We start from the raw sequence: 57,671 nt of genomic DNA, 5'->3' as shown, positions 1-57,671 counted from the left end.
CTTTTGCGTGTACTGCATCAGTCACTTTTTTCCAGCCAGCGATCTGTTCTTGAGAATAGATACCCGGCGTCCAAGCGTAGCCTTGACCCATTGGAGAGATCTGTGTGCCTTCTGCAACAATAAGACCTGCTGAGGCGCGCTGTGCGTAGTACTCAGCCATCATATCGTTCGCTGCGTTACCTGGCTGTGACGCGCGAGAGCGAGTCATAGGTGGCATCACGATACGGTTTTTAAGAGTAAGTGAACCCAATTGAATTGGTTGAAACATTGAATCTGTCATAATCATAAACCTCTATATGTTCTCTATTATTTGCTCGATTGAATTAGCTCAATAGAGTAACCATCAGGATCTTTTACAAACGCGATGTGAGTTTCGCCGCCTTTCATTGGACCTGGTGCACGAGTGATGTTGCCACCCAGTTGTTCAATGCGCTCACATGCCGCATAAATATCATCACAACCAATCGCAATATGTCCCCATGCATTGCCTTGGTCGTACTGGTCTGTATCCCAGTTGTAAGTCAGCTCGATGGTAGAGCCTGCATCTTGACCCTCGTAGCCTACAAAGACCAGTGAATAGCGATACTCTTCATTCTCGAAACGGTCTAACACCTTCATGCCAAGAACTTCTGAGTAGAATTTAATGGACTTATCTAGGTCCACTACGCGAATCATTGTGTGCAAAACTTTCATATTAACCCTCGCCTGAATCTTATGCAGACTCTCACCCTTAATCGGTTGAGTTAACCACATAAGCGAAATGGTGATTTCCAACTGGCGCTAGATTACGACAAAAGGGAAAGTACGTGAAATTATCAGATATTATGATTTGTATAATATTTTGGAATGATAGAGTTACAACAATGCCTTGAATTGTTGAGATACATCTGTCCCACTTTTAGTTTCAAAGCAACCCAAAACATCGTCATCCCCTTGCAAAAGGGGATCTCATTCAACGTGTGCAAAACTGATTTACGTGACTCGGTCCATACCTTTCAGTTAGCTACACGCTTTAGGAGATCCTCACTTGCGTGAGGATGACGAGTTTATTAGAGGCCGGGCTCTGGGAGTAGAAGTTAAAGACCAGTCTTAATTTCACTGTCTTTGAACGATAAACATATGGTAGCCAAACTCTTCAGCAAATTGAGTGCAGATCTCTACCTCATGCTTGATGTCTTTCCATGCAGCCTTTTCAGACATCTCTGGTTCAAGCTCTTTGACTCGTTCACTCAGTGGTCCATAGTAGTTCATCCAAGCTTCGCGGCTCATCGGAAAGTGGTCAACAACTTGGTAGCCCGCATTTTTAATCTGCTCAAGGCGTGTGTCTACCTGTTGGATATCGGGATACTCTTGATTCCAAAACTCCACTGACGCTTCACTTGGCGTCGATGTCTTCCAAACCATGTCACTCAACATAATGTATCCGTGGTCCGTTAAGAAAGACTTCCATTGTGATAGGGCTTTTTCTACTCCCATGATGTAAGCACTGCCTTCTGCCCATATAAGATCGAAACTTTGTGGCGCAAATGGTAGCTCTGTCATACTTGCAGCAACGGTATTAAGCCTTTCAGCTAAACCAAGTGCTTCAAAACGCTCGGTAAGTCGATCCAGCGCTGACTGCTCATTATCAATTGCGGTAATAGTTGCATTGCTGTTTTCTGCTAGCACTTTGGTTGCCAGTCCTTTTCCGCAACCAACTTCAAGCAGGTTTTTGGGCGCTTTTGGTACTGCGTTTAGTGCCTTTTGTGTTTCTTGCTCACTTCCCGGTCCCCAACGTTCAAGCGTTTCGAATACCGTCATGAAGTCAGCCATATAAAGTTCGTGTTCGTTCATGTCTTTTGATAACCATTTCAATCTCAGGGCATCTTTTTCACTAAAGCCCTGATTAATTAACCATTCGAGATGGGCATCTGGCGCTAACTTATCTAGCCCTTCATGCCATGCTTTAAGATCACCTTCTCCCAACATAGCGGCTAACAGATCACGCGAGCGCTGCTTCTGCTCAATCTCATCATCCAATACTTGCAAGCGTTTCTGTAACAATGCTCGGTCGACTTTCGCCTCCAAACACGCTTTACACTCTTTCAGAGTCAAACCACCAGCTTGCAGTTGTTGGATCAATCGGACACGTTGCACGTCTTTATCGCTGTAGACTCGGTAACCATTGGATAAACGTTTCCCGCTAATAAGGTTCTGTTTTTCATAATAGAGCAGCGCTGTTCTCGACAAGCCCACTTCTGCGGCTAACTCTGATATCCGATACACCACAACGTCCTCTCCGATTGATGGTTGGCACTGTAAACTATAAAGCTGTAGACAGGTCAACAGCAAATAAAAAAACACCGCGAATAAATTGACGCGGTGTTTTTACCAGTATTAGCTAACGAAGCTATTTTAATCCGGCTATTGCTAAGCTTTTATTGCTGTACAAAAACTGACATCAGCAACGTTCGTTTGAATGTCGTACGAGTGATATAGCTCAAAGCAAGGACGCTCATCCGTTTCTAACTGCTGCTCTACGACCTGCGCCATTAACTCTTCCCACGCTGTTGAATACTGAGATTTGTCGGTGATGGTTTTTCGTATGCATGCATACTTGCCTCCCTCGAACTCTGTCATTTCAATGCCAGCGGGTGTATCGACGGAGGAATCAAGCAGTAAGCCGATATCAGTTCGACACTTTTCTGCTGGGGTTATTTCTGGATTGTCGTGATAGATGAACACGTTCGTCTGCGCTGCAAGTCCATTTGGACCCGCCCAACTGTATAGCTTGTCGACCGCTGGTTCATAATTATTACCATAAGGTCCTGTTACTCGAACAAACGCCAACTGACCTGATTCAATCATTCTAATTTCCATTTGGGTACTCCACTTATAAGGTTCGAAATCAGTATAAGGAGTCGCACTTTCAGACTCGTGTCCATTGTTGCGAAGTAGGTGTCCAATCTTGCTGTTTCGCATGAGCTGAGCGTATTGCTCCAAATCATCACAGTCTCGGATTTGTGTCGGTGTTATCCCAAAGTACTTTTTAAACGCCTTCGCCATGCTTTGCGAACTACCAAAGCCATGGTCTAGCGCCACTTCTGTGACACCTGGCTTGTTGTAAAACAATGTATTCGCAGCTTGCTCTAGTCTTAATCTTCGAAGAAAGTCATTAAGGGTTTCTCCCGTCACCACCTTAAAAATTCGATGAAAGTGGTAAGGAGACAGGTGCGCTTTCTTAGCCACAACCTCTAAGTTAAGAGGTTGATCAAAGTGCTGCTCAAGATAGCGGATGACAGGTTGTAATTTTTGCTGATAGTCAACTTTCATGGGCATCATTCTATTTAAAACCAGATAGCACACAGCCTAACAAAAACTGTATATAAACACAGTTATTATTTACAAAATTAAGAGGTGAGTTGGTAAGATATGAAGCTAATTTAACCAAGCGAGGACAAACATTGTCCTCGCCCACGAGTCGTCTAGTGAACTAGATTGATTGGCTCTCTACTCAAAGCCGGAGTACTTGACCCCCGACAAGTGCGACATTTCTCGATTCCATGTCGCCAAATCTTTCTTATTGAACTGACCGAGTTCATTGTGACCACACGCTCTCGCCATTACCTGCATCAAAGAAACCGAGGCTTCAAAGAAGTTCTTTAGCTGGTGAGAGGCTTTGTCGACGTTTAGTCGCTGCCTTAGATCGGCCTTTTGTGTTGCGATGCCAGCAGGGCAATTGTTGGTATTGCACATTCGAGCGGCGACGCAGCCGATGGATTGCATCGCACTGTTCGAAATCGCCACACCATCAGCACCCAGCGCCATCGCTTTCACAAAATCCATTGGTACTCGCAACCCACCTGTGATGATGAGCGTTACTTTACCGCTCATACCTTGTTGATCCAGATAGCGACGAGCTCTTGCAAGTGCAGGAATCGTTGGCACGCTAATGTGATCCCGGAACATTTCAGGCGCTGCACCTGTGCCACCTCCTCTACCGTCGAGAATGATGTAATCAGCACTCGCATCTAATGCAAATTGTATGTCTTCCTCAATATGGTTTGCGCTTAGCTTAAAGCCGATAGGAATGCCCCCTGTGACCTCTCGTACTCTATCTGCAAGTTTTTTAAAATCTTCCACTGTATGGAGATCTTTAAAGGTAGGTGGCGATATCGCTGCTTCGCCTTCTGGAATACCGCGAACCTCAGATATTTTCCCTATATTTTTATTGCCCGGAAGGTGACCACCTGTCCCAGTTTTTGCGCCCTGCCCTCCTTTAAAGTGGAAGGCTTGAACCGATTTCAATTTTTCTTCATCGTAACCAAATCCCGCGCTGGCTAGTTCGTAAAAGTAGCGTGAGTTCGCGGCTTGCTCTTCAGGAAGCATTCCCCCTTCACCAGAACAAATCCCTGTTCCCGCAAGCTCAGCCCCCGTTGCCAGTGAGACTTTGGCCTCTTCAGATAACGCACCAAAACTCATGTCAGAGACGAACAAAGGAATTTTCAGCTTGAGCGGCTTCTTAGCTTGTGGGCCAATCACAAGCTCTGTACCTACTGAGACATCTTCCAGCAGGGGCTTTGTCGCCATTTGCGCCACCATGATTTGAAGATCATCCCAATGCGGCAATAGATGTCGTGGCACACCCATTGATGTCATTGGACCATGATGTCCGAGCTTTGATAGTCCCTCGCGAGCGAGTTGATGAATGAACTCTACGGTAGGCTCTTCTTTGGTTTGGGTTGCTATCGGCGCGGCATCGGCAGCACTCGAAATACCCGGTCCCTCTTTACCCACCATGTCATCCGAAAAGTTTTTATGTGTGCCATCGCAATAAGGAAGATTGGCAGAATGCTTGCATCGACACAGATAGGCGTCACCCGTTGACTCGGCCTTGAAGCTTTTTGGTTTAAAGTCAGTACCGGCATGAGAGCCGTCACAATAAGGTTGGTTTTTGGAACGGCCGCATGTACAGAAGTAATAATCTTGACCTTCGGTCAGCTCAACTTTGACCGGGATGTTATTGGCAATGATTGGTTTGCTCATAGTGCTTCCTTGATCGGATTATAGTTATCGCACTGTAAAGCGTAGAACATCTCCAGATTTTGATCGCGAGAGCACACAACGAGGCCTTAATGTTACAGTAAAAAAGCCAACCACGAGGGTTGGCTTATTCATAGGTGACACAAAGCTCCTAGAAAGGAGCGAGACAATCGGTATAGCTTTGAGGCGCTACTGGCAGTGCATCATTGTTATTGAAGCCATCGATTGTTGCTGCAAGCGAGATAATAGCGGAGACATCGTTTGACGACCATGTCGCTACCGCTAGTGCAATGATCTCATCTATGGTCATCCAAGTACCATTGAACTCAATTGATGCTGAGCCGGATAAACCATCAGTTCCTGGACGGTGACGTGTGTTGAAGATAAACGCTAACAATTGTTGAGCAAGCTGCTCTTTATGCATGTTTTCTTCAGCATTGCCGTTACTGTCAACTAGGAAGTGTGATACCTCAGACTGCCAAGTTCCCGCTTCCCATATCAGACTGTCGCCACTAAAGGCTGCCGCAACAGGTGCGCCACCTTGGAACAGTCCATTGAATGGCTCGTCACCTGCGCCAAAGTAGGCGGATGGTGAACTGTAGGGGGCAAGACTGTTTACGTATGCCTTATCTGTTTCATCCAGTTCAGATAACCCGTTTTTATTATGCCAGTACCCTTTAGTATCAAAGTTCACTAGGACGTCACAGGTGTTGTGGAACACAAATGTATCGCCGGTTTTGCCGTCGGTACGGTTCACCACTTCACCATCAATAACAGGTAAACTGTTTACGTAAGTAAGTACAGATCGAACATCAAACTCAACTTTATCGGTCGTCGTATTACCCCACCCTGGTGATTGACTCAAGCTCTCACTGACTTCGTAAGGCGCTAAGTCACCTCGAATATTAGGAACCAAGGCTCTAAAGACTGCACACCCGTTGTCTCCTGTATTTTTACTGATAACACGGTTGTACATGCCACTAATATCGTTACCAAAGATGGCGACAAGTTCAGTCCAAAGGTCTGGAGTCGCTACCGGGTTGATATCGTCTGGCAATGGCACACTCGATGGCACTGTTAGCTTCACTGGCCAGTTTGGAATGTATCCTTCACCATCGTCTTTCATGCCATTTTTGTTGCGGTCAAACACTTTACACACGGTGATATCAGCAATGCCGATGCTACCAAACGCGACGACAAGCACAGGATCCGGATCTTCGCCTTTTTTACCCTGAACAGGATCGGCAAAGTCTGTTGGCGTAAAGCCATCATCCGTTTGTTCTCCAGAATCTCGACTGATCACAGCAGCACCCTCACCTTGGTCACAGGCAAGCGGGGACATAAATCCTAATCGCAATGCCCCATCATTATGACGTGCGGCGTAGTTACGCAGTTCTGCAAAGGTCGTAAAGTGCGTGAAGTTCGCATTAAGAGGAGTGACGCCATTGACGCTCGCAAACCACATAAAATGATCCACAGACCAAGCAAGCATTTCCTGCTCTAATACGCTAAACGTAATTGGCAGCGCCTCTGAGCCCGTAGTGCGGAAAATACTTCGGCTCGCGAATGGGTCAGTCACACCAAAGTCCCAGTTTTCGATCAGCTCGTCGCCATTGGCGGGAGTGTTGTAATCTGGGTCATATTGGCAATTCAGGTTCTTATCGTGGAAAGATCGCAAGGCAATATCGTAGGTAACTGGTATATCTCGATCACCAAGGCGAACTTTAAAGTTGTCGGTTTTGGAGAATCGCGGCACAAACCCAAACACACCGCCACAGTTTTCACCGGTTGCGCCATTATCGACATCACCATTACAAGCATCATAGACACTCTCGTAGGTAGACACCCAAGCTTTGTAGACGCCACCCGCATTCGGAGTATTGGCAAACGGATAAAGCTGAATGGTATCGCCTTCAGCCAGTTCGCCACCATTCTCGGCGATATATTCACTGCCTAGAACATGGGAACAGGGTATCTCTTGCTCAACCCATTGCCCTTTTACTTTCTGTGTTACGGTGTAGGTAGGGTTGGTGAGCGTAATACCATCCTCACCATCGAAGTAGAACAGACGACATTCAAGAGGCTCTGCCGCAAAGGTCTCGGCGTTTTTCGGTCCACCTTTTCCTTTTACTGCTTCATAACAGGTACCACCATTAACACCAGCATCAGGCTCAATGCTGGACAGTAAACATTTACCCGAAGGGTTAGTCACCTGAAAATAATAGTAGCCCGCCGGAAGCGCAGCAGCACTACCCGGTGCATTGGGACCCGGACCGCCATCTAAAAAAACTTCCAGTTTGGATTCATAACGCACATTCTCATTGACGATCTCGCCTCCGGGAGTTGTCGTAAAAATGGCACCATCAAGTTTGGCAACCGCGTTTCCTGATAGTGCAAGCGAAGATGCCAACACAACCGAAAAACACAGCCGCTGAGTATGAGTACTAGTTCGCTGAGAGTTCATTCCTTACTCCTTACGAGTTCTGATTGAACTACTACAACAGCAAATCCTATACCATAGTTAACCAACTGATTTTATTAGATTTGAAATACAGGGCGGACAGCTTTAAATGTTAACATTTTGATAGTTGAGCAGTTTGCCTTTACAGTGCGCGTTACAGTCTGTAACGACGTATGCTGCTAGTGACATCGCGAATGGTGACCTCGTTCTAGCTATCCAGCTCTAACTTGTGCTTTTTGATTAAACGATACAGCGTAGGACGGGAGATATTAAGATACCTTGCCGATGCGGTCATATTGTATTTATGATCTCTAATGACCTTCTCTATGTGTTTTGATGCGAGTTGGTTATGATCAACAGCTCGAAAGTCACACACCATATCGATGCCTAACGCTTCAGGTTCGATGACACTGCCTGTGGCTAACACCACTGCTCTTTTGATGACATTCTTCAACTCACGAATATTGCCTGGCCAGGGATGATGTTTTAAGACGGTAATGCTGGCATCGGATAGGGTAAGCGCTTCTCTTCCAGATTTGAGTAACTCTTGTTCTAGAAACGAGTTTGCGAGGACCTCAATGTCAACTGTCCGCTCCCTTAAGGAGGGTATCGTCAGAGGAAGGACATTCAAACGATAGAACAAATCTTGTCTAAAATCCCCATTTGCCATTAGGGCATCGAGCGCTTCATTTGTTGCAGCAATAACACGACAATCAACGGTGTCATTACAGTCTGAGCCAAGACTGTGTACCTCTTTAGATTCCAAAAAGTGAAGTAAATGCCCTTGAACTTCCAGCGGCATATCGCCAATTTCATCAAGGAAGAGCGTACCCGTGTTTGCCCTCTTAATAAAACCGACATGATTTTTGACAGCGCCAGTGAAGGCCCCTTTTTCATGTCCAAACAACTCAGATTCGATCAATGAGCGAGGAATCGAACCACAGTTGATTTCGACGAAAGGTCCTTTAGAGCGCAGAGATAATTGATGAATTAGCTTAGCACAGCGACTTTTACCTACACCAGTCTCTCCCTGAATCAGTATTTCACTGTCACTGGCTGCATATTGAGAAATCCGTTTATTAGTAATATCAATGGCTTTGCTGACCCCACTTAAGCCAGTCAAAGAATCCTCCCGAATAAACTAAACGACTACTCCTTACAGTTTAGTTGTAGTCACCACGTTTAGAGAGACAGGAGTGTCTCAATAATGAGACACTTAAATCGAGTAAAACTAACTCTCTGTTGTTAAAGCTGAGTTTCGCTTTTCACATAGGTTGTAGAGAACTCGAACGACTCACACAAATGTTTAGCCACTGAATACTCAAACAGTTGACCATTATCCAGATAAGCATTCTGTGCGACACAAACAAGATGCTCACCAATTGGTATGTTTAGATACTCCCCCTCTGTAGAGGTTGCGTGCCCCACCGTTATCTTGAGATTCGCACTGTGAACGGTTTGGTTTAGGTTTTCGCTGAGGTAGCCATAAATCGATGATTTAACGTGTTCAATAGACAAGTTTGGAACAACTATTTTGGACAAGTAGATGTACTCAATAATCGTTGGAACACCGTCTAAGATCCTAACGCGCGTAATGTTGTAAACCTCGTCGCCAACCGAACATTTTAGTTTCGCTGCTATGTCTTCTGTCGCTTCAATCAGTTTGAAGGTAACAACTCGGGTATTAACGACTTGTCCGCGATCCTCTGCTCTTTTTTTAGTTCCGAGCAGATGGGATTGCGACACCGCATTTGAACGTTGTTTCACAAATGATCCCGAACCACGCTTACGTACTACCAGCCCCTCTTTGACAAGAAAATCTAGCGCTTTCTTGAGCGTTATCTCACTGCATTCAAACTCTTGAGCCAGAGCTTTGCCATCAGGGAGTTTATCGGAATCACTATAGTACCCCGACAAAATGCGCTGCTTCATTTCACTATAGATGCCCTGATACTTGACCATTTCGTTTACTCGCTTTCCATGACAATTGATGTCTACATTAAGTGCAACTGAGATTACTTTCTATTACAGCCAGACTCAAGCAATACGACATAAACCTATAGTTTATCCGTTCAATATTTCAACAAAACAGAAAATAATCCGATCTAGATCTTATTTTGAGCCAATAACAATTACAAAACCATATGGTTTTAATATTATCCACAGCAGAAAACAATTACATGAATAAGGGTTAATCGGGGTAGTTATGGCATTTCAAGAGAACTTCTTATGGGGCAGCGCATCAGCAGCCTACCAGATCGAAGGCGCAGCGAACCTAGACGGTAAAGGCGATTCGATTTGGGATGTGTACTCACGCGTTCCGGGCAATACGTTTAAGGATACAACGGGTGAAGTGGCGATCGACTTCTACCACAAATATGAAGAAGACATCGAACTAATGCGAGAAATGGGACTAAAGGCTTATCGATTCTCAGTCGCTTGGACTCGTATCATGCCAGATGGTCGCACGGTAAACCCAAAAGGCGTTGAGTTTTACCATAACGTCATTAATAAACTGATCGAATGCGGAATCACACCGATCCTAACAATCTACCACTGGGATCTGCCACAGGCGCTACAAGATGAATATCAAGGCTGGGAGAGTCGTAAAATCCTGTCTGACTTTACTCGCTATTGCGAAGTCTTATTCAGCGAGTATGGTGACAAGGTGCCGTACTGGGTTTGCATGAATGAGCAGAACATCTTTACAAGCCTAGGGTATGTTCAAAAGATTCACCCACCTAAAGTCTCTGATTATCAGCGCTTTATCAATGCCAACCATATCGCAAGTCTTGCAAACGCAAGTGCAGTGAAGCGATTCAAAGAGATGGGTATCAGAGGCCAAATTGGCGCAAGCTTTGCCTACAGCCCTACCTACTCAAAAACAGCCGCTCCAGAAGATGTGATTGCTGCTGAAAACGCACAAGAGATACAAGATCTTCTGTGGATGGATGTTTACGCAAAAGGCGCTTATCCAAAGATTGCTCTAAAGCTACTGGAGCGTCTTGGCATCCACATCGATTTCCAAGAGGGCGATAAAGAACTGCTTAAAGCGGGTATCTGCGACTTCATGGGTCTGAACTACTATCAATCTGCTACGTTTGTCGCACCAGAAAACCGTGAGCAAACAGCGCAAACTGGTAATGCGGCGCAGGTTTCTGTCGTTTCTGATGTGGCTCGTATTCCTACTGATGATTACTATGTTCGCGCCGACAACGAACACCTAAAAATGACCGATTGGAACTGGGCTATCGACCCAGAGGGGCTGCGCGTCGCACTTCGCCGCATCACGTCACGCTATAATCTGCCGATACTTATCAGTGAGAATGGCCTAGGAGCGTATGATACGCTGACTGAAGATGGTCGAATACACGATGACTATCGCATCGCATTCCTAAAAGCGCACGTTGAAGCTATCAACGATGCTATTGAAGACGGCTGTGAAGTGATCGGCTACTGTACTTGGTCTTATCAAGATCTGTTCAGCTGGCTGAATGGCTATGCTAAGCGCTATGGCTTCGTTTACGTCGATCGTGACGAAGAGAGTGAAAAAGAGCTTAAACGCTATAAGAAAGACAGTTTCTACTGGTATCAACGAGTCATCGAAAGCAACGGTGAACGACTCGATTAATCAGTGAGTCTCATGGCCTAGCTAATGCTAGGCCTTTTTGTGGAGCCAATAATCAATTGCGACGGCAAGCAAGAACATGACAGCAGGTACCCACATCTCCGTATGTATAGGTACGCCCCACAGCTGCAAAAGCGTTTGAGATTTCCTTTCTCCCGAGTCAGGAAAAACAAGCGGCGCTACGATCAGCAATAGATTTGAAGTAACGGCAAGCAGGGTGTTCAGTGAGACAACTGTGTATCGAACACCTCGATGCGCATAGCAATGGAAAATGAGCAGCGGTACCCAAACGTAAAAATAACTCAGCAACGCTAACGTTGCCCACCCCATGTGTGAAAACTTGAGAAACAAGCAAACGACGACGGAAGCCATTGCCATTTCTATACCCATTGTGCCTTTAGTCTTTACATTCACCGGGGTTCACCTTGTTTTTAGTGAGTGCGTATTGAGTTTAGTTCCAATTGTTAGTTCGGACTAAGTAACCAAAAACAACACTACTGAGGTTTCCTTCATCGCTCGTTCAAGCTAGACTTTGCCTCCCATATTTTTCCTGAGATTTCACCATGAACGCACCTGCTACTTCCGCCATTGTACTCGACTTCGAGACCACTGGTTTATCACCTAACCAAGGAGATCGCGCAATTGAAATTGGTGCCGTGAAGCTAGAAAATGGGGAAGTTGTTGACCGTTTCCAATCGTTGATGAACCCAGGCTTTCGAGTCAGCAGCTTTATTGAAGGCTACACCGGTATCACTAATAATATGCTTAGCCACGCTCCGAGCTGTGACGAAGTTATGAGTGAGTTTGTCGATTTTATTGGTGATGCGAACCTAGTGGCTCACAATGCTTCCTTCGATAAGCGGTTTCTCGATGCTGAACTGGATTTGATTGGCAAAGGCTATCGCGGTGAGTTTGCTTGTTCACTGTTAGTCTCACGCCGTCTCAATCAAGAGGCAAGCTCTCACAAACTGGGTGATCTCGTCGCTTATCATAATATTGCCAATGATGGTGTATTTCACCGCGCGTTAGCGGATGCTGAGGTGACCGCGTCACTATGGTTACTTTTGGTCGACTCTCTCACAAATAAGCACGCTATTGGGCAGCCAAGCTTTGAACTGATGCAAAAACTCGCCAAACAGCCAAAAGCATCTGTTGAGAAATTCTTAGCTAAGCAAAGATAGAACCGACTTCAACCTTTCAAAGAGACATCTATGACCTCAACTTTCGACTCCATCATCCCTGTCGGCGTTCGTTACATGGTGCTATCGGCGCTTGGTTTTGCGCTGATGTCTGCGTGCGTAAAGTACGTGAGTACCTACGGCATTCCTGTATTCGAAATCGTAGCAGCCCGTGCCTTAGTTTCACTCGTGCTGAGCTATCTAGATGTAAAACGAAAAGGGATCTCTGTTTGGGGACACAATAAACCCTTACTGCTATTGCGTGGTATCGTTGGTTCGCTAGCGTTGATCTGTGTGTATTACGCAGTGACGACGCTACCTTTGGCCGAAGCGACTATACTGCAGTACATCCACCCTATCTTCACTGCTTTACTGGCGTTTTGGTTTCTAAAAGAAAGCGTTCAGAAATCCACCATCATCTGTATCGTGTTGAGCATTTTTGGCTTGATGTTTATGGTAGGCCCGACATTGGGTAACAACGCTTCAGAGCCACTGCCTCTATTTAGTGTTGGTGTCGCGCTTCTTGGCGCATTTGGTAGCTCTATCGCTTACGTTATCGTCAGAAAACTCAGTCAAACTGAAGACAGCTCTGTGATCATTTTCTACTTCCCGCTCGTCGCACTGCCTGTGTCAATCCTTTTGATCGGGGACGACTTCATAATGCCAGACTGGTATCTCACCATGATGTTAGTGGCAGTAGGTGTCTTCACGCAAATTGGTCAACTAGGTTTAACCAAAGCGATGCAAACACAGGCGGCAGGTAAGGCTTCGGCATACTCTTACGTTCAGATTGTATTTTCTATATTGCTGGGTCTGGCGCTATTCAATGAAGTTCCAACCGTTTGGACCTACATCGGTGGTTCACTCATCGTAGTTGGGGCTCTCGTTAATACCTTTGGTAAACGAGCAGCATCAAAATAGAGCGCTTTATGATCAGCCGGTATAATCTACCGACTGATGCCTCGATACGGGCTTTATCGCACTTCTCACGATGATCAGCAGCCACCAAACAACCGCAAACATTAAACCTCCACGAAGTGTATAGGTGAGAGTTCTCCAGGCCAATGCTTCTCGCTCTGCTGATAATTTAAGTTCATAAGGATAACGCTCAGACACAGCTTGGTGTTCTAGTATCCGCTCTGACCAATAGTCGCTGCTGACATCACCATGCTCACTAGAGTACCGAGGACTTGCCTCTCCCTGCAAAAATACGTGGTAGTCGTAGTGCTGAGAAGGCCTTTCAAGCCAATGTCCAACCACTCTTCTAGGGTTTACATAAGCGAAATATTTTGTGTCTTGCTCGCGCATTGCAATGACAAATGAGGGCTCGGGGAAATAGTTAGTGAGTAACGACCAACCGATGAACACACCTTGTGCATTTGTGTTTCCATCCCAATGAGCAAGAGTAGATTGAGTTTCACCGAAGATACTGCAGGCATACCATCCAGTATCGCGCTCTTTAATATACCCAAGCGCTCTCACTTCCTCTTCAGTGTAGGACACTTGATTGTAGTAACGTTTATGCTCTGCGTCACAACCATCGTGACGAGGTAGCGCATCGAGTAGCTTAATCGTATTTTCTATTCGACTATCAATATTAACCAAACTTGTTTGCAACTCTTCATGCATCTCTTGAATTAGAGAAGCTCTTGCTAATACGTAACTAAACGCTGCTAGCAAACCCACCAACAACGCTATACGAACTGTTTTTCTCATTGTGCTTCACTCTCTCCATGTGCGCGCTGTCGTCGTATACCAAGTCCCATAACTAAGATAACAACCACACCAAAAGCACAAAGAAGACGAATCGCAAAAGTAACCATCCCTTGAATATATAGTGATGTATCTTTATAGACTGAGATAGAAATCGGGAAACGCTCTGACGTCTTGGTGGTTTTATATTGATTCTGAGCTAGACTACCTTGTTCTAGTAAAGGCTGCTCACTGCTAGAAAAATGGAGAACTCGATATGTTTGATTGGGAACATGTTGAACCCACCATCCTAAGATTGCACTCGGATTAATCGTAGCAACGGCCACATCATGTCCTTGATAAACTGCAAACGCGAAAGAAGTATTGCCATCACTTCTTACGAAGCGCACTTTAGCAAACCCAATATTATGCTTTCGCTCTTCGTTCCAAAAACTTGCATCGAGCACTTGTTTTGTCGGCCCCAGATTGCTGCATATCTCGTACACCCCATCTGTCTGGCTACCTACAAACAATCCCCTAATGGGTACACTGCGAAACACCGTATGACCTAGCTCAGTTTGCATCGAGCTGTCACAGGCTTCAAGCGGCAACACTTGATCGGATATAAATTCGAGTTCACTTTGAATTTGACTAAGTTGCTGTTCAATGCCTTCCAGCACTTGCTCAGCTTCTTGGCTTGCTTGCTCACGAAACGTAAAAAACTGATATACACACCCTACTAAGAGTGTGTAAATAAAAATATAAAATAAGTTCGCAGTGGTCTGTTTTAATCGCATTTATTAGGAATTTTCTGACTTTCCTTACTTTTATACACCAGCATAAACACACGAACTTTATCTCAACGCAAGTTTCTAAGAATAATTAAATATAATCCTGACACTTACATTTATTTCATAAATATATGTGATATTTTGTTAATTTTAGTAAATACATAAAACATCAGGCTAGACATTATAAATTCAGTTCTGTGAGGACTTGCATAGTGGATATCTTTAAGTAGGCTTTAATATCGAACGCCGCAACAAACCAAAGCTACTCCAAATAAAAAATATCGCTATTAACAAACGTAGCCAATAAACTCCTGCTCTTTTGAGCATATCCACAATGGAAGCCGCAGATTGTATTGAATAAGGATACTTCTTCGAGTGCGCAGACTTCAAAAGCATACTTTGCAGCTCTACGGGCGCACGCGTGTACGCAGGTACATTCTCGCCATCCAGTCTCAAGCTATAATTTGCGTATGGCAAACTCGGTTCGATCCAATAGCCCAAAACTCGGCGAGGATTGACGTAAGCGAAGGCTTTTAAATTGCCGCTCTCTTTACCAACCACGAATGAGGTTTCTGGAAAATGCACTGTTAGCAGGGAGCGACCAACAAACACGTCCTCAACTTTTGCTCCACTCCAATAGTTGAGTTTTGATAACGTTTTCCCAAACATGCTGCAGACATGCCACTGTTCTCCTGCATCAAACACATACCCAACCGCGCGAATTCGTTCATTCTCATGAGCGATATCGGCGTACTCTCTCTTCACTTCATCTGGGCAGCTTGGATCGCTAGGCAGATCATCAATGATTTTGAGAATGTCTTCGATTTGCTGGTCTATTTTAGCGGTAGACTGACTGGCGCTAACACTAAGCTCATTATTAATCACCACATAAGCAAATGCTAAGCTTACAGTTCCTGATAGCAGGGCAACGATAAACAGTCTAATCACGATTCACCTCTAACTCAGCATCTCGCTCTTCTTTGCCGGTAATACGCTGATAGACAGCAAAAATGATTAAGGCCAATAGAGCTATCAATCCTCCAACAACGAGCCTCTGAAAGAAGGTCACCATTCGTTGTTGCAGAACGAAAGTTGGTTGAGTTGCCTTGATCATGATGGGATATCGTTCAGACCGAGCTGTACTTTCAAACCCTTCATCATCTGATACCCGCTCACCAGCGATAATAAGACGCTCTCCATCACTAAAAAATAATTCTAACTGAGTGTCTGGAATCATGGGTTCTACCCACCATCCGAGTATGATTCGAGGGTTTATCGTGCCAATTGCAATTTTTCCGTTACCAATAACGGCAAGCGCATAAGACAAGTCGCGGCGGTATTGTTTAATTTTCAGCTTGGCAAAGACGATATCGCGCTCAACACGTGCATTCCAAAAGGTATCGTCAACCTCCCCAGTTTGAGGCCCAAAATTACTGCAGTACACGTTTTTTACATTCCCCGCTGAGGAACGTTCTCCGACCGCGAGCCCGCGTAAGCCGACACTTTTAAACACATGGTGGGCGAGAGTCCGTTGTACCTCTTCACTACACTCAGTAGTGACATAAATCGATCGAAGTTCGTCTTCGATAGTGGCGAGCTGGCTTTCAACTTGGTTTAACACACGCTCAGCACTATCGCTGAGCTCCTGACGGAACGTCAGCACTTGATACACGCAGCCCACAAGCAGAGTGTAGAGAAATATTAAGATAAGATTTTGCCAAGTACGTTTTGAAAACACGAGCCGAAATTGCTTTGGTTTATGAATAACTTAACAATGATACTTCGCACCTATTGATGATTTCATTAATCTGACGCAACGTTTTCGTTGCTTGGTCCCAACCAGTGAGAATCACTCTTGTCGTGACTGCGCGCGAATGGATTCAATCTCGTCAACGTCAATAGATAGCGACTCTAAAAACTCCTGATGGGCTTCTGGACGCATTCGTTCAAATTGACAGTGCCACTGCTGCATGTCTTTTTCGTCAAATCCAGCACTGCGCATGATCTCAACCCATTGCTCTTTATTCATGGCACCAGAGGTGGGTGTTATCGGCTCACCGAGCGCGGCAAGAATCGCTTTTTGTTGCAGTCTCAGAGATTGAACTTCACTCTCTAGAGCTTCAAATTGATTTCTCAAGATCTGTTGAGATTTCTGGTGATTTTGCTTACTCAGGAGCTCAGTAATTTCCTGAATAGGCAAGCCAAACGACCGATACGAAATGATCTGTTTTAATCGGTCAATCTCCTTCGTACCATACCAGCGGTAACCATTGTCAGAGCGACTAGCCGGCATCAAAAGCCCTTCTCTCTCGTAATAGAGAATCGTTGTACGTGATACCTGACACTCTCTCGCTAACTGCGTAACCGTCAACATACTTTACTCCTGCGTTCAATCGCTAGGTTTGGAATAACAACACTTAATATCAACACGAATATTCCTGTAATCGCTAATGTATTCGGAAGTTCTCCAAAGAGATAAAAGCCGAATATCGAAGCGTAAATAATCTTAACGTACTCAACATTTGAAATAACGTTCGCTTCACCATATTGATAAGCCGTCACGCCAAACCATTGTGCAACTGATGATACAAGTCCAACACCCAGCAGCAACACAAACTGCTCTAAGTTTGGAGAAACCCAACTTTGGATACTGAGTGGTAAAGCCAAAAGACCAACAAAAAACGCCTGGTAGACAAGTAGCGCGACCTTAGATTCTTGCTGAGCTATTTTTCTCACACATAACGCTGCAATAGCCGCTCCGAAAGCAGCAACTAATCCGAGCAAACTATAGAATAATGTTCCACCCTCAAAGCTTGGCTGAACCACCAGCATAACGCCAACAAAGCCGATAATAAGAGTCGCTATTCTCTGCCACGAAACACGCTCGCCCAATACAACACGCGACAACACAGCGACAAATAGAACTTGAGTGAATCCCAGAGCCGTTGCATTTGCTAATGGGATAGCGGCCACAACAATAAAGCCAAGAACTAGTGCGGTAAAAGCTCCTGCTATACGCATAACGTGAAGCTGAAGATGTTTGGGACGAAGAAGTCTCGACCAATTGAACCAAATACTCGGTAGCAACACTGCAAGAAACACTGACTGTCGGAATAGTAAGATCTGGAACGTACTCATTGAAGAATCGCTAAGCACTCTCACCATTACCCCAACCGCAGTAAACAATGCTGTTGATACCAGAGCAAAAAGAATGCCTTTAATAGTTGGGGAGAGCCTTAGCAGCGAAAACGCACTCACGTTATATGGTTTGAACGGCATTTTTCATTGTCTTCCACATTAATAAATGAGCGAGGAAGATAAACCCTACACATATAGACGGGTCAACAGGGTGTTTTAAATAAATAACGTCAGATATTCATCGGCCGAGGAGTTTAGCGAGCAACCTGCGCTTGCTGCATTCGTTTCGCGCGCAACTCTTCTTGCTCGACCAAAATTTTCTCATGAGTTCTGAAAAATGGCAGATAGATAAAGTAGGCATTCACCATTGCGAACACAACCATTAGCGCATTCATGTAACTACCATTTGCAGCCCATGCCGCACCTATTGGGGCTGGCACCGACCAAGGGATCATTAATACCACGCGGTCTAAGACCTCCGCGGAGGTTAAGAACCACGCAATAGTGGCGTTAAACATAGGAACAAAAATAAACGGCACTAGGAAAAGCGGATTCATAATGATTGGGAAACCGAACAGTATTGGCTCATTTATATTGAATATCGCGGGAATAGCGCCAACTTTACCCACCGACTTTAGTTGCTTCGAGCGGCTTTTTATCGCTAAGTATACGAGAGGAAGCGTTGAACCTACCCCACCGATAAGGACAAAGAAGTCCCAAAAAGCAGGTAGGTAGATATGGGGCAGAACCTGTCCACCCGCTTCTAGCGCAGTTTGATTCTCTAGCAAGTTAGACATCCAAAATGGATTCATAATTCCGGTAATGATCAGCGCACCGTGAATCCCCATAAACCATAGAAGCTGGCAAATGAGTATCGAAATCAAGACCGCAGCAAGACTATCGGAGGCTAACACCAAGGGGCGAAATAGCTCTTCGATCAGCTGTGGGAAATGCACACCAAATTGCGCATCAAGAAATACATTGAACGTCGATATGCTTATCATGACGGCAAAGATCGGTACGATAAGCTTGAAACTTTGAATCGTTAGGATAGGCACGTCTTCGGGCATCTTGATGTACCAGCCCAAACGGATAAACAACCTAACGACCTCGATAGAGTAAAGACTTGCAATAAGCGCCGTGAACAGCCCCGCCCCACCAAGATAGCGAACATCTTCTTGCCCATCGATATAGAAGCCCGCCAACATGAGAAATGCCATACAGCCTGTCAGTCCGGACAGTCGTTCTGGCAATTGATAGCTCTTAGCGAGACTTGCCGAAACGCCAAAGGAAACGATAAGCCCGACAACACCTAGAGTCAGCTGATAAGTCGGCAACAATATAGGTCTAAGCGCCAGAGATAAGTCCATCCAAGCCATTGACATCCAAGACTCGGAATCCGCAAACGGAGGAAAGATAATCGGAACAAACATACAGCCGACGAAGATGAAGGGCATCGCCAGCTGGAAACCATCACGCATAGCCATAAGGTGCTGACTTCGCATCAGCAGTTTTGCTACAGGATTCATGAACTGCTCTACCTGATTGGCACACAGTCTCATAATGGATTGGTTCATTCACTCTACCGGCTTTATCGATCCGCGACAGGATACCCGAAAGCAAAGACTCGCGGAAACCGACTATCCAAATATGCTGACTCCACCACGTTTTTCACCCTACTGCTCGTAAAATTCCGAATTCAGATCACGATTCATCAGCCAGCGAGCCATTTCAGACGCTGAACTGAAACAATCTACTTCGATTGAACAGGTTGGTTTCCCAAATCCAGAACATTCGTTAACTGTGTCACGAATTTTTCGCCATAACTTTGGTTTCCAGTGATCGTTTTCACACTTAACTGGAAATCATTTGGAAACCGGTTTCCAAATGATTTCCTAACGTGCATATTGAATAGGCATTCAAGATTCTGGAGAAGAAAAAATGAAAAAAATTATGCTTTGCTGCTCTGCTGGTATGTCTACCTCTCTACTGGTTAAGAAAATGGAAGCGTCTGCGCAAGAACGCGGTATCGAGGCTGAAATCAAAGCATTTGGCGCAAGTGAGTTTGACGTTCAAGTAGGTAACTACGAAGTCGTACTTCTTGGTCCTCAAGTGAAATACATGCAAGCAGATTTCCAAAAGAAAGCAGATGCTCACGGCATCAAAGTTGAGCCAATCAACATGATGGATTACGGCATGCAAAAAGGCGATAAGGTGCTTGATTTTGCACTAGAACTTATCGGCTAACTTCTTTTTGCTCGGTGTCCCCCCTTGGTCACTTTTTGACGCCGAGCTTTTCTTAATTTTATCCTAACGAGAGTAACGACATGGGCGCTATGTACGACAAAATGGTCAATGTTATCGAGCAAAAGGTCACCCCTATTGCCGGTAAAATTGGTCAACAAAAATACATCACTTCTATACGTGACGGCTTTATTGCCGCACTACCTTTTATGATTGTTGGTTCTTTCATGCTGGTGTTTATCTTCCCTCCGTTTTCTGCGGAAACAACTTGGGGATTTGCACGCGCATGGCTAGATTTTTCTGAGACGTATCGTGAGCAGTTGATGCTGCCATTCAACTTGAGTATGGGGATCATGACCATATTCATATCGGTGGGGATAGCGTCCAGCTTGGCTCGCCATCACGATCTTGACCCTGTCACGACAGGTCTACTATCACTGATGAGCTTCCTGCTTGTTGCAGCGCCTGTTCAAGACGGCATGCTGTCAATGCAGTACTTCTCAGGTCAAGGTATCTTCACTGCAATCATTACTGCATTGTACTCAACTGAAGTCTACGCATACCTGAAGCGCAACAACATCACAATCAAGCTTCCACCTGAAGTACCAACCGGTGTTGCACGCTCATTCGAAATCCTAATTCCTGTACTGGCGATCATCATTACGCTTCACCCACTAAACCTGTTCGTTGAAGCACAAACTGGCATGATCATCCCAGAAGCAATTATGGCACTTGTTCAGCCTCTAGTTTCTGCATCTGACACGCTTCCAGCGGTTCTACTAGCGGTACTGGTTTGTCAAATCCTATGGTTTGCAGGTATCCACGGTGCACTTATTGTAACTGGCATCATGAACCCATTCTGGATGGCTAACCTTTCAGTTAACCAAGCAGCAATGGCAGCAGGCGAAGCAATCCCACACATCTTCGTTCAAGGTTTCTGGGATCACTACCTACTAATCGGTGGTGTAGGTTCGACGCTTCCACTTGCGTTCCTACTACTTCGTAGTAAAGCCGTTCACCTACGCACTATTGGTAAGATGGGTACCGTACCAGGTCTATTTAACATCAACGAACCAATTCTGTTTGGTGCGCCAATCATCATGAACCCAGTGTTCTTCCTACCATTCATCTTGGTACCAATGGTGAACGCGACTCTAGGTTGGTTTGCTCTTGACTGGGGTCTAGTGGAGCGCGTGGTTTCTCTAACGCCATGGACAACACCAGGACCTATCGGTGCATCGTGGGCCGCTAACTGGGCATTCAGTCCTGTCATCATGTGCTTCATCTGTATGGCTATGTCGGCAATGATGTACCTACCGTTCCTAAAAGCTTATGAGAAGCAACTTCTAGAGCAAGAAGCAGCGGACGAGAAGAAGCAACAAGAAGCTGCAGGTCAACCAGTAACAGCTTAATCAACCAGTTATTAGTAACAACAAACGCAGTTGGCACAAATAATAAAAAAGTCGCCCCCTAGTCTTAATTGGGGTTGAGCGTGGGGCGACACTTCCTACCTTCGGGTAGACACCATTTAAGATTTAAGAGGTACGTAAAATGGAAACTATGGATTTAGAAGAACAAGTCATGGGCATCATCATCAACGCGGGTCAATCTCGTAGCCTATGTTATGAAGCGCTTCGCCATGCTAAAAACGGCGAGTTTGAAGAAGCAGAAGGTTTGATGAAAGAAGCACAAGAGTTCGCAAACCAAGCTCACCTAGTGCAGACCCAACTTATCGAAGCTGACGAAGGCACAGGCAAAATGAAGATGACGCTAGTCATGGTTCACGCGCAAGATCACCTGATGACCTCTATGCTCGCAAAAGAGCTCGTCGCAGAGATGATTGAACTACATAAGCGTACTGCTAAGTAATTCAGTCTCACCTTACTTTTTCCAGTTTTTCGACCAGACACGGAGCGAGTCAGGCAAGAAAACGTCTTATAGGAGCGTTTTCAACATCTTTGGTCGAAGCAGCTTGGTCGTAGCAGGCCAGTCGTGCTCCTTACACTAAGCTGCTTTTTTTCTCGCCCTACATAACCTCTCATCAGACTTGGATCACTACCTCTGAAAGAGTACAATAACGGAAATCTTGGGAAACGGTTTCCCAGTTCTAGAAACTCTATGAATCTATTAAGGTTGTTGTCATGGCTACTATCACCGATGTCTCTCTGCTAGCAAACGTATCGAAAGCGACCGTTTCTCGCGTGATGAGCGGGAGCCGTGGCGTTAAACCTGAGAGTCGTGAGGCCGTATTACGCGCTGCCGAAGAGCTGAACTACCGTCCGAATGCCGCTGCGCAAACACTAGCAAATCAACGCTCTGATTATATTGGTGTGATTCTCTCATCTAGCGATGCAGGACAAGTTTCTACCTATCTGCCACTACTTGCAAAGTCATTGAAAGCAAAAGGCAAGCACATGCTGGTGCAATTTGCTGAAACCGCAGATGAGCAAGTTCGCATGGTGGAAGAACTCAACCAGAGACACTGTGACGCTATCATCTCGCTCGGTGGCACCGTCGAGTCTCTAGCCAACGACAATGTTATTGCTGTCGATAGTTTAGCGAGCGCAGAGCACGCCATCGGATACGACTATAAGTTTGCTGCTGAGAGCGCATGTCGCTTCTTATCCAGTAAAGGACATGCGAGCATCGCCATCGTTGTGGATGATGAAAGCTACGCATCAACACAGGTTCTCGAAGGCTATAAAACGTCGCTACAAAATTCAGCCATGCCCGTAAACCGACAGCTTATCGTCACAGCAAATGGCAATAATGAACAAGCGATTATGTCGCTTTTAAACAGCTATCACCCGTTCACGGCGCTAGTAGTTATGCGCGACAGCCAAGCCGCGGTAGCAATGAACCTATTTAGAGATTTCAACTTAGCGACACCGCAAGAGGTCTCAATCGTATCGCTAGAAGATTCTCAACTGGCAAGTCAGCTTAATCCGCCGCTTACCTGTATTAGTTACCCTTCTCAACAGATCGTCGATATGGCAATGGAGCAATTAGATGCGATTCTAGACGACAAACCAATGTCGAATAAGCCTCTGATTACTGGTCGACTTGTGACTCGTGAGTCGGTTATCAATCGTAGATAGTGACGAGTCAAAAATAGCTAAAATCAAAAAAGGAGCGTCTTTTAGAACACGCTCCTTTTTCGATTTTGACTAGGTACGTTTTTCCGACCAATCGACCGACATTTTAAAGTACCAGATACCTGATTTGTTGAACGCTTCACCCTCAACAGCTAATCCAAACTTCTTATAGAAATCTTGAGCACTCACCCTAGCATCGCACCAATAGTAATCGATACCCAACGCGCGAACTGACGCAATGGTATGCTCTAGTATCTTGGTACCAATTCCCTGCCCTTGGTAGTCCTCTAGCGTCGCAAACTTTCTTAGCCTTGCCGTTTTGCCATCCAAGTAAACCGACGCTACACACACCAGTCGATCGTTAACCAGCGCTCCATAGTGAAGCGCTTGTTCGTCACCTTCCACTCTACAGAATGATTCTGGCTTATCTGGCCACAAAACCTGATGTCTTATTGGCAATACTTCATCGGCTGTCAGCGTTTTGATTTCCATCTTTATTCCAATTGCTCCCAGGTGTAATAGAAGAGTTATTTTATCGCTATTCTCCTTATTTTCTCCACATTTTGCTCATTTTCTCCACTCAGTCTTCATCGACACTAATGCTTCATTATTGCCAATGAGAGAAACCCCATGAAGAAAACTGTATTCGCACTTTGTATCGTAATGATCGCTACCGCTTTCCAGCCAGCTTTTGCTAAAGGGGAACACAGAAAGCCACCTTCATTTGAAGAGATGGATACCAATGGTGATGGTTTGCTGAGTAAAGATGAACTGCGAGGCCCGCTACTGGATGACTTCGACAAGTTTGATAGCGACGGTGATGGCTTCCTATCTGAGTCTGAGCTTCCTGAGCCACCTGAGCGTCCGAAACGCGATAGCTAATCAACTTTAGTCTCTTCACTGCATAACGGTTCTGTTATGCAGTGTGCTCCTCATTTATATGGAAATAAGGTCTTTACGTGTCCAAGGTATTTCACTTTCCTTTAGTTTGCGCTTTGCTAACCTACCCCATTGTTACTTCTGCTGCTTTGTACCGAGTCGTCGAAGTGGATACATCTTCAACTACCACAGCCAATGAGTATTACTCCGCTGCGATTTCACCTTCATCATCAACATGGTGTTTTGAAGATAGCTGCTACGACAGTCAATACACTGTGCTCGGCTACAGTATGAATGGCATGGAAGGTATCCCTCTCGATCAAGAAGTCGCGTTCGGCGTCGATAATCACTTCTACTATCTCGATTATGATTCGCTTTATTCCTACTGCGAAAGTGAGCTGGGGTATGCGACATGTGAGGCGTGGGCAAGTAATCGATGGTACGGTGATGCCAGTACGGGAGTTGGTGGACTCGAGAGCATTCAAGATGCGTTCTACAACGCCAATTACTCTCCACTTTATCACTCGTTTATGGAAAACGACGCCGAGCTTAGCATCGAACCTCAAATCCCGTCAGGATATGAAGAAGCGATATTTTCTGTCGGCAATACCACTGAGTTAAAAGCCCACGCTATCGACTCTGAGGGACGTATTATTGCTAACGCAAGTAGTGGGTACTTTGACTATGACGGTTATTATGTCCAGCCATACAGCCGCCGCGGGGTAATAATAGATGGCAGCCAATCAACATCTCTTAAGCCTCTTGCTAACACTACGTTAAGCTTTGCGGACGCAGAAGGTGAGCAGTTGATCATCGAAGAGATGGGCTCCACTATTGCGTATGATAGTTTCACCTATCCCACCTCTGGTGAGGAGAGCCAAACCTATATCATAGGCAGCGCTTCGGTCGCCACGTTCGACTATTCAGACACCTCAAAATACTACAACTCTTTGGATGTCAGCGAGTGTATTGATTTTGAACAACCCATTTTGGGTAGCGCATGTCAACACTTTGGTTTCGCAAGCCAAGCATTTATCTGGTCACTCGCAGACAATGGTGAAACACGTTTTCCCGCAAGCAGTTGGGCCACCAGCTACGACAACTATGACTATGCCACAGCTCAAGCCAGCGCCCGCGCAGCTACGATTGTTGAGCGAGAAGACAGCGAATACCAAGGTCTACCCGTGCTTGTTGGATTTAACACTGAGTTAGCGGACGATGACTTGATAATGCAAGCTGCTATCTATTACCCAGCCAGCACCAGCAATTTTTCTGTCGATGAGAACGCGTGGACATCGGTATTTATCAACAACGCCAAACTCGAGTACGACGACAGTTATTACTACAGTAACTCACTGGCAACGGACATCAACTCACAGTTGATTGTTATTGGTGAAACCAAGAGATTAGGAAGCGTACCGGAAGGCGGAGCGGCAGCAAATCGCATGTTTGTTGCAGATGCTGGTCAATCGTCGCCTTCTGCCACCTACTTTAGCGATTTATCACAGTCTATTTTCTTCACTAGCGCTGGCGGTAATGCGAATGCCATCAACACCTACAATGAAATTGTCGGAGAGGTTGACGCGGAAAGTCACACCGAAATTGATGGGCCACAACGCCGCCGACGTGGGTTTATCTTCCCATACAGTGGCGCCGGAAGTGACGAAGAACGAATGGCGATATTTAGCTCGCGAGCGTGGTGGCTCGATGATCTTACTAATGGTGGCAGCTACGGTGATTTAAACAACGCCTACCGAATCGTTACCGCATCCGATATCAACGACGCGGGTGTCATTTCAGCAACTGCTATTAAGTGTGCATCTGGCTATGACAACACCGATCACTTTGCCACTTGTGGCAATGGTTTAGAAACAGAAACCGTGGTCGCGGTTAAACTCATCCCTATTCAGGGTGCGACAAGTGCCGATATCGAAAGTCGCTCAGTGGATACCTCCACGGTCAGTCGTGAAGGCGGCAGCATGACCCTGTTTGGTCTATTTTTACTGCTAACGTTTAGGTTGGTCCGTGACTGGTGGTACAGCTAGTCTAAGAACTCATATCGACTTCTACTTCCACTTAATGACAAAGAAGATCCATAAAGTCATTTATGGATCTTCATCAAAGGAAATGGACTATACATTCACGACCTTACTGTCACCATCCGCTTGATAACGCGCCCAGATCTGCTCTAAGTTCTCGTGATTGAGTTTTATTTCTTTGTCTTTCAGAAACTCTTCATTATAAAGCTTTGAATAAGAACGATCAGCGAGGTCGCAACTAAACGTGACAATCGTCTTCCCCTTACCCATTCTCGCCGCAGTATAAAATGCACCTGCCACATTGAGAGATGAACTGCTGCCTAAGACAATGCCATCATGCTCTGCTACCAATCGAGAAATGGTCACGAGATCTTGGTCTGGTAACGTAATCGCATGATCGATTTTCGCCTTTCTAAAGTTTTCAACGGTTCGCATAATACCAATGCCCTCGGTAAACGAGCTGCCTTTTGATTGATACTGACCATCTTTCAAAAATGAATAGATACCTGAACCATCGGGATCAACGAGCCAAGTCTTTAGATCTGGTTTTTGCTGAGATAGGTAGTGCGAGTTACCTGCAATCGTGCCACCCGTCCCTACTACTGAGACTAACGCGTCGATATTACCTTGAGTTTGTTGCCAGATTTCGGGACCGGTATTTAAGTAGTGAGCTCGATAGTTGCTCAAGTTTTCAAATTGGTCCGCCCACCAACAGTCTTCTCGCTCCGCCCCTATTCGCTTGGCGGTGTGATAAAAATGATCAGGATTCGCAAACGGACAGGGATCAACAAGCAAGAGCTCCGCACCGTACAGTGAAATCATCCGCTCTTTCTCTATTGCTTGACCTTTTGGCATAACCACCAGCATTTTATAGCCAAGGGCTTTTGCCACTAGCGCTAAACCGATCCCAGTATTTCCAGCCGTCCCTTCGACGATGGTCATGCCTGGCTTAAGCTTACCCGCAGCTATTGCATCGGTAACTAGCTGCAAGGCTGCTCTATCTTTGATTGAACCTCCCGGATTTTGCTGTTCACATTTTAAAAGAATATCGCAGCCAGAAATCTCTGAAAGGCTGTTGATTCGAACGAGATCGGTGTTGCCAATGAGCTCACTTACGTTGTTTGCTTTTGGTGCGATTGACATGACAGCTCCACTTATTAATCGATTAACTGATTGATATTCATAAGCGTAGCTCTGAGGCCTACTTAGTCAAGGGAGCGGCGAATTGGAAAAGTTCTCATTATCCGAATAGCAATTATAATTAATAGGGTTCAAATCGATTAAGGACAGAGACAATGTTTTTAAAAGAGAGAAAGAGTGGCGACCTCGTAGACGTTGTGGAAATGAGAAGGCTGACTAACTTATTCCAAGATAGTGTTGAAGGTCGACTTCAACCAGGGGAAGAGCAACAAGACCCACAAGAATTTAAGAAGTCTGATTTGGTTTTTATGTCCGGTGAAGAGCTACCACGCTGTTGGACGGATCCGAATTACCGCTCCAAAGCTAAGTAGTTCAGCGCGCTCTAGGACTTAGACTTCACAACTTCAAAGAAACCAAACGAGGAAAACCACTAATAGAGAATATTAGCGGTTTTCTTTTGCTAGAGCAGTTTGTTCTTGTACTGCTCCGGTGTCTGGCCCGAATACTTCTTGAACATCGAGATAAATGGACTTGCTTGGTTATAACCTAGCGTAAATGCCACCTCTTTGACCGAATGTCCACTGCGCAATAAATCCATCGAAAACAGATAACGCACCCTCAAGCGCCACTCGGTAAAGCTCATTCCAAGCTCACTTTGACAGTATCGCGCCAAAGTCCGCTCTGTCGTGTGAACCTTGGACGCCCACTCTTTAAGACTAATGTCGTTCGTTGGCTCTTCCTCAATCGCAGCAAGGATCGGTGCAAGATACTTGTTATTACTTGATGGCAAAAAATGGTGCTGCTCTTGTTGATCGCTCAATTGATCCAAAAGAACTTGAATTAATCGCTTATCTTTTTCTGACTCCGCCACATTCACACTACGATGGCGAAAATCCTCAATGATCGACGATACAATTGGGGTAACTTTTATCAGGCTCGTGGTTTCTGGAAAGCTATCAGTAAGCTCATGAGCGATGTTCAGTGAGCAGTACTCTAGGGGCTTTCGATTATAACTGCAGTGCATTACGCCAGCCGGCACCCAAATCGCTAGATGAGGCGGTGCGAGAAATCGAGTGTCCTGGGCCTCCATTTCTAGAATCCCACCACTTATCAGTTGTACTTGCCCCCACGGATGACAGTGAACGCGTGTTTCGGTATTGGAAAGAAACGCATCGAAGTTCATGAAAACATTGGATGGCATCTTGTCGATAGACAAAGAGGGGTGCAAATTTCTAGTATGTTTTTTCAACTTGTCTTCCTATCGCGCGCAATGTCGTTTTAAAGATACATGCAATTATATCGACCTGTCACACTATGCATCAACTTACAAAACGCGATGAGGTTCACAGTGGTCTATCTTCTTCCTTTCTTTACCGTGCTCATATGGGGCGGTAACGCTATTGTGAACAAACTTTCAGCCTCTGCTATCGAGCCTAGTGCGATGAGTTTTTATCGCTGGGCACTCGCGATTTTAGTAATGACCCCCTTTTGTCTCCCAAAAATAAAACGCTATTGGCCTGAGATCCGTCGTAACAGCGGTAAGCTCGCGTTCCTTGCCTTATTGGGCATGGTTCTCAACCAATCGTTAGGCTACTACGCTGCCGCGACCACCACGGCATCGAACATGGCCCTTATTACCTCGCTAGTGCCGCTACTTGCTGTCTTTATCTCAGTACCTCTATTGGGCAAGCATATTTCAGGATTGAGCATCGTAGGCGGTGTCATTTCTCTCGCAGGTCTCGCATTTATGCTAGGACAAGGAGATGTCGCATTCTTTGTGCACCAAGATGTTTCTCAAGGTGATGGTCTAATGGTCCTAGCAGCCGTGGTTTATGCGACATACTGCGTTTTACTTAAACGTTGGAAGATGCAACTCTCTAGCTGGATGCTCATTTACACGCAAGGGGTATTTGCGGTCATCATGCTGTTCCCACTGTTACTGAGCAGTCATCAGGTGATGCCGACTCAAGCCTCGCTGCCATTGATCGCCTACGCAGGTTTGCTCGGTTCACTTGTCGCTCCACTTCTTTGGGTAAAATCCATCGACCTTATTGGCGCGGACAGCAGTGCAATGTTTATGAACCTGCTACCCGTAATAGCCGTAGCGCTCGCAGCCATGCTACTTGGCGAAACCATCACTCAGTTTCACCTTATCGGCGGACTCATGGTGATCTCTGGCGTTATTCTGTCACAAATCAAAACGAGAAAAATGCAGCCGACCACAGAAGGTGTGGCTCAAAATCTCACCATTGATAAGCAGTAACTGTGGCAAAACCATCTAAAAAATCGAGTCCATAAGTCGTAGCACCTTGTTAACAATTTTGTCATACTAAACACCTTAGAAGCTCAAAATGTCGGTCGAGCTAAACCACATGGACTGAGAGTAAGCAGCTCAAATAAAAAGGATTACACAAATGAGTAGTGGCAGAAGAGAGACAACCCTTCGTTTTCTTGCTGAACCGGGCGATGTTAATTTCGGTGGCAAGGTACACGGTGGTGCCGTGATGAAATGGATCGATTTAGCAGCCTATGCATGTAGCGCCGCTTGGAGTGGCAAATACTGTATTACGGCTTATGCGGGTGGTATTCGATTTGTTCAGCCGATTCATGTCGGCAACTTGGTCGAGGTTAGCGCAAAGGTCATTTATACCGGCAGATCCTCAATGCACATCGCTATCGACGTACAGGCAAGCGATCCCAAAGAGCTACAGAACCGACTCACCACACACTGTATCGTGATTATGGTGGCAGTCGACGAAGACGGTAAACCTACTTCAGTGCCAGAATGGGTGCCGGAGAGTGAAGAAGACATCAAACTTCGTGACTCAGCGATCAAGCTAATGAACATGCGTAAAGAGATTGGCGAAGAGATGGAAGCGCACGTTAAGTATCTCAAGTAATGCCCTGCTAGCTTCACCTCATGACAGAAGGCAGATCTCGTGACGAAGATCTGCCTTTTCTAACAAGGTCTCATCTACGCCCTAAACTCACCCTAAAAGGATGAGTTTTTGCTAAACGACTTCATCTACACTCGCCGCATATGATAGATTTTTTCTATATCCTGAGAGTGAGCATTGAGAGATCTTATGTCTACCCTTCCGATCGATAATAACAATCAAAAAATACACTTATACCAAATCTTCACACGCCTATACGGCAACAAAAAGACATCCAATAAACCTTGGGGAACTGCCGAGGAGAATGGTGTAGGTAAGTTTAGTGACATCAACAAATCTGCCCTTACCGCAATAAAAGAGCTCGGCATGACACACGTTTGGTACACTGGTGTCCCTCATCATGCCCTAGTGCGTGACTACACTGAGTTTGGCATCAGCAATGATCACCCTGCGGTTGTTAAAGGTCGTGCAGGTTCACCCTATGCGGTCAAAGACTATTACTCGGTAAACCCTGACTTAGCGGACAACCCAGCGAACCGAAACGAGGAATTTCGCGAGCTTATCCAGCGCACCCACGAAGCGGGCCTTAAAGTCATCATTGACATCGTGCCTAATCACGTGGCTAGGCAATATCAAGGTCTCAACAACCCACTTGGTGTTACGGACTTTGGTGCAGAGGATGACACCGGCTTAGAGTACTCACGCGAAAACAATTTCTACTACATTCCCAACCAAGGATTTGAGTTGCCGGATATTCCCGACCATCTTGCTCCGCTAGGCGGGGAACCACATCCGCTGCTTGACACACCTTACCTTGAGTACCCAGCGAAATGGACAGGCAATGGCTCACGCAGCGCAAAACCAAATGTCGATGATTGGTACGAAACGGTGAAGGTCAATTATGGCGTTAGACCCGATGGCACAAAGGATTTTCCTGAACTGCCAGAGTGTTATCGAAGCAAAAATGCACAGCAACACGCCGACTTTTGGTATGCCAAAGATGTGCCTAGCTCTTGGAGAAAATTTCGAGACATAGCACTTTACTGGCTAGATCAAGGGGTTGATGGGTTTCGCTATGACATGGCCGAAATGGTGCCTGTCGAGTTTTGGAGTTTTCTCAACTCATCCATCAAAATGAAGAACCCACAAGCATTCCTGGTTGCTGAGGTCTATCAACCTCATTTGTATCGCGAATACATACATCTTGGAAAGATGGACGCGCTGTACGACAAGGTCGATTTATACGATACCCTGAAAGGCATTATTCGCGGTCATACGCGCACCAGTGAAATCACTCGAATTCAAAGTGAGCTCGCAGATATCGAGCCAAATATGCTTCATTTCCTCGATAACCACGATGAACAGCGCATTCCTTGTGAAGCCTTTGCTGGCAGTGCAGAAGCGGCTCTACCCGCTATGGTCTTATCCGCGACTATCAGCCGAGCGCCAACCATGCTCTACTTCGGACAAGAAGTAGGTGAAGCTGGCACAGAAATGGCAGGTTTCGGGCAGCCGACAAGAACCTCTATCTTTGACTATATCGGCGTACCAGCACACCAGCGTTGGATGAACGATGGCGCTTTTGATGGCGGTCAGAGTTCCCAGCAAGAGAAACAGTTGCGGGACTATTATCAGCGTCTAATGCGAGTTTCACTCTCTTGCCCAGCCTTTAAAGGTGGCATGGTCCCGATAGGTATAGAGCATGATTCAGCGCATGGAGAACTTGCCCACAGACTTTACGGGTTTGTTCGCAGCTGGAAGGAGCATAAGGCATTGGTTGTCACCAACTTTGATGCTAATAGCGCTACCACGTGCCCTATTGCACTCTCAGAGGCCAGTTTTGATGCTTTGCCGCTGCCGGATGGCAACTACCCTCTTAGCTGTTCACTAGAGCCACATAAATCCGCCGTCCTACGTGTGCAACAAGGCCGAGCAGTACTCGATATGAACATAAAGCCATTAGCCTCACATATTTTCGAACTGACCTCTGTTGCAAAGTAGCCTCAGAAACTCAGGCGTGCCTTAGCTTAAATGCTGCGGCACGTCATTTACGTAACTCAGATCACAAAGCAATCAGGTGAAATAGAAATAAACTATACCACTATAAACTTAGCCTATTTTCTCTTCCTCCAACATCAGACTATTCTGGGTCCAATGCAAATGGACAGGATAGTCATAATGAAAACACTAAAAACATCCTTAACTGCTTTAGCACTAACAACGTCAATGGCTACACCCGCACTCGCGGTCACCGAAGGTGAACTGCTTATCTGGATCAACAGTGATAAAGGCTATGAAGGACTCGCAGAAGTCGGCCGTCAGTTTGAAGAAGATACCGGCATCAAGGTCAGTGTTCAGTTTCCTGAGTCTCTGGAAGCTCGTTTTCAACAAGTGGCGGCTACTGGCGATGGCCCCGATATCATTTTCTGGGCTCATGATAGATTTGGAGGCTATGCGGAATCCGGCTTACTCCGTGAAGTAAATCCAAGCAAAGAGTTTCAGGAGAAACTGGTCGACTTTAGCTGGGATGCCGTCAGTTACAAAGGTAAATTGATTGGCTATCCTCTCGCCATTGAGGCTATCTCACTTATCTACAACAAAGACCTATTGCCAGAGCCTCCAAGCACATGGGAAGAGCTGCCAGAAATTCACGCCAAAATGGCAGCGCAAGGCAAAGGTACTATGATGTGGGATGTGAAAAACGCCTACTTCACCTGGCCAATTGTTTCAGCAGGCACCTACTCATTCGCGAAAACTGCAGATGGTCATGATGCAAATGACATTGGCATCAACAACCAACAAGCGCAAGAAAACTTGGCATTCCTATTAGATATGAAGCAGCATGGCATATTCGACCCTGGAATGGACTACGCCAACGCCGAGTCATCGTTCGTTAAAGGTCAAGTCGCAATGACCATCAACGGACCTTGGTCATGGGGCAACCTCGACAAGGCAGGTATTAATTATGGTGTGGCTACCTTCCCTACTTTGGATGGCCATAAGTCCAACCCATTTGTTGGTATTTTAAGTGCGGGTATCAGCTCCGCGAGTCCAAATGAAGATTTGGCGGTCGAGTTCATTGAGAACTATTTGTTTACTGATGATGCTTTAGAGACCATCAACAACGATAAACCTCTGGGTGCTGTCACTCTCAAGTCATTCCAACAATCATTAGAATCCGATGACAGGATCCGTTCTACCATGATTAACGCCGAAAACGGTGAAATCATGCCAGCCTTACCGCAAATGATGACGTTCTGGATGTCAGAGGGCGCAGCCATTGAGAACGCTCTCACCGGCCGTCAAACGGTCAAAGCCGCTTTGGCCACAGCAGAGAAACAGTTAGTGAAGTAACCTTCACCATAGTTTGGACCTAAATGGTTTTGCCCACACTAGCAGGTGGGCTTTTTTCTATCTGCAACTTTTTTCTATCTGCAAATAGCGAAGTTGTTAGCAAATATATTAATGGCAAGTTGGCAAAGCCTCGCCCTAGTTAGAAGCATCTACGCAAAAGCCACGTGAGAACAACACCTTGACGTTGTCACTTCTTACATAGTGAACATTCAATTGTAAATGGACGATCACACTCTGCTCTGGATTCACAAAACCGACATGGAATTACCCCACAATACTGGCTATACACAAAGATACCGCCAAACGATCCTCTAAGGATCGAACGCGTAAAAAGAGCTGATGTGTCCGTCAACCTAGCGCGATAGCATCGGTGTTCGTTGAATATAGGAGAACTAATATGGACCGTACTTGCCCAATGTGTAATACCCCTATGATTGAGAGAAACACAGAACACGTATGCCCTAGAAATGAGATTGGTGATTGCTCCTATGACCCCTACTACCATGAGCTAGAAATTGAGATTGAGCTAGATAAAGAAGGTGATCGCTCGTTCTAGTTTCAGACAAAGTGCAATGCAAAAGGCGAACTAAGTATTTAGTTCGCCTTTTGCTTTTGTATACGCCTATTCAGATAGTTAGGTTAACTGAATGACCATCGCATCATATGGTTGCAACATTAAACTATTGAGGTTTTCAAGCTTACCACGCCCATTTGAGAGTAAGATATTTTGGTTAAACTCGTTATATTGGCTCAGATCTACCTGGTGATTTTCACTGCTGAAGTTAGCAACAATCAATAGACGTTCTTCCCCAAGATGACGTAAGTAAGCAAACACGTCTTCATGCTCTTCTAGTAGAGGACGAAACTCTCCGTACACTATGGACTTGTGCTGCTTACGAAGAGAAATTAACGCTTTATAGTAGTGATAAATTGAGTCGTCGGACGCTAAATCCTTCTCCGCATTCACCTCTGTGTAGTTTGAATTCACCTCAATCCACGGCGTACCTTTTGTAAAGCCAGCTTGCGGCTCTGTAGACCACTGCATAGGCGTGCGGGCATTGTCTCGACCATTTTCTTGCAGTGCTTGCATCATCTCGTCATGACTGATACCTGCGTCTGTCTTGACCTTATAAAAGTTCAGCGACTCGATATCTCGGTATTGCTCAAGATGCTCAAAGTTCGCGTTGGTCATACCAATCTCTTCACCTTGATAGATATACGGAGTACCTTTAAGGCAATGCAAAACGGTAGCCAGCATTTTTGCAGACTTAACACGATGCTCTCCATCATCGCCATACTTGGACACCGCACGAGGAAGATCGTGGTTATTCCAGAATAATGAGTTCCAACCTGTATCTTTGAGCTCTAATTGCCACTTTGTTAGCACTTCCTTAAAAGCTCTTAAATCTAGCTTAACAGGCTGCCATTTATCCCCGTCTTTCCAGGTTAGGGTGATATGTTCAAACTGGAACACCATTGACAGCTCACCTCGTTCAGGTGCGCTATATAATTTGGCTATCTCCGGCGTTGCGCCCCAAGTTTCTCCTACTGTAAGCAAGTCCTTATTGCCAAACGTCGCTTGGTTCATTTTCTGAAGGAGTGGATGCAGGCGCGGTCCATTGCCTGTGATGCCCTTGTCGATATCTTTACCAATGAGATCGATAACATCGAGTCGGAACCCTCCAATCCCCTTCTCTATCCACCAGTTCATCATTTGATGAACTTCATCGTGGACCTTCGAGTTTTCCCAGTTTAGATCAGGCTGTTTTTTGGAGAACAAGTGAAGATAGTACTGCTGAGTCGGCTCGTGCCACTCCCACGCGCTTCCCCCAAATATAGATTCCAAGTCACTCGGCGCACTGCCGTCGGGCTTTGCATCTCGCCAAACGTAGTAATCGCGATATGGCGAGTCTTTTGACTCACAGGCTTGTTGAAACCAAGAATGTTCATCGGATGTGTGGTTGACAACAAGGTCCATCACGATACGAATATTCTTTTGTTTGGCTTCCTCGATCAGTGCTTCCATATCCTGCATAGAGCCAAACTCAGGGGCAATGGCTTGATAATTAGAAATATCGTAGCCGTTATCATCCATCGGAGATTGATAGACAGGCGACAACCAAAGAACATCGACGCCCAAACCTGCCAAATAATCGAGCTTTGAGCGAATACCATTTAGGTCACCAATGCCATCACCGTTGGAATCGCAAAAGCTTCGCGGGTAGATTTGATAGACCACAGAGTCATGCCACCATTTTTGTTCCATGAACCGATCCTTTACTAATATTGATTTGCCACCACTTTACGAAGTTCATGCTGGGATTAAAAATAGAATCTTCGTATAATCCTATAGTTTTTTTATATAGCAGAGCTTTCGATGCCATGGCACTAAATAAATCGATAAAGTACTTCTTAGCGGTAGCAAAACACGGCAATATCAAACGTGCCTCTGATGAACTCTACATTAGCCAACCCTCACTCACCGCGGCGATCAAAAAGCTAGAAAGCGAGATGGGGGCACCACTTTTCAACCGTCTCTCAAAAGGTGTGGAGCTGACAGCTTATGGTCTTAAGTTTCGGGAGTTTGCTCAAGAACAACAAGAGCATTACTTTGCGCTAAAACACCAGTTTAATGATATGCAGCAGCGACAGTTTGGTAAGGTGAAAATTGGTACTGGTGAAGTGTGGTGGGAAGGGTTTGTTAAGCGTTCGGTTATGGACTATCAAGCGATACATCCAGCGAGTTCCTTTCATCTTGAGTTTGGCAACAATCTTTCTTTGCTGCATCACTTAATCCAAGGTGATATAGATTTATTTATAGGTCACGAGGTTTCAGACTTATCAGAATCCTGCCGCGTCGCCTTTCAACCTTTGTTTCAAGACTTCGAAGCGCTCTATGTTTCAAATCGCCATCCCCTCGCCACTGGCATCACTAATAACGGTATGATTAGCGATTATCCTCTACTCAGAGTTACTCCAAACCATCCTAGGCATCAATCCGTTTTATTGAATGGCCTGCCGCACGATGAACTGCTGGACGAACGTATTATTTATGACGTGGATTCAGTAATGGCGAGTATTGATATGCTTCATATAACCCAAGCGGTGATGCCATATAGTCATAGAGCACAAGAGTGGCTAACGAGACACGATTTAGTTGCCATTCACCTCGATGATAAAAAGATCGGAAACATTGGTATCTACACCAAACAAGGGGAAGCGAAGCGAAACGTGGATGAGTTGATTGAACTTCTGAAGTCCAACGCTGATATCGCGTACACAAATGTAAATTCCCTGTAAGGTCACTCGATTGTCATCTTTCTTTCATTAAAGTTTGATGTAATCGCGACTCCTATTTTAGTAAGAGACAGGAGCTCGACTTGACCCTTAGCGACATCACCTTAAGTGAAACCACATTGACCAACTTAAAGTCTGTTGAATATCAATGGATTAGAACCATGTATGTCGAGGGGTATCAAAGAGAAGAGATCAACCACTACATCAATGCTTGCTTTGGTGGTGATGATGTATTTGCTGATTTATTTCAGAGAGTCGCACTGGAGCAAGAAAGCTTATATGTCTTACTCCAGTACGTAGGGTGTGCGCCCTCTAGCCGTGAACTAGGTTAGCGCTATCTTCTGTAGTGGGTGAGCGTTTCAGAATGACATCCACTTCGGTCACCGTATAAGGCTTATCGACCTTACAACTAACATCTTCCACAAAGCGCTCGTAGCTCTTAAACGTCATCGACTCTCGCTTCGGATCAACGTAAATCGATACCCAAGTTTTTCTACCCAACTTGGTAATGAAAATATCGACAATCTCAATCTCGTATTCTTGTGCCAAGCCTTTTAAGCTTCGGTAGATCGGTTTAGTGTGCTCAATTGGTGGCATGGCTAGAGTAAGCTCTCGCATACCATTCTTTATGAGTTTAATCGGGTCACTGATAAACGCGAGACTGAACAGCACCACTAAGATTTGGTCGATGTAACGCCCAACCCATCCAAACGACGTCTCTTGGATAATAATCACCAGCACCAATGCGACACCGATAGCACCGGATATCACACCATTGATAAACCAAGCGTTCTTCTCTGCCTTGAGGATATCGGAGTTAGACTGCTTGTGGCCTATGTGGCACGCCCAATAAAGAAGTGCACATAGAATCACTGCAGGGAACACGTAGACGGCCATTAGACCCAATGCGGGCTCTCTACCACCAGCAAGGATCACAGGAATATTACTGCCCACCGCAAACGCGATCAAAATCAGTATCGTTATGCCTTTAATCACCACAATTAGCGGCTCAAACGCAAAGAAGCCGATGGGATAATGTCTTGACGTGCCAGACTCTGTAAGCTTCGCGATACGCAATGAGGCGAACGATACCACAGCTGAAAGCAGGTTAAACGAAGCATCTAATAAGATGGCACTAGAACCCGAAATAGAGGCCATAATACCGCCCCAAAGCGCGAGAATACCGGCACCTACAGCTGAAATTATTAATGCTCTGGATTCATTGATTTTTATCATTTGGTCATCCTTTCCAAACGCAGTAACTATTACTATTGTGTTAATTCTTATAACACAGCTATATGACCATTCCTATGGCGGACACACTGTTTGCTCAAAGTTAGTGCAAACGGTGACATCACTTATCACATTCCTACGTTAGGTCAGCTTAGGAACAATTCGTTTTCCACATAAAAACAAAAGTATCAAAAGGTAACATCCTGACAAAGTTGGGGATTTCTTTGCGATTCCCGTACGGTCGCTAACCGCCGGGTAACAGGACTATGACTCTAGGCATCTACATTGTTCATTCCAAGAACCTATTAGAGACGCGAATAATGTCCAAATTAAAACTTTCTGCAGTGGTAGCCATTCTCGTTGGTCTAGTGAGCCTTAATGCTTCGGCACACCCTCAAGGACACCACAAGCACAAACATAAACATAAAGGAAAACCCCACAAGGAAGTCGTAGTCGTTAAGAAGTACCACCCTTCTCCTAAGAAGCGCCCAAAACATCGACACTACCACTACAAAAAAATGCCGAGGCACACGACGTACATAAAAATCGGCAACTTCACCTATGCACGTGTGGATGGACATTACTACCGCAGACAAGGCGACAATTACGTCAACGTCATCATCAAGTAACAAGTGGGAAAAGTCATCTAGGTGTAGAAAAGAAGAAGCCCGAGCGAATGCTCGGGCGTCGGTTACAAGAACTGTTAGTCGTGATAGTAAGGAATCCGTTTAACAGCCAGCTATACGTAACACCAGTGTTGCTTATTTAACTTGTCGGCGGCCAAACCAATAGGTGTTAAACAAGACAAAAAAATGGGTGACCTTGCGGTCACCCTTATCGTTTTTATCCTTTGACACCGCCGGCGGTCAAACCACCAACCAGCCAACGCTGTGCGAGTAGGAATACGACTGTGATAGGTAGTGCTGATAGTACTGCCGCTGCCGCGAAGTCACCCCATAGGTAGTTCTGAGGGTACAAGTACTGCTGCATACCAACCGCTAGTGTGTACGAGTTTACATCAGAAAGTAGTAGTGATGCTACCGGTACTTCACCAACAACCATGATGAACGACAGAATAAATACAACCGCTAGAATTGGCACTGATAGTGGCAGAAGAACTAGGCGGAATGCTTGCCATGGCGTTGCACCATCAAGTGCTGCAGCTTCTTCTAGAGAGCCATCAATCGTTTCGAAGTAGCCTTTGATTGTCCAGACGTGAAGTGCAATACCACCCAAGTAAGAGAAAATCAGACCGCCGTGTGTATTCAACCCTAGGAACGGAATGTACTGACCTAGTTTATCGAACAATGCGTAAATCGCTACCAGTGCTAGTACTGCTGGGAACATCTGGAAAATCATCATCGCTTTTAGGATGGTTGACTTACCTTTAAAGCGCATACGAGCAAATGCGTAAGCAGACGTTGTTGATAGACATACAATCAAGATTGATGAAATACCCGCAACTTTAATTGAGTTCCACAACCAAGTTAGTACTGGGAACGGAGGCGGTGTTACTGAGCCGTCTGCGTTCGTTACCGAGAAACCTAGTGCTAGTTTCCAGTGTTCTAGCGATGGGTTCTCTGGGATTAGGCTACCTGTCGCGAAGTTACCTTCACGGAATGAGATAGCGATAATCATCAGTAGTGGGAAAATAATCAGCGATAGGAAAGCCCACATAGCGATGTGTGTTGCCCAAACGCGGTATTTTAATGACTTACCTTGTACCATTGCCATTTTAGGCCTCCTTAGTCTTGAGCTACTTTCGTGACGCGTAGGTTAAGTAGTGCTAGTGCACCTACTAGTAGGAAGATCAGTGTTGCGATTGCACTCGCTAGACCGAAGTCTTGACCACCAGAACCTTCAAACGCGATACGGTACGTGTAGTTAACCAATAGGTCGGTGTAACCCGCTGGCTCAGAAGTACCAATCATGTTAGGACCACCATTCGTTAGAAGGGCAATCAGTACGAAGTTGTTGAAGTTAAACGCGAAACTTGCAATTAGTAGCGGAGTTAGCGGCTTAATCATCAGTGGCATTGTGATCTTAGTGAAGTTCGAGATGAAGTTTGAGCCGTCGATAGCAGACGCTTCATACAGGTCATCAGGAATCGCTTTTAGCATACCCATACATAGAATCATCATGTAAGGGAAACCTAGCCAAGTGTTCACGATAAGAATCATCACTTTAGCCATCAGTGGATCAGAGAACCAGCTCGGGCTAATGCCAAATAGACCTTCAAGTAGCATGTTCACTTCACCAAAGCTTTGGTTGAACAAACCCTTAAAGATAAGAATCGAGATAAATGCTGGTACCGCGTATGGAAGAATCAGTAGTACACGATAAACAGCGCGACCGCGTAGTGCTTCCCATTGAACAACACTCGCCAGGATAAGACCAATCAGTACCGTTAGCGCGACGCTCACTGCAGAGAATACGATTGTCCAGATGAAGATGCTGATGAATGGCTCTTTGATACCGTCGTCTTTCCAGACACGTTCAAAGTTATGTGTACCAATACCTACAATGAAGCCAGGAGAGACTGTGTTACCAACAAACTCACCATTGTCATTCACTGGTTGGTAGAAACCTACTTCCATATTTGGACGTAGTAGATCGCCAGTCTTGTTGTCGCGTAGGTCATCAGTGCCTTCAACAAACGTATAAAGCGGCTGTACCGATGCGAACTTACGAAGACCACTCATACGAATGTCTTCACCACTCGGCATATGCAGATCAATCGTGTTCAAAGTAGAACGGTTTTGGATGATCGTTTTGATCTGTTCCTTATCACCAGCCTGAGTATCTACCGCCGATAGGTCGTAATCAGCAGATGGGCTAGAGATATCAAATTCAGGTGTAGCGAGCAGCTGTTCACCGTCTTTCACGTAGATGCGGTGACCGTTTTCTGTCTTATAAAGATCAAACGAGAAGCTCTCACCCGTTTGGAAAGTACGCTGCATAAGAACGTTTTGAGTTCTTTCCAAAGAGAGTTGGTTCTTCGCGCTGTAGTTCGTGAAGGCAAGGCCTACCGTGTACGCCAAAGGGAAAAGAATAAAAAGGATCATACCCGCGATACCTGGATAGATATAACGGTGTGCGTACGTTTTCTTACTGCCGAAAATATAGAGTGCCAGAGCGGTAAGAATCACAGTAAGCAATGCGAATGCAAGCTCACCACGGGAATACATAAGAATAGTCGCGTAACCATTGATAAGTCCCACTGAGCCAAGAAGTCCCCACTTGATGAATACTTTCTTGCTGCTTGGAACTGTACTAGTTTCAGCTGACATGGCATCTGTACCTTGAACTGACTGCATAAAAGGACCTGCTAGCGATAATACAAAAAATAAAAGAAGGAGGGGTTACCCCCTCCTTAAAGGGTAGTTCTAGAAAATTACTTCGTCATTTGCTTTTCAGCATCAGCAACAGCTGCGTCAACTGATTGGCGACCGTCAACTACGTTGATGATAGCGTTCTTAGCAGAAGCCCAGAATGCGCTCATTTGTGGAACGTTAGGCATGATTTCACCGTTCATCGCGTTGTCCATTGTCGCTGCGATACGTGCATCAGAACCTAGCTCGTCTTGGAATGAAGTTAGAGCAACTGCGCCTAGTGGCTTGTCGTTGTTCACTTCACGTAGACCGTCGTTAGTTAGTAGGTAGTTCTCTAGGAACTCAACCGCTAGGTCACGGTTAGGTGACGCAGTGCTGATACCTGCTGTTAGTACGCCAACGAAAGGCTTAGAAGCTTGACCGTTGAACTTAGGAAGCGTAGCAACACCGTAGTTGATGCCAGACTTCTCGATGTTCGCCCAAGACCATGGACCGTTGATAGTCATTGCAGTCTTACCTTGGTTGAACGCAGACTCAGATACTGAGTAGTCCATGTCTGCAGAGATAACGCCTTTGTCTACTAGACCTTTAACAAAGCTAAGCGCGTCCTTCACACCTTCTTTAGCGATACCTGCGTCTTTAACATCGTAGCTACCACCGTTGTATTTGAATGCATAGCCGCCGTCAGCAGCCATTAGAGGCCATGTGAAGTACGGTTCTTTTAGGTTCCACATGATTGCAGTCTTGCCATCTTTAGCAAGTTTTGCGTTCAATGCTTCAACTTCTTCCCAAGTCTTAGGTGGGTTTGGAACCAAATCTTTGTTGTAGATTAGAGATAGAGATTCAACTGCTACTGGGTAACCGATGATTTTGCCGTCGTACTTAACTGCGTCCCATGCGAAATCAACGATGCCTTCTTTAGTTTCTTTAGAAGGTTTAACCTCAGCTAGCAAACCTGCTTGAGCATACTCACCGAAACGGTCGTGTGCCCAGAAAATGATATCAGGACCATCACCAGTCGCTGCAACTTGAGGGAAGCGAGCTTCAAGACCATCTGGGTGAGCAACTGTCACTTTGATGCCTGTGTCTTCTTCGAACTTTTTACCTACTTCTGCAAGACCGTTGTAACCTTTGTCACCATTAATCCAAATGGTAAGTTGTCCTTCTTCGATAGCAGCGTTTGCACCAAAAGAACCTAGAGCTACTAGGGTACCTAGAGCTACAGTGCTTAGGGCTTTTTTCATGTTTATATCCTTTTTATAGTTTTGATCGCAGGTTCATCCAGAGGTTCATCCAGAGGATTTCCCAAGTTTCGACGAGTATCATCTAAAAAATACAGCAAGCTCTCATCATCCTACTCTCTACGCCCTCGCTACAAGCGTTGATTTCCGTGACCTCAATCGCTCAAGACTATAGATCAACATCACAAAACAATCTGCACTTGTGACAGAATTCACTATTATCAGGCGCAAATTTTTGACCAAGATCTCACACGTCATTTCTACCCCCCTATCCTCCTCCTCCTTTTCTACTACCCCCATAATTATTTTTGTCAGGAGGATGTCTGAGCGACCTCAATCAAGGAAACTGCAGTCATCCAAGAGTGGATGGTAAGAACCCTTTACCAGTAAGAGCTTGTCTCTATCAGTTTCTACAAGGAACGTATACTGGGTTTTCATCGCCGGGCTCGCCAAGTAGTCATAAATTGAAGTACTAGTGGTAATTTATTTTACGGGGGAGGTTTTCAATTTGTGTCGGGGGATACTAGCGAAGTCTTGGCTTTGAGGGTGGCGCCAAATCGTACAGCGCCACCCTTTTTTCTTTCCATCTAGGACAATTTGCACTAACGAAGGAACATAAAACCCTAATATCATAAGCAAAACAGTCCTAACGCTTCAGCCTTGTCGCTGGAGTCACACACTGACCAATTTCCTACTATTATTACCTGTCGAATTATCTCTATAATGACCGACGGAAAGAAAAATGAATCGAGGACGAGCTACATGGCGAGTGTCACGTTAAAAAATGTTAGTAAAGCGTACGGTGACGTACTGATCTCCAAGAATGTCGACCTAGAAATCAATGAAGGCGAATTTGTTGTCTTCGTTGGTCCATCAGGTTGTGGTAAATCAACTCTACTACGTTGTATCGCGGGTTTAGAAGACATCACGTCCGGTGATTTGTATATTGGTGACGAGCGCATGAACGATGTTGAGCCATCGAAGCGCGGTGTGGGCATGGTATTCCAGTCTTACGCTCTTTACCCTCACCTTAACCTATATGACAACATGTCATTTGGTCTGAAGCTTGCTAAAGCAGACAAAAAAGAAATTGATCGTCGTGTTGAGCACGCTGCAGAAATCCTTCAGCTTGGTCACCTGCTAGAGCGTCAACCAAAAGCACTTTCTGGTGGTCAGCGTCAGCGTGTGGCTATCGGTCGTACTCTAGTCTCTCAGCCAAATGTATTCCTACTAGACGAACCGCTATCTAACCTAGATGCTGCGCTTCGCGTAAACATGCGTTCGCAAATCACTAAACTTCAACGCCAGCTTGGTTGCACCATGATCTACGTAACGCACGATCAGGTGGAAGCGATGACAATGGCAGACAAGATTGTTGTTCTAGACGCAGGCTATGTTGCGCAGGTTGGTAAGCCTCTTGAGCTTTACCACTACCCTGATAACCGCTTCGTTGCTGGCTTCATTGGTTCACCTAAGATGAACTTTATGAGCGTATTCATCGAAGAAGTGGAAGCAGAGCGCGTTAAAGTTCAGCTTTCTGATGGCGACTCTTTCTGGATTCCTGTTGACGGCACAACCGTTAACAAAGGTGACCGTATGTCTATGGGCGTACGTCCAGAGCACTTGGTATCGGCGGAAGAAGGCGATGCGAAAGTGGAAGGCGAAGTCATGATCGTTGAAAAGCTAGGTAACGAAACTCAGGTTTATCTAAACCTTGAAAGCGCAGATGCAGACGTTATCTACCGTCAGCCTGATACGCTTTCTGTTGAAGTTGGTGATAAGTTTGAGATTGGTATTCCAGCTCACCGTTGTCACCTATTCCACAGCGATGGCAAAGCTTGCCGCCGTTTGTATAAAGAAGCGGGTGTATAAGCATTCATTACAGTTTTAAGCATCTTTGCTTGCTGAAAAACCCTCCCTTCTAACGAAGCGGAGGGTTTTTATTTTGGTGAGATATGACAGTGTTCGTCTACAGCAAATACCTCTTCATTAACTGTATTCATGACAGTCAAGGGAAAGGCTTCTCGTTGAAGATAAAAACTCGACACGCCACCGTTTTGACTCGATGTTAATACGGAGGAGTCGCTCGTCGTAACTTGAATCCTTAGCGCTTCATCGTCTCCTACGCTGAGCTCAACCACGAAAAATGGACCGTCTTTGTAACATTTCATGTACTCACCGAGGTTATTGGCATCAGCGAAAGTCGAACAAAGTAAAAAGGTTACCCAAAGGGTAACCTTTTTCATATAGAGGCTCATAGGAGATTAGTACTGAGTCACTGTGACTGACGTATTGTGAGAGTTTGTTTGAGCAACATACGATGCATCATCCCACGTTTGTGTTACGTCTACCATATTGTTAGTGGATGAATGTAGGAAGACTTTAGAGTCGTTGCGGTTGCCTTTTTGGTTCACACTGATTTCATTGTCTGAACTAGCAGCGCGCAGAGACACGATCGACGTGTTATCAAAGCGAGAGGTATTCTTACCCTGTTTAACATCTACTGTGTTGTTAGATGATGCCGCATCAAACCAAACTTCAGAGTCTTGTTGTAAGCCATTCTGTACTACAGTCGTCTCGTTACCTTTACTCTTATTAGTAGAACGAACACGAGACCAGTTATCTACCCCGTTTTGCGTAACTGAAACAGTTGAGTTGTCTTCATCGTGTGCCATGTACACAACAGAGTCGTTAGCGTGACCTGTCTGCATGATATCGACATCTGCGCCACCAGTTTTGCCTGCGATTTTAACCAAAGAGTCATTGAAGCTGAAATTACCAGACTGTGTAATCGCCACATCATTATTGTTACCTGGGCTTTGCAAGCGAATATCGACTGCGGAACGGTTACCGTCAAACACGCCGAGTTCACCCTGCGTTACCGTGACCGTAGTTCCTTGGTCATTGGCTTGTAGCACCACACTGTTGTTGTCTTGACCTTGATTGGCCAGTTGACCGTAGCCACCGAAGTTGACTTCTTTACCCGTTGCAGGACCATTCGCCAAAGCCGTAGTAGAAGCCAATGCCAAACCTATACACAAAACTAACTTTTTCATAATCACACCTATTTCCTTTTTTTCTTTCCTTGTCGACAGTTTTTCTCTTGCGAGAAACTCTTTCTAAACCGCGCTACTACTCAATTCGCTTGGTTTATATAAACTCTCATGGCACTCGACGCATTGATGATGGCTGCATCGCCACCGTCTTGCGAAATACCGAGATTGGCACCACCTCCAGCAACAACAAGCGCTATATTGTTGTCATTTTGCTGGTTGATGCTTAGCCTGTTGGGCGAGCCTGAGAAGTTGGTCTGCCCCAGCAACGCTAGGTTGTTGTCACCTTGTTGATTGACCAATGCTTCTCCGTTAAACCCTATTTGCCCAACAGCAGCAGCGTTGTTATCACCCTCTTGGTTGATATACGCCACGTTGTTATTACCCTTTTGTCCTACTAAAGCGGTATTACTCACTCCTTCTTGCCTTACTCTCGACCGATTCCCTGCACCAGGTCCGTGACTTTTTTGCGAGACGATAACAACCGAATCAAATGAGTTGACGGTCTCTATCTCCGACAGGTTGTCTACGTCTCCCGAATACGAAGCGAGGTCCTCATAATCGCTTACAATGTCCTCACTCACGCCATGTAAAAAAGAGCCACCCGACGACAAACCGCCGTTTGGTGCCAGCACTAATGGAGAGGACGAAACGGGTAATGATGTAGACGCCATTAGAATGGCGCCAATTACCCCATTCCACACCAATTGTCCTCTGTTTCTTGACCATCCCATGTAAGCTCTCCTTGCGTTCAACAATGTTTGTTTGACTACGAAATGAACTGAGTAAATACATTGGATGAACACCCAAGATGTATTTAAGGTCCAGTTAACGTGTCGAATATTGTTGCGCCTTGGTAAGAGTAAATATTGGTGGGGACATTAACCCTAAACTTAAATTGATTTATCAAATTAAGTTCTCAATGAGATGTGCAATATCTTCTATGAAATGGTCATCGCAAGTATGAAAAAATTAATCTAATAACTAGTGCTCTAGTTTATTTTGGATTCATATTCGGTGGATTAATCTTAATGGTGTCGGTGTTATACCGCTTCTCTTGTATCGGAAATGGATTTCAAACGGGATTAGGGATGGATAAGCTGCTTCCTTCAATTGCAACCTTGCTTCTCATGACGAGCTCTACCGTGGCTGCGGAGAGTTTGGAGAGTAGTGCCCCCCTTGAAAATGGTGGCAAGCTCGAAAGCCACGAAGCCTCTCCGTTTTACAACTATAACGAAGTAAGCGGTGTCATCGTCGATAGAACGATTACACGTCTGGGTGAGGATTTTTATTTTTTCTTTTCTCAGCAACTGAACGATCAGTACCCAGACTTACAAGAAAACCTTTCGGTCAAAGAAATACCTACAGCATTGTCCGGCAGTATTATTGAAGTGTTTCACTCGAGGCAAGTGATATATAGAACCGCTCTTTCACCTGGTCGAAGACAAGCAAAAGATAGAGCGAACGATGCCATTAGAGTAGTGGGCAATTATATGATCCGCTGGCAAGCAGAAAGGCTGTATTTAGACACGTTCGATTTAGAGCATGATGAATTCTAAGGAGTCAGGGATGGCAAAAGCAACCATGAAACTTACCCTGTTAGCGGCAGCTATAATGACGCCGCTGTATGCGTTAGGAACGGAACTTATCTATACCCCAGTCAACCCAAGCTTTGGGGGGAATCCGTTGAACAGTACCATTTTGATCAACCACGCCAACGCGATTAATGATTACGAAGATCCAAATGCCAGCACGTTTGACTTCGAAGAAGAATCTTCGTTGGACAGACTAGCCTCAAGCTTGGAGTCACGATTAATCAGTCAGTTGCTTGCAGATATAGGTAACGGCAACACAGGACAACTCGAAACCGATGACTTCTTCCTAAACGTCGTCGACGATTCTGGCACTCTACTGGTGCAAATCGTCGATAAGTTAACTGGTGAATCGACAGAAATCAGTGTTTCTGGACTCAATCCCGACCTCTAATTTACAAGGAAAGTGTTATGAAAGGTCTCGTTATGCTATGCCTAGCGGCAATGCTGGGTGGGTGTGCTTATTCCCTAGATATTCCAGATACCTCAGCGACACCAAAGCTAATGCCTAGAGGGGCAACTTACACAGATCTCGTGTCACTCCCTAAGCCTGCGGGAAAGATTTTAGTCTCGGTGTATGATTTCAGAGACCAGACGGGTCAATACAAGCCCCAGCCAAACAGTAACTTCTCAACCGCAGTTCCTCAAGGTGGAACATCGTTGCTGACGACCTCGTTACTTGACTCACAGTGGTTTATTCCCTTGGAACGTGAGGGACTGCAAAACCTGCTAACAGAACGGAAAATAATCAGAGCGGCTCAAAAGAAGGAAAAAAGCATCTCGAATCACGGTGCTGACCTATCGTCGCTCAACTCCGCCAACGTGGTCATCGAGGGAGGCATCGTCGCCTATGACTCCAACATACGCACAGGTGGTGTTGGTGCCAAATACTTAGGCATTGGTGCGTCAGGGCAATACAGAACGGACCAAGTGACAGTAAACCTCAGAGCGGTGGACGTTCGCAGTGGCCAAGTCTTACTGAGTATCACCACGTCTAAAACCATTTCCTCTCATGAGATAGGCTTAGGGGCGTTTCGTTTTATCGACTACAAAGAGTTACTTGAAGTTGAGATGGGATACAGTAATAACGAGCCTGTAAACATAGCAATTATGTCAGCCATTGACGCTGCAGTGATTCATCTTATCGTGAAAGGAATGGAAAGAGGCATGTGGTCCTCCCAAGACCCAAACGCGATGTCTAATCCTATCATCGCTCGCTATTCAAACGAGACCACAGAAATACTGTAGTGCTTGAGCACGTTCCCAACGAGTAAGCAGCAAACAGGGCTATGCGGAAAAAGGAACTTACCCGTGGCCCTGTTTTTTCATCCTTGATAAAGCTCAGAGATCAGCGCCTCTAGCTCATCCATATTGTTCAATGAAGGCAAAATAATTTGCTTGTTACCATTGACGATAATCGTTGGCGTTTGGCGAATACGGTATTCACTGACCAAAAGGTTGTGCTCTCCTACTTCGTCTTTTATGCACTGGCTTGGCGTTTCGAACTCGCTCGCATCAACGCCGCAGTCATCCAATACGTCCAACACATCCTTTCTATATCTAGGAGCCTCGTCTTTAGTAAAATGGATTCGACGGATAAGCGCCTTGATATAAGCATGGGCTTTATTTTGTCTCCTAGCGACGACATACCCTTGTTGTATCTCACTACCTATCTTTCCAACGGGGACAACAACTTCCTTGATGTCCATACCTTTGTCTGAAGCAAGCTTAAGAATTGGGTCATGGACCATGGCACAAGGTCCACAATAGGGAGAGTGAAATAGCATGACCATCGGAGTCACTGTAGGCTCCCTATCCATTTCGAGGTAATGGATACCCTCTCGAAATTGACCAGCCACACTAACGCTAGACACCAGGCTTAAAAGAAAGACAGTAAAAAGACATCTCATCGCTGAAACTCCTGAACAAAAGGAGCTCAAAAGTAATAGAAACTGTATTTGTAGTGAACTCAATGAGCAGTAGATAAACGTAAAAAAGCAGAAGCGAATAGGCTCGGCTTCTGCTTTACATTGCTACCACGGGATACACACTAAGGACTAATTGTTACGGCACGAACTCGCTCGTCGCGACGTTGTTTTTAACCCATAGTAGCGCCTGCAGGCGATTCTTCACTTTTATCTTCTTGAAGGCATTATGCAAATGCGCTTTAACCGTGTTTTCGCTCACAAACAAGGCATCCGCAATCTCTGTGTTAGAGGCACCATCGCCAAGCAGTTTAATGATTTGCTGCTCGCGCTTAGTAAGCTTTGTGTAGTAAGGGCTGGTTTTCGCGCACTGTCGACGTCTATAAAAATGCACATATTCGTAGACAAGCTTACGACTCATCCAAAGCTCACCGGCTAAAATACGCTCAAAGCCGTTGACTAAGGTTTCAATGGTATCGGTGTCATAAAAAACCCCGACCAAATTCTGCCACTTAAGCATTTCAGCATGAGCCAGATTAGAAGGGGCATTGAGCAGGATTTCTTGAGTATACCCCTCTACGTCTTCAAACACCTCTAAATACTTGGCTACGTTTCTATTACCAATCGCAGAGTAATCAATAATGATATAACTCGTATCACTACCTAGCGTTTCGTCACGTTGGCTATATAGCGTCTCAGGAGACACCAAGCGTATAGTGAGCGCAACCTTTTGCTCTATGGAATCCTTGAGCAGATTAGATTGCAGGCTGTTTCCGGCCAAAAGAATAGCGTTGCGTGCGATATCCTTATCATCTGACATAACAAATCCTTCCATGTAGGTCGTTCAGTCATTCTAATTCAAGAGTATAACAGAGGATTTTTAACCTGGCAGACCAAAGTAATAGATGTGACCAAGTTAATTTTTTAAATTTCATGTAGTTAAATCCACATTCTCAGTAATGAGAAAAGTCTTATTCATGTAAGTCGTAGCAGAACTCACCCTCATAGATAACGAGTCACCTTTCAGCTTTAGCCTTCTCCAGGCACTCCCAAAAAACATGACCTCAGACGCAGATGCATCACTAAATAAACTTACGTTTATTTATCGAGAAGCAACGCTAAACCATATAACGCCCAGTAATCCGAATTAGTTAGCCGCAGTGACTTAAAATTATCCTCCGCAATTACTAGGGATAGTTTATAAAGCCTTTGCCTTTTTATACATAGTATTTAGATACAGATGGGCAGTAACAGCCCACGCAAAGGTACGTAGATAAAGTTAGGACGTACACCGAATAATAAAAACTGAGTAACGATCATGGATAGGACATCAGCAAGGTTGCGTCAATGTTATGGCATGAAGAGCTTAGCGAATTTTCTGACACTATTTGTCTTGAAGTGTTCAGGTGCCCTTTTAATAGGAACACTTCTAATAGTAACCACCACAGTTAATGTCGTTGCGAATCCATTAAAGGGATATGTAGTACCACTCTCAAGCCCAATTACAAATGAAGGCAAGTTTGGGACTGGGATCGAGAGTTCACCTTTTGGTTCCATCGAGCAAATAGAGAATCAACAAGATCTAGCATCGACCAACGAGCTTAACGTTTCAGAGGTCGATATTGAAAGCTCTAGCGGCTCTACTGTGCACATTTTTCAACAGAGTGATGACTGGGGTACAAACTGGGCCGAAGTCACTGTCGATGGTAATGGAAATTATGTGTTGGTCAGCCAAGATGGCAGCCAAAACCAGGCTTATCTAGCACAAAGTGGCGATGACAACACCGCCCTACTATTGCAAAAGGGAGTGAATAATACCGCCCTGTTACTACAGGACGGAAACGAGAACTTTGTGTTCGTAACACAAAAAAATATGAAGGGGAGGCATCACAGCAAAGTTAGTGTTTCACAGCTAGGTAATGGTCACTCAGCCGTCATATTGGCGGGGCCAAAAGCAAACGTGGGAATTGAACAAGCAGGTAGTGCGCCAAAAGCCATCATCATGGACGTATCCAGTTCAATGGCGGTTGACGTCACCAGCTATTAGGTTAGATAGGCTACTTGGCAAAATGAACCGCTCTCGCAGATTCATTTTGTGGGCTTAAGGCGCCTACCTAAATAGAGATTTTTTTATTAGGTATTTTAAGGAAGAAATAATGAATTATTCGAAAGTAGCAGCGTCAGTCGTTCTGACATTGGCAATGACAGGTATGGCAACTGCATCGGAGTCAACCATTAATATAACAGGTGATAACTCTAGCGGTGCGACAAGCCAATCTACACTGGCCAGCAGCGAGGCGAGTATTGTGATTAACGCTTCAGAGAGTTCATCCGTAATTTCTCAAACTGGTGACGACAGCGCTGTTGCAAAAATCAAACAATATGGTGACGACTCAACGGCTTCTATTACTCAAACACAGGAAAGCAGTGCCCCTAACTACTTGAAGAAGCGTAAAGCATTCATCGATCAAACCGCACTAGCAGGTAATAATGACGCGATAATCGTTCAAGAGACCGCTGCTGGCGAGGCTAGCATTAAGCAAAGGGATAGTACAACAAACGCACTTGCTGAGATTTATACCAGTGGCGCTGGTAGCTCCAACATGACTATTGACCAGGCAAGTGTTACTGGGGAATCTAAAGCCAAGATTTTAAATGTTAGTGACAAGACTTATGCCAATCAAAATAGAGATACAGCCACAATTAATCAAGTGAGAGGTTCGAATTTAGACGCCTCAATCGCTCAGACAGGAAACGAAAACAAATCCAAGATTCAGCAAGGATACGTAAATGGATTAGAGCTAACAGATTCTAAAGCAACTATTAACGTTGTCGGTGATAAGAATGAGCTATCCATTGAACAAAAGTTCGGCGCAAACAACATGGCCTTGGCTGAGGCATTTGGTGACGAAAACACTATTGATACACTACAGCATGGTAGTCAAAACTCTCTGACAATTGATGTGACGGGTAATGGAAACAGTGCCGGTGACGCGGACTTTATGATCTCACAAGTAGGCAGTTTTAATTCAGTTAATGCTAGTATTTGGGGAGACAATAACGTTAGCGTTATCTCACAAGTAGGAGATAATCACATCGCAAATAGTATGATTATTGGTAGTGGCAATACATCGACAATTACTCAACAGTAAAAATAAACAGCTCCCTTCGAGGGAGCTGCTTTTCTCTATAAGCTCACAAGGTAGCAAAACTAAGTTAAATACTCATGCGGTGACACATTATCTTTCACCCAAATCAAAGCCTGCAGACGATTTGAAACATTGATTTTCTTGAAAGTATTGTGTAGATGAGCCTTTACCGTGTTCTCGCTCAAGAACAGCTCCTCTGCGATTTGCACATTCGTTGCCCCCTCACCCAGCAATTTAATGATCTGCTTTTCTCGCTTGGTTAGATGCGTGTAATAAGGGTTCGTTGATGCACACAAACGCTGCCTATAGAGCTTAATGTATTCATGAATCAACTTGCGACTCATCCACATTTCACCATTTAAGATGCATTTAAACCCTTTGATGAGTTTGTCCATATCATCGGTACCATAGAAGATCCCTACCAAGCGCTGCCATCGAAGCAGTTCACTCTGTCTGATACCCGGTTTTGAATTGATAAGTACTTCTTGTGCCTCTACGTCAAAGTGACTTCGCAGCTCGTTGTACTTAGTTAAATGACGTTCACTCAATGCAGGTTGATCAACAATAATCAACGACACCTCATGATCATTGTGTTGCGTTTGGTAATTGTTAAGCCGTTCGATAGAAATTAGTCGAATATCCATAGCCAGCTTCTGTTCTAATAATTCCTTTAACAAACTGGATTGTAGATTATTCTCTGCCAACAGTACTGCACGTTGGCTCCTAGATTGAGCCGTTTGCATTATTATCTCCATTTAATAAATATTGTGCGTGTATCTAGTAACAAAGTTAATATTAAGGTAATTCAGGACTAATACGTCAAGACTAATTCTTGTGACACATATCCCATTGCAATCGGTTGCAATTATTCAATATCTTATTTAACAATTGGTTACAAAGCATTCTCAATTGTGAGACGCAGTGTTACTTAAGTTTACGAATTATGTTTTAATTTGATGCAGCGCACATTGAATATAATTAACTAGTACATTAGTTTAATTTTCAAATAACACTTAGAGGAAAAGCCAATAATGATTTTGGTTGGAGATAGAAAAGCCTCGAGGTTGAATTTTCAATCTCGAGGCTTTCGGGGAAACGATCGTACTAGATACTAGTGAATCGGGGTTTGGTTGTCCTTGTTGAACTTACCAAAATAGTGCTCTAGCACTTCTGGAGTGAGCTTGCCTTCGGCTTCCAGTCTTTTGAGTTCTGCGGCAATTTCACGTTGTTCTTCAATCGAAGGCAGCGCTACTTCTGGCTCAGACTCTACTTGAGACGCCATTTGCTCTAGCTCTTTCTCAAAATCGCTCATAATGATTAACCTCATCTATAACTCTAAACTTCGGCTAGTGTACTCGTTTTGAGTGATCCATACCAATTATCTGTTGATCTAGGTAAGCAACTGATTGCTTTTCATCCAGCTTGCTCTTGAACTTTGTCCATAGCGCCCACAGCTATGTATTTACAAAACAATGACCTAGATTAGGGAACTTTTCTCTCATTGTTTTCTCTATTTCTTATACTGTTTTCTTAATGCTTGCTATAAGGACCCATTATCATGCCAGCACAGTCTTTCCAACAACTACAACAGTACTTGCAATCTCAAGTTATTGGCCAAGACAACCTCGTCAAGCAACTACTCGTAGCATTACTGGCTGATGGTCATATCCTAGTAGAAGGCCCTCCGGGTCTTGCTAAAACACGCGCCGTAAAATCCTTAGCAGATTGCATTGAAGGGAGCTTTCACCGTGTCCAGTTTACACCCGACCTACTTCCATCGGACCTGACAGGTACAGATATCTATCGCCCAGAAACGGGGGAGTTTCAATTTAAGTCTGGTCCAATATTCCACTCATTGGTTCTCGCAGATGAAGTGAACCGTGCCCCAGCAAAAGTACAAGCAGCGATGCTTGAAGCAATGGCGGAAAAACAGATCAGTGTGGGTCAGACGACTTATCCGTTACCGGAACTGTTTTTGGTGATGGCTACACAAAACCCAATCGAGCAAGAGGGCACCTACCCTCTTCCAGAGGCGCAACTCGACCGCTTCTTACTTCATTTGGAAGTGGATTACCCGAATGAAGAAAGTGAGCTTGAAATTTTAAGATTGAATCGCGGCGAAGCTCAGGGCGAAACGCATCGATTTGAAACCAAGATTTCTCAAGAATCGATATTTAAAGCACGCCAAGAAGTCCTTGCCATACACATGGCTGACGCAATTGAGCGCTACATCGTACGCTTGGTCATGGCTACTAGACAACCAAGCACTTACAGCGCCAATCTAGAAAACTGGATTGAAATGGGTGTCAGTCCTCGTGCGACAATAGCATTAGACCGAGCAGCAAGAGCACACGCTTGGTTAGCAGGGAGAGACTTTGTAAGCCCAGAGGACATCCATGAAGTTATCTATCCGGTGCTACGCCATCGCCTACTGCTAACCTATCAAGCACAAGCAGAGGGCATTAATGGTAATGCGGTTATCGAAGAGCTGTTACGCACTGTGGCTTCAGCATAAATGGAGCCCTAGCATGATTGCTATCGCACATGTAAGAAGATAAGAATAACACTCTATGTTCACTAGCATTAAATCAAAGCTAAAGCAGGCATTGGGATCAACTGAAATAGTTGCACCATCTCTACAAGACTATGTGACGATGGGAAAACTACCTCAGCGGACTACAGGTGTAACCGTCACTCTAGAAGAGCTCTGCTTTTACCAAACGCACAGTCAACGGTGGCAACCACCAGCTAAAAGTATTTGGTCGCAGCTCAATGGACAGCATGCGAGTCCACGAAAAGGTCGTGGCATGACCTTCTCTGAAGTTCGCCAGTACCAAGCCGGCGATGACGTACGTCAGATTGACTGGCGTGTTACAGCAAGAACAGGAAAAGTTCACACTAAGCTTTTCACCGAAGAGCGAGAACGACCTGTCGTTCTATTTATAGATTTGACGTCGAGTATGCTCACGGGCACGCAATTGTTACTAAAATCGGTTCAACAGTGCCACTTAGCAGCATTACTCGCATGGGTTGCATTGAGTGGGAAAGATCGCGTCGGCGCAGTAGTTCGCGTGGGTTCTGAACTAGTCGAGATCAAACCTTCTAGTTCAAAGGCATCGGTCCTTCGTCTATTGAGTCAGCTATGTATGCTGCACAATCGCTTCTTACATCAATCGCGTCACAAAGAACCTGCTATTCTCGCCGATCCTTTCAATGCTCTCTCTAACCTTTGTAAAAAAGGCAGCGAGGTCATTGTACTTAGCGATTTTTCTGAGCTGACCGATGAGAATAAACAAGCTATGGGGCGACTCGCTAGGCACAATCGCGTACGCGCGATTCAAGTCTTCGACCCAATCGAAATAGGACGCACTCTGGCACGGGGTACTCAAAAAGTTCGGGGCAGACATCAAGAGCTTTCTCTGGATTTTTCTAGTGCCCAAGTAAAGCATCAATTAGCGGATGCTTTTAACGATCAAAAAGACTCGTTGGCAAAGACGTTATCAGACCATGGGATCGCACTATCACAGATATCTAGTGGTTCACCTTTACTTAGCCAACTCATCAAAACGCTTTAGTCGACAACGAAATCATGAATCAATCAACACAAACGTCATCACTGCCTCTTAAACCAATCCACCTTCCTGAAGAACCAGGAATGTGGCCGCTTCCTTGGGGTTATTGGGCAATCTTAGCCATCGCTATTATTTCAGTTTGCTTTTTGGTGTGGATGATTCGCCACCATAAAAAACGCTCTAGAGCTAAGGTGGCGGCGTCCAATCTTATTAAAACTAACACAAACTCGACACCATCATCGGCATTGGAAGTCGTTCGGCAAGCGGCACTCAGCTATTTCCCACGTGAAGACATCGCTAAGTTAACGGGTGAAAAATGGTTGTCTTTTTTGGATTCACAACTCGATCAACCTCGCTTTGCTAACAACCATCCACAATGGCAACAAGTGCTATACACTTCTGGAGTCAACAACAAAGAAACGAACCAAGCGCTCGTCGAAGACTGTCTTTACTGGGTAGAGAAAGCACTCCCACCTAAACGAAAATACCGAAACTGGAAGCAGTCATGACTGGATTTACGTTTGAATGGTGGTGGATGTTTGCAGCGCTCCCATTACCCATCATTGCCTATCGCTTAATGCCAGCACAGTCTTCATCAGTGAGAGTGACCTTACCACATATAGACTCGGCCTCGACGTCTGCAAATCGTCGAGACACAATGGGAAAAGTACTCGCGGTGATGGCGTGGATTTGCTTGGTAACCGCGAGCGCGCGCCCGGTTTGGTATGACGAACCCATTACTGTCTATCCCAAACACCGCGATATGATGCTCGTCATCGATCTGTCCTACTCGATGGCGCAAGAAGACATGTTGTTTGACGGTGAATATATCGATCGATTATCAACAGTAAAACGCGTTGTATCGGACTTCATTCAGCAGCGAGAGGGCGACCGTTTGGGCTTAGTTTACTTTGCCGATCATGCCTACCTTCAAACGCCACTCACATTCGATCACAAGGCGATTGAGACTCAACTCAACCAAACTGTGCTAAAACTTATCGGCACACAAACCGCGATAGGTGACGGTATTGGTCTTGCAACCAAAACCTTCATTGATGGCGATGCGCCCCAACGTGTCATGATCTTGCTCAGTGATGGCAGCAATAATGCTGGCGTTCTTGACCCAATGGAAGCCGCCGAAATTGCCAAAAAGAACAATACCATTATCTATACCGTCGGTATTGGTGCTGGTGAGATGCAAGTACGTGAGTTCTTTATGACTCGCACCGTTAACACTGCGGAGGATCTCGATGAAAGAGCTCTGATCGACATTGCAGAACTGACTGGCGGGCAGTATTTTCGAGCAAGAAATGCCAAAGAACTGAGCACCATTTACGATACGATCAACGCACTGCAACCCGTCCAGCAAGCGACTCAGTCATGGCGCCCAAAAACCGAATGGTTCTTTGTCCCTACATTTATCGCCTTACTGTTATTGGCTATGACTCTGATGATTAGGAGGAGCCATGTTTGATTTTGAGTTTCTCTACCCACAAGCACTTTGGCTGCTATTGCCTATGGCGGCTATTTCTCTATGGCTTAAGAGTAGTCAAAAATCTTCAAGCATTATTGCTGACCACCTCGCCAAAGCACTTGGCTCCGATACAGAGAAGAACAACCTCTTTTGGTGGTTCACTCCCCTATGCCTTGCCTTAATCATCGCTTTGGCGGGACCTAGCTTCGGAAAGGCTGAAAAACCGGGCGCTCAATCGGCAAACT

General features: G+C 45.2%; 60 protein-coding genes (2 of these 60 running past the window's edge). 29 read left to right on the top strand and 31 right to left on the bottom strand.

Annotated elements, in window-relative coordinates:
* The 8 genes from LY387_RS22390 to LY387_RS22355 all read right to left on the bottom strand — a co-directional run.
* Nucleotides 1-280 carry the 5' end (the start) of an alkene reductase gene (locus LY387_RS22390; RefSeq protein WP_234496400.1) on the bottom strand. It extends 818 nt beyond the left edge of the window, so the window shows 280 of its 1,098 coding nt (coding positions 1-280); its start codon is at nt 278-280; its stop codon lies beyond the left edge, outside the window.
* 26 nt (nt 281-306) lie between these two features.
* On the bottom strand, nt 307-693 hold the full coding sequence (gloA, locus tag LY387_RS22385) for a lactoylglutathione lyase (RefSeq protein ID WP_042470576.1): 387 nt from the start codon (nt 691-693) through the stop codon (nt 307-309).
* 402 nt (nt 694-1,095) lie between these two features.
* The gene (locus LY387_RS22380; protein WP_234496399.1) at nt 1,096-2,265 is read right to left on the bottom strand and encodes a MerR family transcriptional regulator; all 1,170 of its coding nucleotides are present in this window, start codon (nt 2,263-2,265) and stop codon (nt 1,096-1,098) included.
* A 144-nt stretch (nt 2,266-2,409) separates the two neighbouring features.
* The gene (locus tag LY387_RS22375; protein WP_234496398.1) at nt 2,410-3,312 is read right to left on the bottom strand and encodes an AraC family transcriptional regulator; all 903 of its coding nucleotides are present in this window, start codon (nt 3,310-3,312) and stop codon (nt 2,410-2,412) included.
* Nucleotides 3,313-3,489: 177 nt separating this feature from the next.
* Entirely contained in the window at nt 3,490-5,025 is a 1,536-nt protein-coding gene (locus LY387_RS22370) for a glutamate synthase-related protein (protein ID WP_234496397.1), read from the bottom strand.
* A 148-nt stretch (nt 5,026-5,173) separates the two neighbouring features.
* On the bottom strand, nt 5,174-7,486 hold the full coding sequence (locus LY387_RS22365) for a hypothetical protein (protein ID WP_234496396.1): 2,313 nt from the start codon (nt 7,484-7,486) through the stop codon (nt 5,174-5,176).
* A gap of 205 nt (nt 7,487-7,691) precedes the next feature.
* Nucleotides 7,692-8,606 carry a sigma-54 interaction domain-containing protein gene (locus tag LY387_RS22360; protein ID WP_234496395.1) on the bottom strand — a complete coding sequence of 305 codons (915 nt, stop codon included), beginning with the start codon at nt 8,604-8,606 and terminating at the stop codon, nt 7,692-7,694.
* 122 nt (nt 8,607-8,728) lie between these two features.
* Nucleotides 8,729-9,445: a GntR family transcriptional regulator gene (locus LY387_RS22355; protein WP_234496394.1), complete on the bottom strand. Its 717-nt coding sequence runs from the start codon at nt 9,443-9,445 to the stop codon at nt 8,729-8,731.
* A 244-nt stretch (nt 9,446-9,689) separates the two neighbouring features.
* Here LY387_RS22355 and LY387_RS22350 point away from each other — a divergent pair, with 244 nt between their 5' ends.
* Nucleotides 9,690-11,114 (top strand): glycoside hydrolase family 1 protein, encoded by a 1,425-nt coding sequence (locus tag LY387_RS22350; RefSeq protein ID WP_234496393.1) that lies wholly within the window; start codon nt 9,690-9,692, stop codon nt 11,112-11,114.
* Nucleotides 11,115-11,141: 27 nt separating this feature from the next.
* On the opposite strand, the gene LY387_RS22345 is transcribed toward LY387_RS22350, so the two are convergent.
* Entirely contained in the window at nt 11,142-11,525 is a 384-nt protein-coding gene (locus LY387_RS22345) for a hypothetical protein (protein ID WP_234496392.1), read from the bottom strand.
* Nucleotides 11,526-11,674: 149 nt separating this feature from the next.
* On the opposite strand from LY387_RS22345, the gene LY387_RS22340 reads away from it, so the two are divergent.
* Nucleotides 11,675-12,292, top strand: a complete 618-nt coding sequence (locus tag LY387_RS22340) for a PolC-type DNA polymerase III (RefSeq protein WP_234496391.1) — start codon at nt 11,675-11,677, stop codon at nt 12,290-12,292.
* A gap of 30 nt (nt 12,293-12,322) precedes the next feature.
* Entirely contained in the window at nt 12,323-13,210 is an 888-nt protein-coding gene (locus tag LY387_RS22335) for a DMT family transporter (protein WP_234496390.1), read from the top strand.
* A gap of 12 nt (nt 13,211-13,222) precedes the next feature.
* Here LY387_RS22335 and LY387_RS22330 read toward each other — a convergent pair whose 3' ends face one another.
* From LY387_RS22330 to LY387_RS22300, 7 genes are all read right to left on the bottom strand, one after another.
* Nucleotides 13,223-14,005, bottom strand: coding sequence for a hypothetical protein (locus tag LY387_RS22330; RefSeq protein WP_234496389.1), 783 nt, complete (start codon nt 14,003-14,005; stop codon nt 13,223-13,225).
* Nucleotides 14,002-14,778, bottom strand: coding sequence for a hypothetical protein (locus LY387_RS22325; RefSeq protein ID WP_234496388.1), 777 nt, complete (start codon nt 14,776-14,778; stop codon nt 14,002-14,004). The genes LY387_RS22330 and LY387_RS22325 overlap by 4 nt, the downstream gene beginning before the upstream one ends.
* Nucleotides 14,779-14,994: 216 nt before the next feature.
* Nucleotides 14,995-15,720: a hypothetical protein gene (locus tag LY387_RS22320; protein WP_234496387.1), complete on the bottom strand. Its 726-nt coding sequence runs from the start codon at nt 15,718-15,720 to the stop codon at nt 14,995-14,997.
* Nucleotides 15,713-16,510: a CSS-motif domain-containing protein gene (locus LY387_RS22315; protein WP_234496386.1), complete on the bottom strand. Its 798-nt coding sequence runs from the start codon at nt 16,508-16,510 to the stop codon at nt 15,713-15,715. Before LY387_RS22315 ends, LY387_RS22320 begins: the two co-directional genes overlap by 8 nt.
* 111 nt (nt 16,511-16,621) lie before the next feature.
* A complete protein-coding gene (locus tag LY387_RS22310; protein ID WP_234496385.1) occupies nt 16,622-17,146 on the bottom strand; it encodes a MerR family transcriptional regulator in 525 nt (174 codons plus the stop codon).
* Entirely contained in the window at nt 17,140-18,051 is a 912-nt protein-coding gene (locus tag LY387_RS22305) for a DMT family transporter (protein WP_234496384.1), read from the bottom strand. Before LY387_RS22305 ends, LY387_RS22310 begins: the two co-directional genes overlap by 7 nt.
* A 113-nt stretch (nt 18,052-18,164) precedes the next feature.
* On the bottom strand, nt 18,165-19,487 hold the full coding sequence (locus tag LY387_RS22300) for a PTS sugar transporter subunit IIC (protein ID WP_234496383.1): 1,323 nt from the start codon (nt 19,485-19,487) through the stop codon (nt 18,165-18,167).
* Nucleotides 19,488-19,851: 364 nt separating this feature from the next.
* Between LY387_RS22300 and LY387_RS22295 the strand changes: the two genes are divergently transcribed.
* The 4 genes from LY387_RS22295 to LY387_RS22280 all read left to right on the top strand — a co-directional run bounded on the left by LY387_RS22295 (nt 19,852) and on the right by LY387_RS22280 (nt 23,252).
* Nucleotides 19,852-20,157, top strand: a complete 306-nt coding sequence (locus LY387_RS22295; RefSeq protein WP_042470000.1) for a PTS sugar transporter subunit IIB — start codon at nt 19,852-19,854, stop codon at nt 20,155-20,157.
* 80 nt (nt 20,158-20,237) lie between these two features.
* The gene (locus LY387_RS22290; RefSeq protein ID WP_234496382.1) at nt 20,238-21,566 is read left to right on the top strand and encodes a PTS sugar transporter subunit IIC; all 1,329 of its coding nucleotides are present in this window, start codon (nt 20,238-20,240) and stop codon (nt 21,564-21,566) included.
* A 148-nt stretch (nt 21,567-21,714) separates the two neighbouring features.
* Complete coding sequence (gene chbA, locus LY387_RS22285) at nt 21,715-22,023, top strand: PTS N,N'-diacetylchitobiose transporter subunit IIA (RefSeq protein ID WP_031496580.1); 309 nt, start codon at nt 21,715-21,717, stop codon at nt 22,021-22,023.
* A 272-nt stretch (nt 22,024-22,295) separates the two neighbouring features.
* Nucleotides 22,296-23,252 (top strand): LacI family DNA-binding transcriptional regulator, encoded by a 957-nt coding sequence (locus tag LY387_RS22280; RefSeq protein WP_042469995.1) that lies wholly within the window; start codon nt 22,296-22,298, stop codon nt 23,250-23,252.
* A 69-nt stretch (nt 23,253-23,321) separates the two neighbouring features.
* On the opposite strand, the gene LY387_RS22275 is transcribed toward LY387_RS22280, so the two are convergent.
* Entirely contained in the window at nt 23,322-23,741 is a 420-nt protein-coding gene (locus LY387_RS22275; RefSeq protein ID WP_234496381.1) for a GNAT family N-acetyltransferase, read from the bottom strand.
* Between the two features lie 138 nt (nt 23,742-23,879).
* Between LY387_RS22275 and LY387_RS22270 the strand changes: the two genes are divergently transcribed.
* Complete coding sequence (locus LY387_RS22270; RefSeq protein ID WP_234496380.1) at nt 23,880-24,131, top strand: hypothetical protein; 252 nt, start codon at nt 23,880-23,882, stop codon at nt 24,129-24,131.
* Nucleotides 24,132-24,208: 77 nt separating this feature from the next.
* Complete coding sequence (locus LY387_RS22265) at nt 24,209-26,173, top strand: DUF3466 family protein (RefSeq protein ID WP_234496379.1); 1,965 nt, start codon at nt 24,209-24,211, stop codon at nt 26,171-26,173.
* Nucleotides 26,174-26,260: 87 nt separating this feature from the next.
* Here LY387_RS22265 and LY387_RS22260 read toward each other — a convergent pair whose 3' ends face one another.
* A complete protein-coding gene (locus LY387_RS22260) occupies nt 26,261-27,310 on the bottom strand; it encodes a cysteine synthase A (RefSeq protein ID WP_234496378.1) in 1,050 nt (349 codons plus the stop codon).
* Nucleotides 27,311-27,462: 152 nt separating this feature from the next.
* Here LY387_RS22260 and LY387_RS22255 point away from each other — a divergent pair, with 152 nt between their 5' ends.
* Nucleotides 27,463-27,678: an acetyltransferase gene (locus tag LY387_RS22255; protein ID WP_234496377.1), complete on the top strand. Its 216-nt coding sequence runs from the start codon at nt 27,463-27,465 to the stop codon at nt 27,676-27,678.
* 89 nt (nt 27,679-27,767) lie between these two features.
* Here LY387_RS22255 and LY387_RS22250 read toward each other — a convergent pair whose 3' ends face one another.
* Nucleotides 27,768-28,556: an AraC family transcriptional regulator gene (locus LY387_RS22250; RefSeq protein WP_042469984.1), complete on the bottom strand. Its 789-nt coding sequence runs from the start codon at nt 28,554-28,556 to the stop codon at nt 27,768-27,770.
* Between the two features lie 99 nt (nt 28,557-28,655).
* Here LY387_RS22250 and LY387_RS22245 point away from each other — a divergent pair, with 99 nt between their 5' ends.
* The 5 genes from LY387_RS22245 to LY387_RS22225 all read left to right on the top strand — a co-directional run bounded on the left by LY387_RS22245 (nt 28,656) and on the right by LY387_RS22225 (nt 34,114).
* The gene (locus LY387_RS22245) at nt 28,656-29,570 is read left to right on the top strand and encodes a DMT family transporter (RefSeq protein ID WP_234497829.1); all 915 of its coding nucleotides are present in this window, start codon (nt 28,656-28,658) and stop codon (nt 29,568-29,570) included.
* A gap of 151 nt (nt 29,571-29,721) precedes the next feature.
* A complete protein-coding gene (locus tag LY387_RS22240; RefSeq protein ID WP_042469983.1) occupies nt 29,722-30,207 on the top strand; it encodes an acyl-CoA thioesterase in 486 nt (161 codons plus the stop codon).
* A 186-nt stretch (nt 30,208-30,393) separates the two neighbouring features.
* Entirely contained in the window at nt 30,394-32,205 is a 1,812-nt protein-coding gene (locus LY387_RS22235) for an alpha-amylase family protein (protein WP_234496376.1), read from the top strand.
* A 177-nt stretch (nt 32,206-32,382) separates the two neighbouring features.
* Complete coding sequence (gene malE / locus LY387_RS22230; RefSeq protein WP_234496375.1) at nt 32,383-33,558, top strand: maltose/maltodextrin ABC transporter substrate-binding protein MalE; 1,176 nt, start codon at nt 32,383-32,385, stop codon at nt 33,556-33,558.
* 397 nt (nt 33,559-33,955) lie between these two features.
* Nucleotides 33,956-34,114 carry a hypothetical protein gene (locus LY387_RS22225; protein WP_197058645.1) on the top strand — a complete coding sequence of 53 codons (159 nt, stop codon included), beginning with the start codon at nt 33,956-33,958 and terminating at the stop codon, nt 34,112-34,114.
* Nucleotides 34,115-34,192: 78 nt separating this feature from the next.
* On the opposite strand, the gene LY387_RS22220 is transcribed toward LY387_RS22225, so the two are convergent.
* A complete protein-coding gene (locus tag LY387_RS22220) occupies nt 34,193-35,824 on the bottom strand; it encodes a glycoside hydrolase family 13 protein (RefSeq protein ID WP_234496374.1) in 1,632 nt (543 codons plus the stop codon).
* A gap of 116 nt (nt 35,825-35,940) precedes the next feature.
* Here LY387_RS22220 and LY387_RS22215 point away from each other — a divergent pair, with 116 nt between their 5' ends.
* Nucleotides 35,941-36,858 (top strand): LysR family transcriptional regulator, encoded by a 918-nt coding sequence (locus LY387_RS22215; protein ID WP_234496373.1) that lies wholly within the window; start codon nt 35,941-35,943, stop codon nt 36,856-36,858.
* Between the two features lie 80 nt (nt 36,859-36,938).
* Nucleotides 36,939-37,187 carry a hypothetical protein gene (locus LY387_RS22210; RefSeq protein WP_128650112.1) on the top strand — a complete coding sequence of 83 codons (249 nt, stop codon included), beginning with the start codon at nt 36,939-36,941 and terminating at the stop codon, nt 37,185-37,187.
* Here LY387_RS22210 and LY387_RS22205 read toward each other — a convergent pair.
* The gene (locus LY387_RS22205; protein ID WP_128650111.1) at nt 37,168-38,091 is read right to left on the bottom strand and encodes a cation transporter; all 924 of its coding nucleotides are present in this window, start codon (nt 38,089-38,091) and stop codon (nt 37,168-37,170) included. The genes LY387_RS22210 and LY387_RS22205 overlap by 20 nt on opposite strands.
* 317 nt (nt 38,092-38,408) lie before the next feature.
* Between LY387_RS22205 and LY387_RS22200 the strand changes: the two genes are divergently transcribed.
* Nucleotides 38,409-38,717, top strand: coding sequence for a hypothetical protein (locus tag LY387_RS22200; protein WP_234496372.1), 309 nt, complete (start codon nt 38,409-38,411; stop codon nt 38,715-38,717).
* Nucleotides 38,718-38,931: 214 nt separating this feature from the next.
* Here LY387_RS22200 and malG read toward each other — a convergent pair whose 3' ends face one another.
* From malG to malE (LY387_RS22185), 3 genes are all read right to left on the bottom strand, one after another.
* Complete coding sequence (malG, locus tag LY387_RS22195; RefSeq protein ID WP_042469972.1) at nt 38,932-39,822, bottom strand: maltose ABC transporter permease MalG; 891 nt, start codon at nt 39,820-39,822, stop codon at nt 38,932-38,934.
* An 11-nt stretch (nt 39,823-39,833) separates the two neighbouring features.
* On the bottom strand, nt 39,834-41,405 hold the full coding sequence (gene malF, locus LY387_RS22190) for a maltose ABC transporter permease MalF (RefSeq protein WP_234496371.1): 1,572 nt from the start codon (nt 41,403-41,405) through the stop codon (nt 39,834-39,836).
* 77 nt (nt 41,406-41,482) lie between these two features.
* Nucleotides 41,483-42,664, bottom strand: coding sequence for a maltose/maltodextrin ABC transporter substrate-binding protein MalE (gene malE, locus LY387_RS22185; protein ID WP_234496370.1), 1,182 nt, complete (start codon nt 42,662-42,664; stop codon nt 41,483-41,485).
* 759 nt (nt 42,665-43,423) lie between these two features.
* Here malE (LY387_RS22185) and malK point away from each other — a divergent pair.
* A complete protein-coding gene (gene malK, locus LY387_RS22180; protein WP_234496369.1) occupies nt 43,424-44,533 on the top strand; it encodes a maltose/maltodextrin ABC transporter ATP-binding protein MalK in 1,110 nt (369 codons plus the stop codon).
* A gap of 68 nt (nt 44,534-44,601) precedes the next feature.
* Here malK and LY387_RS22175 read toward each other — a convergent pair whose 3' ends face one another.
* The 3 genes from LY387_RS22175 to LY387_RS22165 all read right to left on the bottom strand — a co-directional run bounded on the left by LY387_RS22175 (nt 44,602) and on the right by LY387_RS22165 (nt 46,448).
* The gene (locus LY387_RS22175; protein ID WP_234496368.1) at nt 44,602-44,907 is read right to left on the bottom strand and encodes a hypothetical protein; all 306 of its coding nucleotides are present in this window, start codon (nt 44,905-44,907) and stop codon (nt 44,602-44,604) included.
* Nucleotides 44,908-44,925: 18 nt separating this feature from the next.
* Complete coding sequence (locus LY387_RS22170) at nt 44,926-45,717, bottom strand: hypothetical protein (protein ID WP_234496367.1); 792 nt, start codon at nt 45,715-45,717, stop codon at nt 44,926-44,928.
* A gap of 80 nt (nt 45,718-45,797) precedes the next feature.
* Nucleotides 45,798-46,448, bottom strand: a complete 651-nt coding sequence (locus tag LY387_RS22165; RefSeq protein ID WP_234496366.1) for a curlin subunit CsgB — start codon at nt 46,446-46,448, stop codon at nt 45,798-45,800.
* Nucleotides 46,449-46,844: 396 nt separating this feature from the next.
* Here LY387_RS22165 and LY387_RS22160 point away from each other — a divergent pair, with 396 nt between their 5' ends.
* Genes LY387_RS22160 through LY387_RS22150 form a run of 3 tightly spaced genes read left to right on the top strand, consistent with a single transcriptional unit; the run spans nt 46,845 to nt 48,554 of the window.
* On the top strand, nt 46,845-47,273 hold the full coding sequence (locus LY387_RS22160) for a curli production assembly/transport protein CsgE (protein ID WP_234497828.1): 429 nt from the start codon (nt 46,845-46,847) through the stop codon (nt 47,271-47,273).
* Nucleotides 47,274-47,298: 25 nt separating this feature from the next.
* Complete coding sequence (locus LY387_RS22155) at nt 47,299-47,700, top strand: curli assembly protein CsgF (protein ID WP_234497827.1); 402 nt, start codon at nt 47,299-47,301, stop codon at nt 47,698-47,700.
* Between the two features lie 17 nt (nt 47,701-47,717).
* A complete protein-coding gene (locus LY387_RS22150) occupies nt 47,718-48,554 on the top strand; it encodes a CsgG/HfaB family protein (RefSeq protein WP_234496365.1) in 837 nt (278 codons plus the stop codon).
* 77 nt (nt 48,555-48,631) lie between these two features.
* On the opposite strand, the gene LY387_RS22145 is transcribed toward LY387_RS22150, so the two are convergent.
* Nucleotides 48,632-49,099 carry a DsbA family protein gene (locus LY387_RS22145; protein WP_234497826.1) on the bottom strand — a complete coding sequence of 156 codons (468 nt, stop codon included), beginning with the start codon at nt 49,097-49,099 and terminating at the stop codon, nt 48,632-48,634.
* A 271-nt stretch (nt 49,100-49,370) separates the two neighbouring features.
* The gene (locus LY387_RS22140; protein WP_234496364.1) at nt 49,371-50,051 is read right to left on the bottom strand and encodes a LuxR C-terminal-related transcriptional regulator; all 681 of its coding nucleotides are present in this window, start codon (nt 50,049-50,051) and stop codon (nt 49,371-49,373) included.
* A gap of 498 nt (nt 50,052-50,549) precedes the next feature.
* Here LY387_RS22140 and LY387_RS22135 point away from each other — a divergent pair, with 498 nt between their 5' ends.
* Nucleotides 50,550-51,278, top strand: a complete 729-nt coding sequence (locus tag LY387_RS22135) for a hypothetical protein (protein WP_234496363.1) — start codon at nt 50,550-50,552, stop codon at nt 51,276-51,278.
* A gap of 109 nt (nt 51,279-51,387) precedes the next feature.
* On the top strand, nt 51,388-52,383 hold the full coding sequence (locus LY387_RS22130) for a hypothetical protein (protein ID WP_234496362.1): 996 nt from the start codon (nt 51,388-51,390) through the stop codon (nt 52,381-52,383).
* Between the two features lie 59 nt (nt 52,384-52,442).
* Here LY387_RS22130 and LY387_RS22125 read toward each other — a convergent pair whose 3' ends face one another.
* The gene (locus tag LY387_RS22125) at nt 52,443-53,123 is read right to left on the bottom strand and encodes a LuxR C-terminal-related transcriptional regulator (RefSeq protein ID WP_234496361.1); all 681 of its coding nucleotides are present in this window, start codon (nt 53,121-53,123) and stop codon (nt 52,443-52,445) included.
* Between the two features lie 368 nt (nt 53,124-53,491).
* The gene (locus LY387_RS22120; protein WP_234496360.1) at nt 53,492-53,692 is read right to left on the bottom strand and encodes a restriction endonuclease subunit S; all 201 of its coding nucleotides are present in this window, start codon (nt 53,690-53,692) and stop codon (nt 53,492-53,494) included.
* 246 nt (nt 53,693-53,938) lie between these two features.
* Between LY387_RS22120 and LY387_RS22115 the strand changes: the two genes are divergently transcribed.
* The 5 genes in view from LY387_RS22115 to LY387_RS22095 are tightly spaced (at most 55 nt apart) and all read left to right on the top strand, a layout consistent with a single transcriptional unit that may run on beyond the window.
* A complete protein-coding gene (locus tag LY387_RS22115) occupies nt 53,939-54,895 on the top strand; it encodes an AAA family ATPase (RefSeq protein ID WP_234496359.1) in 957 nt (318 codons plus the stop codon).
* A gap of 55 nt (nt 54,896-54,950) precedes the next feature.
* Entirely contained in the window at nt 54,951-55,955 is a 1,005-nt protein-coding gene (locus tag LY387_RS22110; RefSeq protein WP_234496358.1) for a DUF58 domain-containing protein, read from the top strand.
* Between the two features lie 14 nt (nt 55,956-55,969).
* Entirely contained in the window at nt 55,970-56,461 is a 492-nt protein-coding gene (locus tag LY387_RS22105; protein WP_234496357.1) for a DUF4381 domain-containing protein, read from the top strand.
* The gene (locus LY387_RS22100) at nt 56,458-57,426 is read left to right on the top strand and encodes a VWA domain-containing protein (protein WP_234496356.1); all 969 of its coding nucleotides are present in this window, start codon (nt 56,458-56,460) and stop codon (nt 57,424-57,426) included. The genes LY387_RS22105 and LY387_RS22100 overlap by 4 nt, the downstream gene beginning before the upstream one ends.
* On the top strand, nt 57,419-57,671 hold the beginning of the coding sequence (locus tag LY387_RS22095) for a VWA domain-containing protein (protein ID WP_234496355.1). It continues 1,613 nt past the right edge of the window; only the first 253 of its 1,866 coding nucleotides appear in the window; the start codon lies at nt 57,419-57,421; its stop codon lies off the right edge, out of view. The genes LY387_RS22100 and LY387_RS22095 overlap by 8 nt, the downstream gene beginning before the upstream one ends.

Source organism: Vibrio maritimus (genome assembly GCF_021441885.1).
Taxonomy (GTDB): Bacteria; Pseudomonadota; Gammaproteobacteria; order Enterobacterales; family Vibrionaceae; genus Vibrio; species Vibrio maritimus_B.
Note: the sequence above shows the minus strand (reverse complement) of the source record. Positions and strands in the feature narration are given on the sequence as shown.

What these genes read in the sequence shown, in the direction of transcription:
- LY387_RS22255 (WP_234496377.1), top strand. Translation starts at nt 27,463, where the DNA reads ATGTTTTTAAAAGAGAGAAAGAGTGGCGACCTCGTAGACGTTGTGGAA.
- LY387_RS22205 (WP_128650111.1), bottom strand. Translation starts at nt 38,091, where the DNA reads ATGATAAAAATCAATGAATCCAGAGCATTAATAATTTCAGCTGTAGGT.
- LY387_RS22330 (WP_234496389.1), bottom strand. Translation starts at nt 14,005, where the DNA reads ATGAGAAAAACAGTTCGTATAGCGTTGTTGGTGGGTTTGCTAGCAGCG.
- LY387_RS22120 (WP_234496360.1), bottom strand. Translation starts at nt 53,692, where the DNA reads ATGAGCGATTTTGAGAAAGAGCTAGAGCAAATGGCGTCTCAAGTAGAG.
- LY387_RS22300 (WP_234496383.1), bottom strand. Translation starts at nt 19,487, where the DNA reads ATGAACCAATCCATTATGAGACTGTGTGCCAATCAGGTAGAGCAGTTC.
- LY387_RS22335 (WP_234496390.1), top strand. Translation starts at nt 12,323, where the DNA reads ATGACCTCAACTTTCGACTCCATCATCCCTGTCGGCGTTCGTTACATG.
- LY387_RS22135 (WP_234496363.1), top strand. Translation starts at nt 50,550, where the DNA reads ATGGATAGGACATCAGCAAGGTTGCGTCAATGTTATGGCATGAAGAGC.
- LY387_RS22220 (WP_234496374.1), bottom strand. Translation starts at nt 35,824, where the DNA reads ATGGAACAAAAATGGTGGCATGACTCTGTGGTCTATCAAATCTACCCG.
- LY387_RS22295 (WP_042470000.1), top strand. Translation starts at nt 19,852, where the DNA reads ATGAAAAAAATTATGCTTTGCTGCTCTGCTGGTATGTCTACCTCTCTA.
- LY387_RS22150 (WP_234496365.1), top strand. Translation starts at nt 47,718, where the DNA reads ATGAAAGGTCTCGTTATGCTATGCCTAGCGGCAATGCTGGGTGGGTGT.
- LY387_RS22140 (WP_234496364.1), bottom strand. Translation starts at nt 50,051, where the DNA reads ATGTCAGATGATAAGGATATCGCACGCAACGCTATTCTTTTGGCCGGA.
- LY387_RS22100 (WP_234496356.1), top strand. Translation starts at nt 56,458, where the DNA reads ATGACTGGATTTACGTTTGAATGGTGGTGGATGTTTGCAGCGCTCCCA.
- LY387_RS22215 (WP_234496373.1), top strand. Translation starts at nt 35,941, where the DNA reads ATGGCACTAAATAAATCGATAAAGTACTTCTTAGCGGTAGCAAAACAC.
- LY387_RS22365 (WP_234496396.1), bottom strand. Translation starts at nt 7,486, where the DNA reads ATGAACTCTCAGCGAACTAGTACTCATACTCAGCGGCTGTGTTTTTCG.
- gloA (WP_042470576.1), bottom strand. Translation starts at nt 693, where the DNA reads ATGAAAGTTTTGCACACAATGATTCGCGTAGTGGACCTAGATAAGTCC.
- LY387_RS22290 (WP_234496382.1), top strand. Translation starts at nt 20,238, where the DNA reads ATGGGCGCTATGTACGACAAAATGGTCAATGTTATCGAGCAAAAGGTC.
- LY387_RS22375 (WP_234496398.1), bottom strand. Translation starts at nt 3,312, where the DNA reads ATGAAAGTTGACTATCAGCAAAAATTACAACCTGTCATCCGCTATCTT.
- LY387_RS22125 (WP_234496361.1), bottom strand. Translation starts at nt 53,123, where the DNA reads ATGCAAACGGCTCAATCTAGGAGCCAACGTGCAGTACTGTTGGCAGAG.
- LY387_RS22110 (WP_234496358.1), top strand. Translation starts at nt 54,951, where the DNA reads ATGTTCACTAGCATTAAATCAAAGCTAAAGCAGGCATTGGGATCAACT.
- chbA (WP_031496580.1), top strand. Translation starts at nt 21,715, where the DNA reads ATGGATTTAGAAGAACAAGTCATGGGCATCATCATCAACGCGGGTCAA.
- LY387_RS22275 (WP_234496381.1), bottom strand. Translation starts at nt 23,741, where the DNA reads ATGGAAATCAAAACGCTGACAGCCGATGAAGTATTGCCAATAAGACAT.
- malE (WP_234496375.1), top strand. Translation starts at nt 32,383, where the DNA reads ATGAAAACACTAAAAACATCCTTAACTGCTTTAGCACTAACAACGTCA.
- LY387_RS22145 (WP_234497826.1), bottom strand. Translation starts at nt 49,099, where the DNA reads ATGGTCATGCTATTTCACTCTCCCTATTGTGGACCTTGTGCCATGGTC.
- LY387_RS22355 (WP_234496394.1), bottom strand. Translation starts at nt 9,445, where the DNA reads ATGGTCAAGTATCAGGGCATCTATAGTGAAATGAAGCAGCGCATTTTG.
- LY387_RS22260 (WP_234496378.1), bottom strand. Translation starts at nt 27,310, where the DNA reads ATGTCAATCGCACCAAAAGCAAACAACGTAAGTGAGCTCATTGGCAAC.
- malE (WP_234496370.1), bottom strand. Translation starts at nt 42,664, where the DNA reads ATGAAAAAAGCCCTAAGCACTGTAGCTCTAGGTACCCTAGTAGCTCTA.
- LY387_RS22165 (WP_234496366.1), bottom strand. Translation starts at nt 46,448, where the DNA reads ATGGGATGGTCAAGAAACAGAGGACAATTGGTGTGGAATGGGGTAATT.
- LY387_RS22280 (WP_042469995.1), top strand. Translation starts at nt 22,296, where the DNA reads ATGGCTACTATCACCGATGTCTCTCTGCTAGCAAACGTATCGAAAGCG.
- LY387_RS22305 (WP_234496384.1), bottom strand. Translation starts at nt 18,051, where the DNA reads ATGCCGTTCAAACCATATAACGTGAGTGCGTTTTCGCTGCTAAGGCTC.
- LY387_RS22240 (WP_042469983.1), top strand. Translation starts at nt 29,722, where the DNA reads ATGAGTAGTGGCAGAAGAGAGACAACCCTTCGTTTTCTTGCTGAACCG.
- malG (WP_042469972.1), bottom strand. Translation starts at nt 39,822, where the DNA reads ATGGCAATGGTACAAGGTAAGTCATTAAAATACCGCGTTTGGGCAACA.
- LY387_RS22155 (WP_234497827.1), top strand. Translation starts at nt 47,299, where the DNA reads ATGAAACTTACCCTGTTAGCGGCAGCTATAATGACGCCGCTGTATGCG.
- LY387_RS22350 (WP_234496393.1), top strand. Translation starts at nt 9,690, where the DNA reads ATGGCATTTCAAGAGAACTTCTTATGGGGCAGCGCATCAGCAGCCTAC.
- LY387_RS22160 (WP_234497828.1), top strand. Translation starts at nt 46,845, where the DNA reads ATGACGAGCTCTACCGTGGCTGCGGAGAGTTTGGAGAGTAGTGCCCCC.
- LY387_RS22170 (WP_234496367.1), bottom strand. Translation starts at nt 45,717, where the DNA reads ATGAAAAAGTTAGTTTTGTGTATAGGTTTGGCATTGGCTTCTACTACG.
- malF (WP_234496371.1), bottom strand. Translation starts at nt 41,405, where the DNA reads ATGCAGTCAGTTCAAGGTACAGATGCCATGTCAGCTGAAACTAGTACA.
- LY387_RS22270 (WP_234496380.1), top strand. Translation starts at nt 23,880, where the DNA reads ATGAAGAAAACTGTATTCGCACTTTGTATCGTAATGATCGCTACCGCT.
- LY387_RS22370 (WP_234496397.1), bottom strand. Translation starts at nt 5,025, where the DNA reads ATGAGCAAACCAATCATTGCCAATAACATCCCGGTCAAAGTTGAGCTG.
- LY387_RS22235 (WP_234496376.1), top strand. Translation starts at nt 30,394, where the DNA reads ATGTCTACCCTTCCGATCGATAATAACAATCAAAAAATACACTTATAC.
- LY387_RS22175 (WP_234496368.1), bottom strand. Translation starts at nt 44,907, where the DNA reads ATGAAAAAGGTTACCCTTTGGGTAACCTTTTTACTTTGTTCGACTTTC.
- malK (WP_234496369.1), top strand. Translation starts at nt 43,424, where the DNA reads ATGGCGAGTGTCACGTTAAAAAATGTTAGTAAAGCGTACGGTGACGTA.
- LY387_RS22105 (WP_234496357.1), top strand. Translation starts at nt 55,970, where the DNA reads ATGAATCAATCAACACAAACGTCATCACTGCCTCTTAAACCAATCCAC.
- LY387_RS22115 (WP_234496359.1), top strand. Translation starts at nt 53,939, where the DNA reads ATGCCAGCACAGTCTTTCCAACAACTACAACAGTACTTGCAATCTCAA.
- LY387_RS22130 (WP_234496362.1), top strand. Translation starts at nt 51,388, where the DNA reads ATGAATTATTCGAAAGTAGCAGCGTCAGTCGTTCTGACATTGGCAATG.
- LY387_RS22310 (WP_234496385.1), bottom strand. Translation starts at nt 17,146, where the DNA reads ATGTTGACGGTTACGCAGTTAGCGAGAGAGTGTCAGGTATCACGTACA.
- LY387_RS22200 (WP_234496372.1), top strand. Translation starts at nt 38,409, where the DNA reads ATGTCCAAATTAAAACTTTCTGCAGTGGTAGCCATTCTCGTTGGTCTA.
- LY387_RS22325 (WP_234496388.1), bottom strand. Translation starts at nt 14,778, where the DNA reads ATGCGATTAAAACAGACCACTGCGAACTTATTTTATATTTTTATTTAC.
- LY387_RS22340 (WP_234496391.1), top strand. Translation starts at nt 11,675, where the DNA reads ATGAACGCACCTGCTACTTCCGCCATTGTACTCGACTTCGAGACCACT.
- LY387_RS22225 (WP_197058645.1), top strand. Translation starts at nt 33,956, where the DNA reads ATGGACCGTACTTGCCCAATGTGTAATACCCCTATGATTGAGAGAAAC.